This is a genomic window from Bradyrhizobium sp. NBAIM18 (genome assembly GCF_020193825.1).
Classification (GTDB): domain Bacteria; phylum Pseudomonadota; class Alphaproteobacteria; order Rhizobiales; family Xanthobacteraceae; genus Bradyrhizobium; species Bradyrhizobium yuanmingense.
Genome location: NZ_JADYVO010000015.1, coordinates 1 through 55,938, shown reverse-complemented (window position 1 = coordinate 55,938; position 55,938 = coordinate 1). Strand labels below are relative to the sequence as shown.

At 65.6% G+C, this 55,938-nt stretch carries 54 protein-coding genes and 2 tRNA genes (1 of these 56 only partly in view); 34 read left to right on the top strand and 22 right to left on the bottom strand.

The window, feature by feature from the left end:
* Window positions 1–1,703 carry the 5' portion of an acetate--CoA ligase gene (gene acs, locus I6F17_RS26870; protein WP_225127458.1) on the bottom strand. 244 nt of this gene lie to the left of the window's left edge, so 1,703 of the gene's 1,947 nt are visible here — the first part of the coding sequence; the start codon lies at window positions 1,701–1,703; its stop codon lies beyond the left edge, outside the window.
* Between the two features lie 392 nt (window positions 1,704–2,095).
* Between acs and I6F17_RS26865 the strand changes: the two genes are divergently transcribed.
* Window positions 2,096–3,265: a DNA topoisomerase IB gene (locus I6F17_RS26865; RefSeq protein ID WP_225127460.1), complete on the top strand. Its 1,170-nt coding sequence runs from the start codon at window positions 2,096–2,098 to the stop codon at window positions 3,263–3,265.
* A gap of 37 nt (window positions 3,266–3,302) precedes the next feature.
* Here the strand turns inward: I6F17_RS26865 and I6F17_RS26860 are convergent, their stop codons facing one another.
* Window positions 3,303–3,758 carry an SRPBCC domain-containing protein gene (locus I6F17_RS26860; protein WP_225127462.1) on the bottom strand — a complete coding sequence of 152 codons (456 nt, stop codon included), beginning with the start codon at window positions 3,756–3,758 and terminating at the stop codon, window positions 3,303–3,305.
* 101 nt (window positions 3,759–3,859) lie between these two features.
* Between I6F17_RS26860 and I6F17_RS26855 the strand changes: the two genes are divergently transcribed.
* Complete coding sequence (locus tag I6F17_RS26855; protein WP_225127527.1) at window positions 3,860–4,954, top strand: adenylate/guanylate cyclase domain-containing protein; 1,095 nt, start codon at window positions 3,860–3,862, stop codon at window positions 4,952–4,954.
* 92 nt (window positions 4,955–5,046) lie between these two features.
* On the opposite strand, the gene I6F17_RS26850 is transcribed toward I6F17_RS26855, so the two are convergent.
* Genes I6F17_RS26850 through tsaD form a run of 3 tightly spaced genes read right to left on the bottom strand, consistent with a single transcriptional unit; the run spans window position 5,047 to window position 7,513 of the window.
* Window positions 5,047–5,460 (bottom strand): EVE domain-containing protein, encoded by a 414-nt coding sequence (locus I6F17_RS26850; RefSeq protein ID WP_036002930.1) that lies wholly within the window; start codon window positions 5,458–5,460, stop codon window positions 5,047–5,049.
* 2 nt (window positions 5,461–5,462) lie between these two features.
* On the bottom strand, window positions 5,463–6,443 hold the full coding sequence (locus I6F17_RS26845) for an NAD(P)H-dependent glycerol-3-phosphate dehydrogenase (RefSeq protein ID WP_225127464.1): 981 nt from the start codon (window positions 6,441–6,443) through the stop codon (window positions 5,463–5,465).
* A 2-nt stretch (window positions 6,444–6,445) separates the two neighbouring features.
* Complete coding sequence (tsaD, locus tag I6F17_RS26840) at window positions 6,446–7,513, bottom strand: tRNA (adenosine(37)-N6)-threonylcarbamoyltransferase complex transferase subunit TsaD (protein WP_225127529.1); 1,068 nt, start codon at window positions 7,511–7,513, stop codon at window positions 6,446–6,448.
* A 157-nt stretch (window positions 7,514–7,670) separates the two neighbouring features.
* On the opposite strand from tsaD, the gene I6F17_RS26835 reads away from it, so the two are divergent.
* The 5 genes from I6F17_RS26835 (at window position 7,671) to I6F17_RS26815 (ending at window position 12,245) form a co-directional block, all read left to right on the top strand.
* Window positions 7,671–8,417: a uroporphyrinogen-III synthase gene (locus I6F17_RS26835; RefSeq protein ID WP_225127466.1), complete on the top strand. Its 747-nt coding sequence runs from the start codon at window positions 7,671–7,673 to the stop codon at window positions 8,415–8,417.
* Between the two features lie 63 nt (window positions 8,418–8,480).
* On the top strand, window positions 8,481–9,701 hold the full coding sequence (locus tag I6F17_RS26830; protein WP_225127468.1) for a hypothetical protein: 1,221 nt from the start codon (window positions 8,481–8,483) through the stop codon (window positions 9,699–9,701).
* A gap of 35 nt (window positions 9,702–9,736) precedes the next feature.
* A complete protein-coding gene (locus I6F17_RS26825; protein WP_036002914.1) occupies window positions 9,737–11,536 on the top strand; it encodes a heme biosynthesis HemY N-terminal domain-containing protein in 1,800 nt (599 codons plus the stop codon).
* A gap of 99 nt (window positions 11,537–11,635) precedes the next feature.
* Window positions 11,636–11,711, top strand: a tRNA-Thr gene (locus I6F17_RS26820).
* A 141-nt stretch (window positions 11,712–11,852) separates the two neighbouring features.
* Window positions 11,853–12,245 carry a hypothetical protein gene (locus tag I6F17_RS26815; protein ID WP_225127470.1) on the top strand — a complete coding sequence of 131 codons (393 nt, stop codon included), beginning with the start codon at window positions 11,853–11,855 and terminating at the stop codon, window positions 12,243–12,245.
* A gap of 132 nt (window positions 12,246–12,377) precedes the next feature.
* Here I6F17_RS26815 and I6F17_RS26810 read toward each other — a convergent pair whose 3' ends face one another.
* Window positions 12,378–13,433, bottom strand: coding sequence for a polysaccharide deacetylase family protein (locus tag I6F17_RS26810; RefSeq protein ID WP_225127472.1), 1,056 nt, complete (start codon window positions 13,431–13,433; stop codon window positions 12,378–12,380).
* Between the two features lie 251 nt (window positions 13,434–13,684).
* On the opposite strand from I6F17_RS26810, the gene I6F17_RS26805 reads away from it, so the two are divergent.
* Window positions 13,685–13,978, top strand: coding sequence for a hypothetical protein (locus tag I6F17_RS26805; protein ID WP_225127474.1), 294 nt, complete (start codon window positions 13,685–13,687; stop codon window positions 13,976–13,978).
* A gap of 153 nt (window positions 13,979–14,131) precedes the next feature.
* Complete coding sequence (locus I6F17_RS26800) at window positions 14,132–14,347, top strand: hypothetical protein (RefSeq protein ID WP_036002903.1); 216 nt, start codon at window positions 14,132–14,134, stop codon at window positions 14,345–14,347.
* A 113-nt stretch (window positions 14,348–14,460) separates the two neighbouring features.
* Here I6F17_RS26800 and I6F17_RS26795 read toward each other — a convergent pair whose 3' ends face one another.
* On the bottom strand, window positions 14,461–16,149 hold the full coding sequence (locus tag I6F17_RS26795) for an MFS transporter (RefSeq protein ID WP_225127486.1): 1,689 nt from the start codon (window positions 16,147–16,149) through the stop codon (window positions 14,461–14,463).
* Between the two features lie 137 nt (window positions 16,150–16,286).
* Between I6F17_RS26795 and I6F17_RS26790 the strand changes: the two genes are divergently transcribed.
* The 7 genes from I6F17_RS26790 (at window position 16,287) to I6F17_RS26760 (ending at window position 24,054) form a co-directional block, all read left to right on the top strand.
* Window positions 16,287–17,660, top strand: a complete 1,374-nt coding sequence (locus I6F17_RS26790) for a hydrolase (protein ID WP_225127488.1) — start codon at window positions 16,287–16,289, stop codon at window positions 17,658–17,660.
* Window positions 17,661–17,695: 35 nt separating this feature from the next.
* On the top strand, window positions 17,696–19,066 hold the full coding sequence (locus I6F17_RS26785) for a cytochrome P450 (protein WP_225127491.1): 1,371 nt from the start codon (window positions 17,696–17,698) through the stop codon (window positions 19,064–19,066).
* Window positions 19,067–19,116: 50 nt separating this feature from the next.
* Window positions 19,117–20,526, top strand: coding sequence for an adenylate/guanylate cyclase domain-containing protein (locus tag I6F17_RS26780; RefSeq protein WP_036038810.1), 1,410 nt, complete (start codon window positions 19,117–19,119; stop codon window positions 20,524–20,526).
* Window positions 20,527–20,704: 178 nt separating this feature from the next.
* Entirely contained in the window at window positions 20,705–21,226 is a 522-nt protein-coding gene (locus I6F17_RS26775) for a TerB family tellurite resistance protein (protein WP_225127492.1), read from the top strand.
* Between the two features lie 187 nt (window positions 21,227–21,413).
* Window positions 21,414–22,193 (top strand): SDR family oxidoreductase, encoded by a 780-nt coding sequence (locus tag I6F17_RS26770; RefSeq protein WP_036002888.1) that lies wholly within the window; start codon window positions 21,414–21,416, stop codon window positions 22,191–22,193.
* 129 nt (window positions 22,194–22,322) lie between these two features.
* On the top strand, window positions 22,323–23,117 hold the full coding sequence (locus tag I6F17_RS26765; RefSeq protein ID WP_109142003.1) for a glutamine amidotransferase: 795 nt from the start codon (window positions 22,323–22,325) through the stop codon (window positions 23,115–23,117).
* Between the two features lie 124 nt (window positions 23,118–23,241).
* Window positions 23,242–24,054: an enoyl-CoA hydratase gene (locus I6F17_RS26760; protein WP_036002884.1), complete on the top strand. Its 813-nt coding sequence runs from the start codon at window positions 23,242–23,244 to the stop codon at window positions 24,052–24,054.
* 109 nt (window positions 24,055–24,163) lie between these two features.
* On the opposite strand, the gene I6F17_RS26755 is transcribed toward I6F17_RS26760, so the two are convergent.
* Window positions 24,164–24,239, bottom strand: a tRNA-Ala gene (locus I6F17_RS26755).
* Between the two features lie 204 nt (window positions 24,240–24,443).
* On the opposite strand from I6F17_RS26755, the gene I6F17_RS26750 reads away from it, so the two are divergent.
* Genes I6F17_RS26750 through folD form a run of 3 tightly spaced genes read left to right on the top strand, consistent with a single transcriptional unit; the run spans window position 24,444 to window position 26,010 of the window.
* Window positions 24,444–24,734: a YggT family protein gene (locus I6F17_RS26750; protein WP_036002872.1), complete on the top strand. Its 291-nt coding sequence runs from the start codon at window positions 24,444–24,446 to the stop codon at window positions 24,732–24,734.
* A 15-nt stretch (window positions 24,735–24,749) separates the two neighbouring features.
* Window positions 24,750–25,115 (top strand): DUF167 domain-containing protein, encoded by a 366-nt coding sequence (locus I6F17_RS26745; protein WP_051056859.1) that lies wholly within the window; start codon window positions 24,750–24,752, stop codon window positions 25,113–25,115.
* Between the two features lie 10 nt (window positions 25,116–25,125).
* Complete coding sequence (gene folD, locus I6F17_RS26740; protein WP_225127502.1) at window positions 25,126–26,010, top strand: bifunctional methylenetetrahydrofolate dehydrogenase/methenyltetrahydrofolate cyclohydrolase FolD; 885 nt, start codon at window positions 25,126–25,128, stop codon at window positions 26,008–26,010.
* Window positions 26,011–26,116: 106 nt separating this feature from the next.
* Here folD and ppa read toward each other — a convergent pair whose 3' ends face one another.
* Together ppa and I6F17_RS26730 are read right to left on the bottom strand one after the other, a co-directional pair.
* The gene (gene ppa, locus I6F17_RS26735; RefSeq protein ID WP_036002867.1) at window positions 26,117–26,653 is read right to left on the bottom strand and encodes an inorganic diphosphatase; all 537 of its coding nucleotides are present in this window, start codon (window positions 26,651–26,653) and stop codon (window positions 26,117–26,119) included.
* Between the two features lie 179 nt (window positions 26,654–26,832).
* Entirely contained in the window at window positions 26,833–27,342 is a 510-nt protein-coding gene (locus I6F17_RS26730; protein ID WP_024338772.1) for a GNAT family N-acetyltransferase, read from the bottom strand.
* 267 nt (window positions 27,343–27,609) lie between these two features.
* Here I6F17_RS26730 and I6F17_RS26725 point away from each other — a divergent pair, with 267 nt between their 5' ends.
* Genes I6F17_RS26725 through I6F17_RS26710 form a run of 4 tightly spaced genes read left to right on the top strand, consistent with a single transcriptional unit; the run spans window position 27,610 to window position 30,769 of the window.
* Window positions 27,610–28,509: an alpha/beta fold hydrolase gene (locus I6F17_RS26725; protein ID WP_225127505.1), complete on the top strand. Its 900-nt coding sequence runs from the start codon at window positions 27,610–27,612 to the stop codon at window positions 28,507–28,509.
* Window positions 28,506–28,973 (top strand): DUF2269 domain-containing protein, encoded by a 468-nt coding sequence (locus tag I6F17_RS26720; RefSeq protein ID WP_036002858.1) that lies wholly within the window; start codon window positions 28,506–28,508, stop codon window positions 28,971–28,973. The genes I6F17_RS26725 and I6F17_RS26720 overlap by 4 nt, the downstream gene beginning before the upstream one ends.
* A gap of 8 nt (window positions 28,974–28,981) precedes the next feature.
* Complete coding sequence (locus I6F17_RS26715) at window positions 28,982–30,301, top strand: SDR family oxidoreductase (protein ID WP_225127507.1); 1,320 nt, start codon at window positions 28,982–28,984, stop codon at window positions 30,299–30,301.
* Between the two features lie 60 nt (window positions 30,302–30,361).
* Window positions 30,362–30,769, top strand: coding sequence for a DCC1-like thiol-disulfide oxidoreductase family protein (locus I6F17_RS26710; RefSeq protein WP_225127519.1), 408 nt, complete (start codon window positions 30,362–30,364; stop codon window positions 30,767–30,769).
* 22 nt (window positions 30,770–30,791) lie between these two features.
* Here I6F17_RS26710 and I6F17_RS26705 read toward each other — a convergent pair whose 3' ends face one another.
* The 6 genes from I6F17_RS26705 to I6F17_RS26680 form a co-directional block, all read right to left on the bottom strand.
* A complete protein-coding gene (locus tag I6F17_RS26705) occupies window positions 30,792–32,039 on the bottom strand; it encodes an NAD(P)/FAD-dependent oxidoreductase (RefSeq protein ID WP_036038795.1) in 1,248 nt (415 codons plus the stop codon).
* 175 nt (window positions 32,040–32,214) lie between these two features.
* Window positions 32,215–34,041: a translational GTPase TypA gene (gene typA, locus I6F17_RS26700; RefSeq protein WP_036002847.1), complete on the bottom strand. Its 1,827-nt coding sequence runs from the start codon at window positions 34,039–34,041 to the stop codon at window positions 32,215–32,217.
* A gap of 239 nt (window positions 34,042–34,280) precedes the next feature.
* The gene (locus I6F17_RS26695; RefSeq protein WP_225132029.1) at window positions 34,281–34,568 is read right to left on the bottom strand and encodes a hypothetical protein; all 288 of its coding nucleotides are present in this window, start codon (window positions 34,566–34,568) and stop codon (window positions 34,281–34,283) included.
* Entirely contained in the window at window positions 34,568–36,022 is a 1,455-nt protein-coding gene (locus I6F17_RS26690) for a radical SAM protein (RefSeq protein WP_225132028.1), read from the bottom strand. Before I6F17_RS26690 ends, I6F17_RS26695 begins: the two co-directional genes overlap by 1 nt.
* Entirely contained in the window at window positions 36,019–36,735 is a 717-nt protein-coding gene (locus tag I6F17_RS26685) for a prolipoprotein diacylglyceryl transferase family protein (RefSeq protein ID WP_225132027.1), read from the bottom strand. Before I6F17_RS26685 ends, I6F17_RS26690 begins: the two co-directional genes overlap by 4 nt.
* Window positions 36,736–36,801: 66 nt before the next feature.
* Window positions 36,802–37,566 (bottom strand): helix-turn-helix domain-containing protein, encoded by a 765-nt coding sequence (locus I6F17_RS26680; RefSeq protein WP_225132026.1) that lies wholly within the window; start codon window positions 37,564–37,566, stop codon window positions 36,802–36,804.
* A 179-nt stretch (window positions 37,567–37,745) separates the two neighbouring features.
* On the opposite strand from I6F17_RS26680, the gene I6F17_RS26675 reads away from it, so the two are divergent.
* Window positions 37,746–38,126, top strand: coding sequence for a response regulator (locus I6F17_RS26675; protein WP_225132025.1), 381 nt, complete (start codon window positions 37,746–37,748; stop codon window positions 38,124–38,126).
* A 3-nt stretch (window positions 38,127–38,129) separates the two neighbouring features.
* On the opposite strand, the gene I6F17_RS26670 is transcribed toward I6F17_RS26675, so the two are convergent.
* The 3 genes from I6F17_RS26670 to I6F17_RS26660 form a co-directional block, all read right to left on the bottom strand.
* Complete coding sequence (locus I6F17_RS26670; RefSeq protein WP_225132024.1) at window positions 38,130–38,852, bottom strand: hypothetical protein; 723 nt, start codon at window positions 38,850–38,852, stop codon at window positions 38,130–38,132.
* A 109-nt stretch (window positions 38,853–38,961) separates the two neighbouring features.
* The gene (locus I6F17_RS26665; protein WP_225132023.1) at window positions 38,962–40,503 is read right to left on the bottom strand and encodes an alkaline phosphatase D family protein; all 1,542 of its coding nucleotides are present in this window, start codon (window positions 40,501–40,503) and stop codon (window positions 38,962–38,964) included.
* Window positions 40,504–40,689: 186 nt separating this feature from the next.
* A complete protein-coding gene (locus tag I6F17_RS26660) occupies window positions 40,690–42,135 on the bottom strand; it encodes a TAXI family TRAP transporter solute-binding subunit (RefSeq protein WP_225132022.1) in 1,446 nt (481 codons plus the stop codon).
* Between the two features lie 153 nt (window positions 42,136–42,288).
* Here I6F17_RS26660 and I6F17_RS26655 point away from each other — a divergent pair, with 153 nt between their 5' ends.
* Window positions 42,289–42,579, top strand: a complete 291-nt coding sequence (locus I6F17_RS26655) for a 4a-hydroxytetrahydrobiopterin dehydratase (protein WP_036002826.1) — start codon at window positions 42,289–42,291, stop codon at window positions 42,577–42,579.
* Between the two features lie 100 nt (window positions 42,580–42,679).
* Window positions 42,680–43,072, top strand: a complete 393-nt coding sequence (locus I6F17_RS26650; RefSeq protein ID WP_225132021.1) for a YkvA family protein — start codon at window positions 42,680–42,682, stop codon at window positions 43,070–43,072.
* Window positions 43,073–43,101: 29 nt separating this feature from the next.
* On the opposite strand, the gene I6F17_RS26645 is transcribed toward I6F17_RS26650, so the two are convergent.
* Window positions 43,102–44,076 (bottom strand): NADPH:quinone oxidoreductase family protein, encoded by a 975-nt coding sequence (locus I6F17_RS26645; RefSeq protein WP_225132020.1) that lies wholly within the window; start codon window positions 44,074–44,076, stop codon window positions 43,102–43,104.
* A 255-nt stretch (window positions 44,077–44,331) separates the two neighbouring features.
* Here I6F17_RS26645 and I6F17_RS26640 point away from each other — a divergent pair, with 255 nt between their 5' ends.
* The 7 genes from I6F17_RS26640 to I6F17_RS26610 all read left to right on the top strand — a co-directional run bounded on the left by I6F17_RS26640 (window position 44,332) and on the right by I6F17_RS26610 (window position 52,128).
* Window positions 44,332–45,171 (top strand): SDR family oxidoreductase, encoded by an 840-nt coding sequence (locus I6F17_RS26640; protein WP_225132019.1) that lies wholly within the window; start codon window positions 44,332–44,334, stop codon window positions 45,169–45,171.
* A 116-nt stretch (window positions 45,172–45,287) separates the two neighbouring features.
* Complete coding sequence (locus I6F17_RS26635; RefSeq protein ID WP_036002810.1) at window positions 45,288–45,956, top strand: invasion associated locus B family protein; 669 nt, start codon at window positions 45,288–45,290, stop codon at window positions 45,954–45,956.
* A 176-nt stretch (window positions 45,957–46,132) separates the two neighbouring features.
* Entirely contained in the window at window positions 46,133–47,335 is a 1,203-nt protein-coding gene (rlmN, locus tag I6F17_RS26630; RefSeq protein ID WP_036002808.1) for a 23S rRNA (adenine(2503)-C(2))-methyltransferase RlmN, read from the top strand.
* 163 nt (window positions 47,336–47,498) lie between these two features.
* Window positions 47,499–47,993, top strand: coding sequence for a hypothetical protein (locus tag I6F17_RS26625; RefSeq protein ID WP_036038777.1), 495 nt, complete (start codon window positions 47,499–47,501; stop codon window positions 47,991–47,993).
* A gap of 57 nt (window positions 47,994–48,050) precedes the next feature.
* Entirely contained in the window at window positions 48,051–48,827 is a 777-nt protein-coding gene (locus I6F17_RS26620) for a phosphatase PAP2 family protein (protein ID WP_036002803.1), read from the top strand.
* Window positions 48,828–48,918: 91 nt separating this feature from the next.
* Window positions 48,919–50,256: an argininosuccinate synthase gene (gene argG, locus I6F17_RS26615; RefSeq protein ID WP_036038771.1), complete on the top strand. Its 1,338-nt coding sequence runs from the start codon at window positions 48,919–48,921 to the stop codon at window positions 50,254–50,256.
* A gap of 114 nt (window positions 50,257–50,370) precedes the next feature.
* Complete coding sequence (locus I6F17_RS26610; protein WP_225132018.1) at window positions 50,371–52,128, top strand: alkaline phosphatase; 1,758 nt, start codon at window positions 50,371–50,373, stop codon at window positions 52,126–52,128.
* Window positions 52,129–52,220: 92 nt separating this feature from the next.
* Here the strand turns inward: I6F17_RS26610 and I6F17_RS26605 are convergent, their stop codons facing one another.
* Complete coding sequence (locus I6F17_RS26605; RefSeq protein WP_225132017.1) at window positions 52,221–52,841, bottom strand: TetR/AcrR family transcriptional regulator; 621 nt, start codon at window positions 52,839–52,841, stop codon at window positions 52,221–52,223.
* Window positions 52,842–53,071: 230 nt separating this feature from the next.
* Between I6F17_RS26605 and I6F17_RS26600 the strand changes: the two genes are divergently transcribed.
* Complete coding sequence (locus I6F17_RS26600; RefSeq protein ID WP_225132016.1) at window positions 53,072–54,028, top strand: homocysteine S-methyltransferase family protein; 957 nt, start codon at window positions 53,072–53,074, stop codon at window positions 54,026–54,028.
* A 50-nt stretch (window positions 54,029–54,078) separates the two neighbouring features.
* On the opposite strand, the gene I6F17_RS26595 is transcribed toward I6F17_RS26600, so the two are convergent.
* Window positions 54,079–55,938, bottom strand: a 1,860-nt coding sequence (locus I6F17_RS26595) for an OmpA family protein (RefSeq protein ID WP_225190452.1), incomplete at its 5' end; no start/stop codon positions are given.

Below are 55,938 nucleotides of genomic sequence, written 5' to 3'. Positions count from 1 at the left end.
GGCTGCACGCCGGCCATCAGGGTGACATAGGCGTAGATGCCCTGACCCTTGATGTCGTGCGGGAAGCCGACGACGGCGGCTTCCGACACCTTCTCATGCGCGACCAGCGCGCTCTCGACTTCGGCGGTGCCCATCCGGTGGCCGGAGACGTTGATGACGTCGTCGACGCGGCCGGTGATCCAGTAATAGCCGTCGGCGTCGCGGCGGCAGCCGTCGCCGGTGAAGTATTTGCCCTTGTAGGTCGAGAAGTAAGTTTGTTCGAAGCGGGCGTGGTCGCCGTAGACCGTGCGCATCTGGCCGGGCCAGGACCGCGTCAGGCAGAGATTGCCTGATGTCTCGCCTTCCAGCACCTTGCCGTCGGCATCGACGATTTCAGGCACCACGCCGAAGAACGGCTGGGTGGCCGAGCCGGGCTTCAGCTTGGTCGCGCCCGGCAGCGGCGTGATCAGGATGCCGCCGGTCTCGGTCTGCCACCACGTGTCGACGATCGGGCAGCGGTCGTCGCCGACGACGCGGTGATACCACTCCCAGGCTTCGGGATTGATGGGCTCGCCGACCGAGCCGAGCAGACGGAGCGAGGCGCGCGAGGTCTTCTTCACCGGTTCGTCGCCGGACTGCATCAGCGCGCGGATCGCGGTCGGCGCGGTGTAGAAGATGTTGACCTTGTGCTTGTCGATGACGTTCCAGAACCGCGAATTATCCGGATAATTCGGCACGCCCTCGAACATCAGCGTGGTCGCGCCGTTGGCGAGCGGCCCATAGAGAATGTAGCTGTGGCCGGTGACCCAGCCGACGTCGGCGGTGCACCAGTAGATGTCGCCGTCGTGATAGTCGAAGACGTATTGATGCGTCATCGAGGCGAACACGAGATAGCCGCCGGAGGTGTGCAGCACGCCCTTGGGTTGGCCGGTCGAGCCCGACGTGTAGAGGATGAACAGCGGGTCCTCGGCGTGCATGTGCTCGACCGGGCATTCCGTGGTCACCATCGCCGCCGCCTCGTGGTACCAGAGGTCGCGCGTCGGGTTCATGTCGACCTTGGCGCCGGTGCGCTTGACCACGACGACCCAGTCGACGCCGTCGGCCTTGCTAAGCGCCGCATCGACATTGGCCTTCAGCGGCACCTTCTTGCCGCCGCGCAAGCCTTCGTCCGCGGTGATGATCACCTTGGATTGGCAGTCGTTGATGCGTTGGGCGAGGCTGTCAGGCGAGAAGCCCGCGAACACCACGGAGTGGATCGCGCCGATCCGCGCGCAGGCCAGCATTGCGTAAGCAGCTTCCGGGATCATCGGCAGGTAGATGGTGACGCGGTCGCCCTTCCCGACGTTGCGGGTGCGCAGGATGTTGGCCATCCGGCAGACCTCGTCATGCAGCTCCTTGTAGGTAATGTGCTTGGACTGCGAGGGATCGTCGCCCTCCCAGATGATCGCGGTCTGGTTGGCGCGTTTGGCGAGATGCCGGTCGATGCAATTGTAGGCGACGTTCAGGATGCCGTCCTCGAACCATTTGATCGAGATGTTGCCCGGCGCGAACGAGACGTTCTCGATTTTCGTCGGCGCCTTCATCCAGTCGATGCGCTTGGCATGCTCCGCCCAGAAACCGTTCGGGTCCGAGATCGAGCGGGCGTACATCTCCTTGTACTTGGCCTGGTCGACCCAGGCGCGCTTCGCCCACTCCGCGGGGATATCGTAGATCTTCTCGGACATGCTTCCCTCCACATGCGGCAAGCTCAGGCAATGCCGACATCATCATTTGATGGATTATGCGTCGGGCTAACCGGACCCGACAAGGAGCACAAGCTGGACCTTCGACGGGCAGCCGGCCATGCGGAGAATCAAGCTCCGGAAGGCCCGCTGTCGCAAATCTGAAACAGGGCCGACCGGCAGTTTCCGGCTCGTTCACCCAAACCGCCAGAACAGAGACCGCAGAGCCCCATGCGGCGAGGAGAGGTATTTGGCAACCTCCTCTCACTGATTCGGGACTCGCATTCGTGTTCGGAACACCCTAAATGGCCAACCCGGGTCCAAAGAGACCCCTCGGAACAAAAATCACAACAGCGGCATTGATCGACAACAGGACAGGGCTAAGGCGTAAGACCATGATGGATCAGCAGAATCTCGGGACGATACGGCCCGCTTCAGCCGATCCTGCAGCCATTGCCCTGGCCAAGGCCCTCGGACAATGGCCGAAACCGGGCGGTTTCAGGCGCCCGAGCCCCAAGAAGACCTACGACGCGGCGCCTGCGGCGACGGTCGAGGCCCTCGCAAAGGAGCTCGGCTTGCGGCTCGGCGACCAGAACGAGCTGACCATCCGTCGTATCAGGCGCGGCAAGGGCTATTCCTTCGTCCGTCCCAACGGCGCGCATATCCGCGACGCCCGCACCATCCGGCGGCTGCACGCCATGGCGGTGCCGCCGGCCTATCGCGAGGTGCGCTACTCCGCCGATCCGAACTCGCACCTTCAGGCGGTGGGCCGCGATGCCGCGGGCCGGCTGCAATACCGCTATCACGCCGACTGGGAGAAGGTCCGCGAGCAGCGCAAGGCGCATCGCCTGGCAAAGCTCGTCGGCGCGCTGCCGAAAATCCGGCGCAAGGTCTCGGCGTTCCTGTCAGGGGACGAGCCGACGCGCGAGTTCGCGCTCTCGGCTGTGATCGAGCTGATCGCGCGCACCGCGATCCGCCCCGGCAATGAATCCTACGCCCGCCTCAACGGCACCCGCGGCGCGACCACGCTGCTGAAGTCCAACGTCACGCTGGAAGACGATTGTTTCGTGCTGACCTTCAAGGCCAAGGGCGGCAAGGCGGTGCGCAAAGAGTGCGACGCCGCCAAGCTGGTGCGCGCTATCGGCATTTTGCAGAGCGTTCCCGGCAAGCGCATGTTCCAGTATCGCGATGCCTCCGGCATCGTGCGCGCGGTCAACACCACCCAGGTGAACGCGTTTCTGCGCGAGATCGCCGGCATCAAGATTTCCCTGAAGGATTTCCGCACGCTGATGGCGTCCGCCGTCGTGGTGGAATCGCTGTCGCGGATCACGCCGGCGAGCAGCCAGCGCGGCCGCAAGAAGCAGGTGCTGGATGCGATCCGCGCCGCCGCCGACCAGCTCTCCAACACGCCGGCGATCTGCCGCAAGAGCTACGTCCACGACACCATCGTCACCGCCTTCGAGGAGGGCATCCTCGAGCGCTTCGCCGCGACCATGACGGGTCAGCGCTCGCAGGCCAGGCGCGAGCAGCTGCTGGCGCAGGTGGTGGCAACCGCGGCGGTGTAACGACACGGCCGTAGCAACCTGATAGTTGCTACAAGAACTACGTCCTGGCCGAGACACCCTTGTCCGGACCGGGATCGCCGCCTGCGGCTGCGATCGTGAGCCGCTCAAGGTAGTGCGCCCAACCCGTTGCATGGGCGGCCGCCTGCGCTTCGTTCGGCAGGCCGCTATGGGTCATGCGCAGCAGCGTGCCGCCGTCCTGCTCGATCAGGTCGATCTCGATCAGGCTCGAGCCGGGCGGCACTTCCTGACCACCCTCCCAGCCGAACGTATAGGCCAGACGATGCACCGGCACGACCTCGCGGAACGCGCCGCGGGCGGCGGCGCCGTCCGGGCTGACGCCCTTGAGCAGGTAGAGCCCGCCGGGATAAGGCTCCGTGGTTGCGTCGGAGCCCATCCAGCTCAGGATCTTTTCGGGGTCGGTGAGGTAGGCGAAGACAGTGGCGCGCGGGGCCGCGATCTGGGTCTCGCGTCGCACTATGAATGGCTCGGGCATCGGCGATCATCCCTGGTCTGACGATGGGACATGGCGGTGGCTCTGCGCTCCGTCAAGGATTGCCCGTGGCAAAGACGGCCCTGTTTCGCCATGATCGCCTCATGCAGCTCTCGCCGACCCTCGCCTGGCTCCTCGATGCGGCCTCGGATTGTCGCGGGGCCGACCACCTGCTGGCGGAACTCGGTGCGCATCTGGTCGCCGATGGCGTGCCGCTCGCGGCAGGCGCCCTGACGCTGGAGGTGCCGCATCCGCTGATCGCGAAGCGGACCTGGCTGTGGCGCGCCGATAGCGGCCAGGTGATCGAAGCGCTCGGCTTCGCACCGGGCGGCCTCGCGCCCGATCCACCCGACGACGCCGGCCGCCGCTGGCTGCGCGACATCGCCGGCGGCGAGGTGCATGAAGATGTCGCCGGACGGTCCGATGGGCCGCTGCTCGACTGGATCGGACCGCGTCCGTTCACGGCGGATCAGATCGAGCAATTGCGTCTAGCCGCGCGTTTCGCCGCGACGCCGCTGGCCCTCCTCGCCGCGCGCGCCACCTTGCGGGCGACGCTCGATGCTTACCTCGGCACGCGCAGCGCGGAGCGGGTACTGGCGGCGCCTCTGCGCCGCGATCTCGGCGAGACTATCCAGGCCGCACTGCTCTATGCGGACCTGCGCAATTTCACGAGCCTATCGGAGACCGTCCCGCCGGCCGATGTCATCGCGGCGCTCGACGCGTGGTTCGATCGCATCGCCGGCGCGGTTCACGCCTTCGGCGGCGAGGTGCTGAAATTCATCGGCGACGGCGTGCTCGCGATCTTTCCGGTGCTCGAGGCGTCCCCGCGCCGCGCCTGTGACGCTGCTTTGCGCGCGGCAAGCGCAGCCGAAGCCGGGATGGCGTACCTCAACAAGGAGCGCCGCGCGCAAGGGCTGCCGCCTTTGTTGTTTGGCGCCGCGCTCCATCTCGGCGAGATGCTCTGGGGCAATATCGGCGCCGCGAACCGGCTCGACTTCACCGCGATCGGCCCCGCCGTCAACCTCGCCAGCCGTCTGGAGGGATTGTGCAAGCCGCTGGGCCGGACGGTGCTGGTGTCGGGCGCGCTCGCCGCCGAGACGGAGATGCCGCTGGTTGCGCTCGGGTCGCATGAGCTGCGCGGCATCGCCGCGCCGTGCGAGGTGTTTGCGCTGGCGGAGTCGCAAGCCCGGATATCGTAGCCCGGATGGAGCGAAGCGTAATCCGGGATCGGGCTTCAATCGAGACTTTCCCGGATTGCGCTGCGCTCCATCCGGGCTACGAAACGACGTAACTACATCCCGCCCATCTTGCAGACGAGCTTCCACTCCTCTGCCGTCACCGGCTGCACGGAGAGGCGCGAATATTTCACCAGCGCCATATCCGCGAGCTTCTTCTCCGCCTTGATTGCGGCCATCGTCACCGGCGTCTTCAGGGGCTTGTCGGCCTTGATGTCGACGCAGACGAATTTGCCGGTCTTGTCGGTTGGATCGGGATAGGCCTCCTTGATGATCTCGGCGATGCCGACGATCTCCTTGCCCTCGTTGGAATGATAGAAGAACGCCTTGTCGCCCTTCTTCATGCTCACGAGGTTCTGACGGGCGGTGAAATTGCGCACGCCGGTCCAGGCCTCGCCCTTGGCGCCCTTCGCAACCTGCTGGTCCCAGGACCACACCGACGGTTCGGATTTCACGAGCCAGTACGCCATGCTTATTCCTCTGCCTTGAAGGGGCGCGTCATCAGCGCCGAGATCGCGGCATCGATCGTGCTTCGGCCGCTCAGGATCGATGCGACCGCCTCAGATACCGGCAACTCGATATTTTGCGAAGCGGCGAGCTCGATCAGCACGGGGGCGGTGAACTCGCCCTCGGCGAGCTTGCCGGCGGGAGGCTGCTCGCCGCGTCCGAGCGCGAGGCCGAGCGCGAAGTTGCGCGATTGCGGGCTCGAGCAGGTCAGAATGAGATCACCGAGGCCCGACAGGCCGGTGAGCGTCTCGCTGCGTGCGCCGAGCGCACGGCCGAGGCGCGTCAGCTCGGCAAAGCCGCGGGTCGTGAGCGCCGCCTGCGCGGAGGCGCCAAGCTCGCGCCCGACCGCAATGCCGACCGCGATCGCCAGCACATTCTTGGCGGCGCCACCGATCTCGACGCCGCGAATGTCGGTGGAGTGATAGGGGCGGAATGTCGGCGAGCCCAGCGCCTGTACCAGGCTGCTGGCGAGCGCCTCATCGCCTGCCGCCAGGGTCACTGCCGTCGGCAGGCCGCGTGCGACGTCGTCGGCAAAGCTCGGCCCCGACAGGATCGCCGGCTGCGCGTGCGGCGCGGCCTCGGCGATCACGTCGGTCATGAACTTGTGGGTGCCGTGCTCGATACCCTTGGCGCAGGCGACGATCGGCACCGCCTTCGTGATGTGCGAGGCCAGCATGTTGACCGCACCGCGCAAATGTTGCGCCGGCGTCGCAATCAGCAGCATGTCGGCACGCGCGGCGAGCGCCAGATCGCTCGTCACGACGAGCTCAGGCACGATCCGAATCCCGGGCAGCCGCGGATTGTCGCGCGTCGATGCGATCCGCGCGGCGTGCTCGGCATTGCGTGCCCACAGCGTCACGTTTCGCCCTGCTCGCGCCGCCACCGTCGCCAGCGCCGTACCCCAGGCGCCCGCGCCGATCACTGCGACGGATTGGAACGCGGTCATCCCTAGAATCCCGCCCGAGTCTTGCCGTAGCCCGCGGGCGCGGTCGCGTTGGCATCGAGCAGCCAGCGTGCGCGCGGCTGCGCGTCCATCGTGTCGGTCAGGCCAAGCGCCAGGCGCTCGGCGCCGGCCCAGGCGATCATGGCGCCGTTGTCGGTGCACAGCGCGGGCGGTGGCATGATCAGCTGCGTCCCGGCCTGCTTCGCGACATCGTCAAGCGCGCCGCGGATCGCCTGATTGGCGGCAACGCCGCCGGCGGCGACCAGCGCGCGCGGTGCGCCGAACTGCTCGCGGAAAAGCCTGAGGCCGACGCTCAGCCGGTCGGCCGTTGAATCGAGCACGGCGGCCTGGAAGCTCGCGCAGAGATCGCTGATGTCCTGCGGCATGAGCTCGGCCAGCCGGCTCGCTTCGGTGCGCACCGCCGTCTTCAGTCCCGACAGCGAGAAATTGGCATCGGGGCGCCCCTGCATCGGCCGGGGAAACGCAAAGCGCGTGGCATCGCCGCCTGCCGCCGCGCGCTCGACCTGCGGGCCGCCGGGATAGGGCAGGCCCAGCATCTTCGCGACCTTGTCGAAGGCCTCGCCGATGGCGTCGTCGACCGTGGTGCCGAGCCGCACATACTGGCCGACACCGGTGACTGCGACGATCTGGGTATGGCCGCCGGAGGCGAGGAACAGGCAATAGGGAAATTCGATGCCGTCGGTGAGACGCGGCGTCAGCGCATGCGCTTCGAGATGATTCACCGCGACCAGCGGCGTGTCGTGCACCATCGCGATCGCCTTCGCGGTGGTGAGTCCGACGATGACGCCGCCGATCAGCCCGGGCCCCGCGGCCGCCGCGACGCCGTCGAGCTGAGCATAATCGATGCCGGCCTCGTTCATGGCGCGGTCGATGATCCCGTCGAGCACGTCGACATGCGCGCGCGCGGCGATCTCCGGCACCACGCCGCCGAAGCGGGCATGCTCCTCGATCTGCGACCGCACGATGTTGGACAGGATCTTGCCCTTGCCGTCGGCCGCGCGTTCGATCACGGCCGCGGCGGTCTCGTCGCAGGTGGTTTCGATGCCCAGCACCAGCATTGGCGAATTGTTATCCAATTTGCGCCCTTGCGCTCATCCATAAAGCAGAGTTCTGGTACGTCCGGTAGCATCCCGGGGTCGGCTTGCGCAATCGTCACGCGCAGCCGTTCTGGTCAATGCGTCACCGCCAAATGGTCCGGGAACAGCAGCGATGTCCATTCTTGTCACACGGCCGCATCCCGACAATGCGGCGACGGCGGACAATCTGCGCACGCGCGGGCATGCGGTACTGCTTGCGCCGGCGCTCAAGCTCGAGCCGGTCGCCTTCCAAGGCGAGAGCGAAGTTTCTTATGATGCCGTTCTCGTCACCTCGGGCAACGCGATTCGAGCCATAGCGCCGCAATTGCCGGACCTCGGTCTGCTGGAGCTGCCATTGTTCGCGGTCGGCGAACATACGGCTGCAGCGGCGCGAGAGGCCGGTTTTGCCGAGGTGATCGTCGCCGGGGGCGACGCCGCGTCCTTGCGCGACAAGGTGATGCAGAGCGCGCGCGACAAGGTGCTGAAGAAAAACAGCACGCTGTTGTATCTGGCGGGCGCGGATCTGTCGCGCGACCTCGGCGGCGAGCTCGGTGCGGAAGGTTTCCACGTGGTGACGCAGACGACCTACCGCATGGCGCCTGTCAAGCATCTGCCGCGCGAGGTGTGCGAGGGCTTTGCCGCCCACGGAATCGAGGCGGTGCTGCACTACTCCCGGCGCAGCGCACGTGCGTTCCTCGATGCGGCGCGGGACGAAGGTGTCGAAATTTCGGCGCTGGCGATCCCGCATTGCTGCCTGTCCGAGACCGTTGCGGGCGTGCTGCGCGATGCCGGCGCGTCACAGGTTCTGGTGGCCGCAACGCCGGACGAAACTGCCTTATTCGACACCTTGGAGCGTGCGTTGCGGACCCGTTTGGCGTAAAGGTCGGGCCGAATCCGACGCAATCTAATCCACCCTGGTATGGAAGTGTGAGGAACCGTCACGATGGCCGACGACAAGCCTGAAGACGCTGGATTGGCGCCCGATCCGGGTCGTGCCAAGCGCACCCCGCCCACCATCGACCTCGAGGCGACGGAAGTCTCGACCCAGCCGCAGCAGGTCGCGGGCGAGCCCGAGGCATCCGAGCATGTCGCGCAGGAGCAGGCCAGGGTGGAAGAGCCCGGCTCGGAACAGGTCAAGGCCGAGCCTCAGTCCGAATCTGCAGAGCAGCAGGCCTCCGCGGCGGTGCCTGTATCGGCGCCGATTTCGCCCTGGGTCATCGCGCCGTTCTCCGGCGTTGCCGCGGCTGCGGTCGTGATCGCAGTCGGCTGGATGCTGGGCTGGCCCGCGGTGCAGGCCCCGCCGGCCGCGCCGCAGGTCACCAGTGCGACCGTCGATGCGCTGAGCGGACGCGTTGCCGCGGTCGAAGCCAGGGCCGCGAGGCCGGCGGCCGATCCGGCCCAAGTCGCGCGGATCGACGCGTTGGAGAAAGCGGCGAGCGCACTGCGCGGCGACATCGCCAATTTGCGCGCACAGTTCGATAAGACGGCGAGCGCACTGAACGACGCGAAATCCGCGTCGCCGAGTGCCGCGCCCGATCTTGCCGCGCTCATCGACCGCATCGCTCAGCTCGAGCGCGCCAGCAAGACCGAGCGGGCCGAGCTTGCGCAGCAGGGCGAGAAGATCGCCGAGGCCAAGACGATGGACGACAAGCCGCTCCGCTATGTGGTGGCGGCGTCCCTGCTCGACGTTGCCGTTCGCCACGGCGATCCCTATCAATCGCAATTGGCGGCGGCGCGATCGCTGGCGACCAAGCCCGATATGCTCAAGCCGCTCGAGGCGTTTGCATCGTCCGGCATCCCGACATCGGCGGCGCTGAGCCGCGAGCTCCTCAATATCGTGCCGAAGCTGTCGCCGCCGGCTGAAGCTCCGTCGAGCGAGGCCGGCATTGTCGAGCGGCTCCAGGCCGGCGCGTCAAAGCTCGTGCGGATCGAGCGCACCGATGGCGTCGGCAACGATCGCGGCGCCATCGTGACGCGCGTCACGGCGGCGGCGCTCCGTAGCGATTTCGCCGAAGCGCGGCGCGAGCTGAAGACGCTGCCCGAGGCTGATCGTGCTCCGGCGCAGGCCTGGCTCGACAAAGCCGACGCCCGCGACGCCGCGCTCGCCGCGTCCCGCAAATTCGCCGACGATGCCATGGCGGATCTCGCCAAATCTACTCAATAAGATTCGCGCAACAATCGGCGCGTATAGGGATCGCCATGCTTCGCATCGTCCTCTTTCTCGTCTTGATCGCACTGGCGGCGGCCGGCGCGGCCTGGGTCGCCGACCAGTCCGGCGATCTCGTCCTGACCGCGGGCAGCTTCCGCATCTCGACGACGCTGCCAAGGTTCGTGTTCTTGCTCGGCCTTTTCGCCGCTTCCGTCGTGCTGGTCTGGAGCATCCTGACGACGATCTGGCGCATGCCGGGGCGCTTGCGCCGACGCCGTCATGACAAGCGCCATGCCCGCGGCCGTCATGCCATCACCCATGGCCTGCTCGCGATCGGCCACGGCGATTCCGCGCTCGCGCGCCGGCACGCCGAGGCGGCGCGGCGGCATGCACCGAACGATCCGCTCGCACTGCTTTTGCACGCGCAGTCGGCGCAGCTCGAAGGCAATCGCGACGAGGCGCAACGCGTCTTCCGCGCCATGGCCGAACGCGAGGACACGCGGCTGCTCGGCCTGCGCGGTCTCTTCATCGAGGCGCAGCGCGCCGATGATGCGGTCGGCGCCGTGATGATTGCGGAGGAAGCGATCAAGCTGTCGCCGTCCGCGACCTGGGCCTCGCACGCGGTGCTCGGCTTCCGCTGCGCGCGTGGCGACTGGAGCGGCGCGCTCGCGATCCTCGATTCGAATCTGTCCGCGGGCCTGATCGACAAGCAGACCTATCGCCGGCAGCGCGGTGTGCTGCTCGCCGCGCGTGCGCTGGAGCTGGAAACGATGGACCGCGACGTCGCGCGCGAGAGCGTGATGGAGGCGGTCAAGCTCGCGCCGACCCTGGTGCCGGCGGCCGTGCTCGCGGCAAAATTCGAGAGCGAGGCGCATCAGGTGCGCCGCGCCATGAAGCTGGTCGAAGCCGCCTGGCTCGCCAATCCGCATCCCGATCTCGCGGATGCCTATGCGCATGTGAAGCTCGGCGATTCCGCGTGGCACCGCTTGCAGCGGGTAGAAACTCTCGCCGCGAAGACCCCCGCCGACAAGCCCGGTTATGTCGAAGGGCAGCTCGCGATCGCGCGTGCTGCGATCGAGGCCTCCGAGTTCGCCCGCGCGCGCGAGGTGCTCGCGCCTTATCTCAAGGATCCGACCCAGCGCGTCGCGCTGCTGATGGCCGAGATCGAGCGCACAGAGCATGGTGACGGCGGCCGCGCCCGCGCCTGGACCTTGCGCGCGGTGCGCGCCCGGCTCGATCCCGCTTGGACCGCGGACGGCTATGTCAGCGACCGCTGGCGTCCGGTCTCCCCGGTCACCGGCCGCCTCGATGCGTTCCAGTGGCAGGCGCCGGTCGCGAGCCTGCCCTCGGACAAGGGCCCCACGCTCGAATCCTCGGCCTTCGAGGAAGCCATGCTGGCCGCTCCGCCGCCGAAGCGGGTGACCGCCGCTCCCAGCGAAGCCGCGGTGGAACCGCCGGAGGTGGCCCCGCTGCCGGCACCGGCCGCGCAGGACAATTCACCCCCTCAGGCCAAGGACGCCGCGAAGGAGGCTACCAAGGAAGTGGCCAAGGAGACTGGGGAGCAAACTGCGAAGGTCGACGAGCCGGTCGTCACGCCCGCCGAGCCGGCGAATCCGGCTCCGGCGCCCGCCGAATCATCGCCGCCGGCGCCGACGCCGGTCTTCCGGACCCGGGCCGACCTCAGCAAGCCCGCATCGGCGCCGACCCAGACCGTCATCCCGATCGTCCGCGCACCGGACGATCCCGGGATCGACGACGACGGCCCAAGCGACGAATTTACGGAACAAATCGGCACGCCCAAAGCCCAGGCGGGCGGCTGGCGCGGATTCTGGTCCCGCTGGGGCGCGTGAGCGGTATTTCGCCTCCCGCTTGTCCTTGCCAATTCGGGCCATGCCCGATATCAGGGGCGCGCGTATCGGGGCCGGCATTGCTTTGGTCCCGGCAGGTTCGCCGCAATAGCTCAGTCGGTAGAGCACGTCATTCGTAATGACGGGGTCGGGGGTTCGAATCCCTCTTGCGGCACCAGCGCCCCGGCTCGTCCGACCCCCAAGCACTCACATCGACGCATCAGCCTGCATCAGGGCTCGCTCGGTTGCGTGATCGCGATCACATAATCGCAGCCATGGCTCCCCTACCGTCCGTCACGCCAACACGGGGAGACTTCACATGCGCAAGATCATTCTGATTGCCGCCATGCTCCTGGCTTCTGCCTCCGCCCAGGCAGGCGGCTCCCGCGGTCTGTCGCTGGCGGCGGCAGGCGAACAGACCTCCACTCCGCAAACTGCGACATCGGCGAGCATCGTGACGACGCAGGTGAGCGAAGCCGCGCCCGCCGCCGAGGTTCAGAAGTATCATGATCGTCCGCCGGCGGTGTCGCTCTCCGCGCCGACAGTGGCGACCACTCCGACGGTCACCACACCGGCAACGGCCTCCGCGCCGGTCACGACGACCAAGCCTGCCACCAAGATGACGACAAAGGCGGACAAGCCGAAGCCCAAGCGCAGCTGGACCGAGCGCCGCATCATCAGCGAGCTGCATCGCCACGGCATCTATTGGTGAGGCGCCGACCTGTACCCTGATCTCGCCGTCATGCCCCGGCTTGACCCGGGCATCCACGTCTTCGCGCCTGATCCTAAAACGTGGATGGCCGGGACAAGCCCGGCCATGACGCAAGAGTTTTGGATTTGGCGCTTACTGCGAGACCGTCTGTACCACGCTCGCGATCGGGCGCGTGTTCGTGCCCGCGGTCGGCACCTTCATGTCCTTCATCAGCGCCTCGTCATATTCCGGCAGCGTCTGGAGGCTCGTCTTGGCCTTCATCTGCACGACCTTGTAACCGCCGGCCTTCAGCCGCGCGAGCAGCGTCGGCAGGGCGAGGCCCGTGTTCTTCTGGAAGTCGTGCATCAGGATGATGCCCTTGCCGAGCTTGTCCAGCCTCGTCATCACGGTCTCGACGATCTTCTCCGGCGTCGCGCCCTTCCTGAAGTCGAAGGAGTCGATTTCGGTCGAGAACATCGCGACGTTGCGGGTGCCGAAATAGCTCACCATCGCGGGATTGTGCTGAAGCTGCGGGAAGCGGAAGAACGGCGCCGGGTTGGTGCCGAGCGCGAATTTCACCGCGCTGAAGCCCTTCTCGACCTCGTCCTTGACCTGCTGCTCGGTCAACTTCTTGCTGTTCAGATTGACATGCGACCAGGTGTGCGTGCCCACCGTGTGGCCCTGGACCAGCACCTGCTTCAGGATCTCCGGATGGTAGGTCGCGTGCTTGCCGACCGAGAAGAACAGGCCCTTGGTGCATTCGTCCGCGAGCGCCTTCAGCACCGTGGGCGTGTTGACCGGCCACGGACCGTCGTCAAAGGTCAGCACGACCTCCTTCTCGGTCAGGAAATCGAACTGCTTGAAATGCTCGAAGCCGAAGCCGGGGCCGCCCGTCGTGTCGATCTCGACGACGCGGGACACACCCAGCGCGTTCGGATTGGCGCAGGCCTGCTTCGGCTGCATCGGCATGACCGGCATGGGGGCAGGTGCCGGAGCTGCTGCGGCTGGCTTGGCCGCGACGGCCGCGGTGGTCTCGACGTCGTCCTTGGCGGCGAGCTTCGCCTGTGCCGGCAATGGGTCGGCGGCACGGGCGGCAACTGTCTTGGGAGCGCCCTGTTCGGCGCGCGCGGAATAATAAAACCAACCGCCGGCGGCGATCACGACCGCCGCAACTACACTGGCCAGCATCAGGCCCAACGCATTACGCATCGCTACTCTTTCCAATTACGCAACCAAACCGGCGGAATTTCCCGCGCGACGAGCCATTAATGCGAAGTAAGAGTTAACGTGACACCAACACGGCAGCGGTTGCGCAGGAATTTCAGTGGGGTGCGCAAAGTGACCGAGATCACAGAGTGTGGGTCTCCCGTGAGCGTCATCACAGTGGAAACGAACTTGCTGGAGCATCGTAGCTCCCATCGACAACGGGCCCGCTGTGGCGGCGCCAATGGGAGCTTCAAATGACCAAGTCGTTTACCAGCAAGATCCGCGACACTAGCCTGGCCGTCGGCTTTGCCGCGATCGTCTACATCGCTTCGACGGGCGCGAGCTTCGCCTTCTCGGCCGAGGCGCAGCAGATGTGCACGGGCGATGCCTTCCGTCTTTGCTCGGCGGAGATCCCCAGTATCCCGAAGATCACCGCGTGCATGATCAAGCATCGCTCGGACCTCAGCGCCGGCTGCCGCGCGGTGATGGACAAGACCCTCGCCAAGGGCGCCTCGCGCAAGATCGCTGACGCTCAGGAAACACAGTAACCAAGACGCCGGCAGCTCCCCTCGCCATGTCCCCCGGCATGAAGCCGGGGTGATGCGGCGGCGCCCTGCAGCTAGTCAACAAAGCCGTTGCAGGTGCGGGATCGTCGCACTAGCTTCGCCCGCACGTCTTTCCGGGTAAGAGGCAATTGCGCGATGACCAGACTGCTTTTCGTTATTTCCTTGCTCCTGTGCGCATCGAGCGCCTCCGCGCAACAGCAGCCCGGCCATGATGCCTGCGCGCGCGACGTCACGCGCTTCTGCCGTCCCGTAATGGACAATGGCGACGGTGCCGTGCTGGCCTGCCTGAAGCAGAACCGCACCAAGCTGAGCAAGGCCTGCGACAAGGTGCTGACCCAGCACGGGCAGTGATCGTCATTCCGGGGCGCGCGAAGCGCGAACCCGGAATCCATCGCGCGACCAACTCCTGCGATAAATGGATTCCCGGTTCGCACCTTACGGCGCGCCCTGGAATGACGAGAGGCCTACGTACTGCTTCCCGCCGCGGTCGCGACCACCGGCAGCACCTCGCTATTGGCGCGGTCCGGCGTGTCGTCCTTCCAGCGCACCGAACCGAATGGGCGCTCCAGCATGCGACGGATCCGCACCGGCTCGGGACCGATGTGGAAATCGATCGCCTGCTGATGCAGCGCGCGTTCGGACTGGGTCGCACGGTTGCGCTGACGCAAATAGTCGAGCCAGGTCGGGCAGTGATAGCGCTCGGTCCACAGCTCGGGGTCGGCGATGTCGCGCGCGATCGACCAGCCATAGGCGCCGTTGCGCTGGCGCGAGAGCTGCACGTCCTGCATGACGTTGTGGAAGGCGCGTGCGTTCTCCTGCGCGACGCGATATTCGATCTCGACAACGAGCGGCCCGCTGCGCCCGGTCAGCGACAGCTTCACCTCGGGATCGGCGAGCATGTCCGCATCCTCGTTGCGGGCGCCGACGCGCGGCATCGTGAGCCAGATGCCGAGCAGCGGCGAAATCAGCATCAGGCCGGCAGCCGTCAGCAATGCGATCTCGACGCCGGCATAATCGGTGAGATGGCCCCAGCCCCAGGCGCCGATCGCGATGCCGCCGGCGATCGCGGCCTGGAACGCCGCGAGCGAGCGACCTGCGACCCAGCGCGGCGCCGAGAGCTGCACGCCGATATTGAACAGCGCGATCGCAGCCATCCAGACCGCGCCGGCCAGGACCAGCGCGGTGGCCGTCAGCACCGGCTCGGTGCTCAAAGCGAGAGCGGCCATGGCGAAGGCCATCGAGATGGTGCAGGCGCGGATCGCGGCCTCGCCGCTCATGCGCTTGCGCAATTCGTGGATGTTGAGCGCGCCGATCACGGCGCCCATGCCGAAGGCGCCGAGCATGATGCCATACATCTGCGCGCCGCCATGCAGCAGGTCGCGCGCGACCAGCGGCATCAGCGCCATCACGGCGCCGCCGATCAGGCCCATCACCAGCGTGCGCAACAGCACGATCTTGATCGGCGGCGAATTGGTGATGTAACGCACGCCCGAGACCATGGCGCGGTTGAGCTTCTCCCGCGGCAGGCGCGACGCCTCGGTGTTGCGGCGCCAGAGCAGCAGCACCACCAGCAGCGGCAGATAGAGGATCGCATTGCAGGCGAATGCGGCCACCGCACCGAGCGCAGCGACGATGACGCCGCCGACCGCCGGGCCGAAGCTGCGCGCGATGTTGTAGCTGATGCCGTTCAACGCCACAGCGGACGCCAATGCCTCGGGCGGCACCTGTTCGCTGACCGAGGACTGCCAGGCCGGGCCGAACAGCGCATTGCCGCTGCCGACGATGAAGCAGAAGGCGAGCAGCAATTCCGGGGTGATCAGGTTGAAGCCGGCCAGCACGGTGAGCACGCTCGCGCCGATCAGCGCGATCGACAGCGAAATCACACTGACGATGCGGCGGTCATACATGTCGGCGATGGCACCGGCCGGCATCGAGATCAGCATGATCGGCAGCATGAGCGCGGTCTGCACCAGGGCCACCTTGTCTGCCGAGGCCGCCATCTGCGTCATCGCCCAGGCCGCACCCACGCCCTGGATCAGGAGGCCGAGATTGGAGAGCAGGCTGGCGAGCCAGATCCGCCGGAACACGGTGTACCGCAGGGGCGCAGTGATGCCGTCGGCGGCCATTTTCGGGCGGGTCGGCTGCTCGGTCATATCCCCTTCCATGTCGGATGGCAGAAGTGGTCGTGGTGATTTTCGGCCAATTCAGTGATGCCCGCGAAAGTCGTTCGCTGTCCAGTGCTTAGGCCGGTATAAGCAGTGCAAAGAGCTAGGCTTGCCGGGAGGAACTGATGAAGCTGTCGCGACGGACGATCTTGCAGGGGGCCGCGAGCGTGCCTTTCGCACTTGCGAGCTTGCGGACGGGCGCGCTGGCGCAGACCGCGCCCGCCGCCGCGCCCGGCACGGAGCTGCCGCCGATTCTGTTCGTCCACGGCAATGGCGATTACGGCGCGCTCTGGATGACGACCTTGTGGCGGATGGAGTCCAATGGCGTTGCACGGGATCGCATGATGGCGATCAATTTCACCGATCCCCTGGCGCGCAACGACGACAAGGTCGAGCAGGCGGGCCGCTCCTCGACCGAGGACCAGCGCCGCGAGCTCGCTGCTGCGATTGCTGAGCTGAAGCGCCGCACCGGCGCACCTCGCGTGGCTCTGGTCGGCAGCTCGCGCGGCGGCTACGCGATCCGCAATGTCATCAGAAACGGCGGCGCCGGGGATGTCAGTCATGCCGTGCTGTGCGGTACGCCCAATCACGGTGTATTCGCGACCGACGACCAGCCGAACAACGAGTTCAACGGCCGCGGCGCGTTCCTGCGCAGCTTGAACGAAGGCGAGAGCGAGGTGACGCCGGGCGTTGCCTTCCTCACGCTGCGCAGCGATGGCATGGACAAATTTGCGCAGAGCGACGGCCGCTTCATCGGCAAGCCCGGGGCCCCGACCAATGTCAACGCCGAAGGGCCGGAGCTGAAGGGCGCCACGAACCTCGTACTCGGCGCGCTCGACCATCGCGAGGTGGCGTTCCACCCGCGCGCGTTCCGCGAGATCTACAAGTTCATCGCCGGCCGCGAGCCCGCGCGCATCGCGATCGTGCCGGAGACCAGCGTGACATTGAGCGGCCTCGTCACCGGCGCGCCCGGCGGCGCGCCGACCAATCGCCCGGTCGCGGGTGCAACCGTCGACATCTTCCGTGTCGATCCCAATACCGGTGAGCGCAAAGGCGGCGCGCTGTACAGCTCGAAGACGGGCGCCGATGGCCGCTGGGGGCCGGCACAGGTCGATCCCGCCTGGTCGCTCGAATTCGTGTTGACCTCGCCGAACGCCCCGACGACGCACATCTACCGGTCGCCGTTCCCGCGCTCGTCCGAGGTCGTGCATCTGCGGCCTGCACGCCCGCTAGGGCCGGCCGACAAGGACGCCGGCGCCGTCGTGATCATGTCGCGTCCGCGCGGCTATTTCGGCCTGCCGCGCGACGTGGTGCTGCTCGACGGCAAGGAGCCGGCCGACGTCAAGCCGGGCGTGCCCACGGATGCGGCAGCAACCCTGCGGCTTCCGGCGAGCGAAGTCGGCCGTAACATCGTGGCCCAATTCGACGAAGAACGGATTGTGGCACGCGCCTGGCCTGCGTCCGAGAACCGGATTGCCATCGCCGAGCTGACTTACTAGCTATTTACCTGCGTCCCATCTTGCGGGAGAGAGCCATGAATATCGCCAGCGTGCGTCGGCCCATCATCCCTCCGGCTCCCCCGCGGGCGCCCGACGATATGTCGTTCTTCGGCCGGCTCGCGGTCATCAGGCAGAACATGATCGCGACCTGGGGGCAACGCGCCTATGAGGAAGAGGTCATCCCGGGCCGCTTCTTCTTCCGCAACAGCTTCATCCTGAACCAGCCGGACGCGATCCGGCACGTGCTGCTCAGCAATTACGAGAACTACACGCGCACGCCGGCCGGCATCCGCATGCTGCGCCCCGTGCTCGGCGACGGCCTTCTGATCGCGGAAGGTCATTCCTGGACGTTTCAGCGCCGCACGCTGGCGCCGGCCTTCACGCCGCGCGCGACCGCAAACCTCGTTCCGCACATGACGGCGGTGCTCGACGAGACCATCGCCAAGCTGGACGCGCAAACCGGCGAGCCGGCCGACCTGCGCGCGATCATGCAGCGCATGACGCTCGAAATCGCCGGGCGCACGATGTTCTCGTTCGGCATGGACCAGCACGGCGCAACCCTGCGCAACTTCATCATGGAATATGCCGCGCGGTTGGGGCGTCCCTATTTCCTCGACATGGTGCTGCCGGTGTCCTGGCCGAGCCCGATGGATTTTGCCCGTGCCCGTTTCCGCAGGCGCTGGACCGAGTTTGTGGCCATGCTGATCGCCGAGCGGCGTAAGGCGGGCAAGAAGGACGGTGCGCCGCCGCGCGATTTGTTCGATCTCATGGACGAGGCACGCGATCCCGAGACGGGCCAGGGCTTCTCCGACGAGCAGCTGGTCGACGAGGTCGCGACCATGATCCTCGCCGGTCATGAGACCACAGCGACGGCGCTGTTCTGGGCGCTCTACCTGCTCGCGCTCGATCCTGATACGCAGGAGGAGGTGGCGTCCGAGACCCGCGGCGAGCATCTCGACAGCATGGCCGACATCGATCGCCAGAAATTCACCCGCGCGGTGATCGACGAAACCATGCGGCTCTATCCGCCGGCCTTCCTGGTCGCGCGTGCCGCGCGCGATAAGGACAATGCGGCGGGTGTCGAGATCGGCAAGGGCGACATCATCATGATCGCGCCCTGGCTCTTGCACCGGCACGAGAAGCTGTGGGATCAGCCGAACGCTTTCATTCCAAAACGCTTCATGTCGAACGAGGCGCCGGACCGTTTTGCTTACCTGCCGTTCGGCGCAGGTCCGCGCGTCTGCATCGGCGCACCGTTTGCCCAAGCCGAATCCGTGCTGGCGCTGGCGCGGCTGATCGGAGCGTACCGAATCGAGCTTGCCGACCCCGCGACCCCCGTAATTCCGCTCGGCGTCGTCACCACCCAGCCGGACCATTCACCCCTGTTCCGCATCACGCGTCGGTGACAGGCTCCAGTCTGGCCGCTGGCGTGACCCAGCCTACAAAGAGTTCCGCCATGAGCGACATCCAGGCCCAGTTCTCCGTTCTGAAGCAGACCGCCGATCCCGTTGTGGTGGAGGCCATCGCGCAGCTGATCGCCAACGGTCATGATCGCGATCTCAACCGGATCAATGCGCTGGATTTTGCCGACCGGACCGGGCTCGACCAGGAGAAGGTCATTTCCGGCTTCCTGCACGCCTCGCGGCTCGGCCTGTTCGATATGAGCTGGAACGTGCTGTGTCCCGGCTGCGGAGGCGTGCTGGGCGCGCACGCCACACTGAAGTCGTTGAAGCACGACGACTACAATTGCGCGCTCTGCGCCGCCGGATACGAGGCCTCCGTCGACGAGATGGTCGAGGTGGCCTTCACTGTCAGCCCTCGGGTCCGCCGCATCGGTGCTCATGATCCCGACACGTTGCCGATCTGGGAGTATGTGCGGCAGATGTTCTGGAGCTCAGGCGTCGACATCAACGACGAATCCTTTTCCCGCCTGATCAACCAGGTAACGCTCGAAGCCCTCGAATTGCCCGCCGGCGAGAAGGCGATCCTCTCACTTAATCTGCCGAGCCAGTTCATCATCGTGTTCGAACCGGTCACCCATTCCGCCCATTTCCTGGACGTTCAGGGTGAGCCGACCAGCGAGCGTCAGCAGCTGTCGATCATGTTCAACAAGCTGGAGGCGCCGACGGGGACCACCGTGATGCGCCCCGGACCGTTGCGTCTCATGCTCGAGAACCAATCGGACAGTCGCGTATTGCCCTCGGTCTGGATTGCCGACCACGCGTTGCACGAGATGATCGGCAAGCGCAAGCCGATCCTGACCGCCAAGCGCATGCTGTCCAACCAGACGTTCCGCGACGTCTTCAAGGCCGACAACCTCAATGTCGACCAGCGACTGAAGATCACGTCCCTGACGTTCCTGTTCACCGACCTGAAGGGTTCGACGGCGCTGTATGAGCGGGTCGGCGACCTCAATGCCTTCGATCTCGTGCGGGCGCATTTTCGCGCGCTGCTGGAGATCATCGCCGCCGAGAAGGGTGCGGTCGTGAAGACGATCGGCGATGCCGTGATGGCGACCTTCGTCAGGCCCGAGCACGCCATCACTGCGGGACTGCGCATGCGCGCGGCGATGGACGAATTGAACAAGCAGCGCGGCGCCAACGACCTCATTCTCAAGATCGGGATCCACGAAGGCCCCTGCCTCGCAGTCATGCTCAACGAGCGGCAGGATTATTTCGGCCAGACCGTCAACATCGCCGCCCGCGTGCAGAGCCTGTCGACCGCGCAGGAGATCCACATCACCGGCCCGGTGCTGGACGCTCCCGCCGTTGCCGAGGTGCTCGAGCAGCGCGCCATCAAGCCGATCCAGAAGCAGGCCGCGCTCCGTGGCATCGCCGACAAGATGGTGGTGTACGAGATACCGTGAGGCATCATTCGTCATTCCGGGTTCGATGCTGGCGCATCGCCCCGGAATGACGGTGAACAGATTGCCGAAACGTAATACGCGCGCGGAACTGACGCACGTTGCGCCGGTTGAGTTTCCTGCTCATATAATGCTGGTAACGGCCGCGCTCCTTGCGGCGTCATCAATCTCGGTAGGACCTATGCTCGACGGCTTGCGCCAATTCATCGCCGACATTGTCGGTCCCCAAGCCCAGGACCGCGCATTTGGCGACAGCGATTACCGGCTGGCCGCGACCGCGCTGCTGGTCCATGTGGTCTCGCTGGACGGCCAGCCCAGCGCGGCCGAGCAGCGCAAGCTGCACAGCCTGATCGAAAGCCATTTCGGGCTTGACCGCGGCACCGCCGACCGTCTCATCGCCGACGCCACCCAGGTCGAAGGCGAGGCCGTCGACCTCTATCACTTCACCAGCGTCATCATGCGCTCGCTCGACGAAGCGGGTCGCAAGCGGATCGTGCAGATGATGTGGGAGCTGGTCTATGCCGACGGAGAGGTCAGCGAGTTCGAGGACAATGTGGTCTGGCGCGCGTCCGACCTGCTCGGCATCTCCCAGCGTGACCGGATCGAGCTGAAGCACGCCATTGCGGAGCGTGCCGGTGGCCAGGTCAAGGATCCCGCCGTCGGACCGGTCCCCGGCGGATTGCCTGGCCTGCGAGCCACATGACGAAACTTTAATATAAGCCGGCGGTCCCCCGCTTCTGCGGATTCGACTGCAAATACCGGTCTTTCCTGCTTCCACTGTCGCTCTCACAAGCAGCCATGCTGCCAGCGCCGCTTGCCTGGCGCGCACGGCTTATGCTCTCGTTCTGGTATTGCCGGGACCACAGACTTCAATTCAAGAGACTTCGATCGTGACTGAGCGGGTAACGTTGATCACCGGTGCCTCGGCGGGCATCGGGATGGAGCTGGCGCGTGTGTTTGCCGCCAATGGACATCGCCTCGCATTGACGGCGAGACGGGTGGATCGGCTCGAAGCGCTCGCGAACGAGATCGCCGCCAAGGGTGGCAAGAAGCCGATCGTGATCGCCTGCGATCTCGAGGACCCGCATGCCGGTGAGAGGATCGCCGCGACACTTGCCGCCGAAGGCGTCGAGCTCGATCATCTCGTCAACAATGCCGGCTTCGGCGTATTCGGCGATGCCATCGAGCGCGATCGCGTCGCGCAGCTCGGTATCGTCGATGTCAACGTCCGCGCCCTGACGGATCTGTCGCTGCGCTTCGCCGATCAGCTCATCCGGAACAAGGGCGGTCTTCTCAATGTCGGCTCGGTTGCAGGCTTCCTGCCCGGCCCCGGCATGGCCGTGTACTACGCATCCAAGGCCTATGTGATTTCCTTCACCGAAGCATTGCGGGCGGAGCTCGCTCCCCGCGGCGTCCGTGTCACCGTGCTTTGCCCGGGCCCGGTCCCCACGGAATTCCAGGCCCGCGCCGGCGTCGGCTCGCAACATGACACGGCCTTTCTCAACGTCTCAGCTGCCGAGGTTGCGCGGGAGGCGTATCGCGCTCTGATGGCCAACAAACGGGCAGTGCTGCCCGGCCTCGGCAACAAGATTGTGCCGTTCGCGCTGCGCTTCTTCCCACGCGGCTTCATCCTGGCGGCCACTAGCCGGTTCCAGCGGCAGCGGCGCTGAACGCCGCCGCCCGCGTCCGTAGTGGCCCGGAGCTTGCTTCCAGACGTGCGCGTGTGTGCGCAAACTCACACGATGTTAACCATCGCTTAGCTATGCTGGCGGTCTGAACCGATAGCACTCGCAGAGGCCATGTCGTTCCGGACGGACAGGTTTGGTGGCGCAGAGGTGGTCGCCTTCCCACAGAGGGCGGCGAGCGTCGCCGCCGCTGAAACCCGGCTGCCGGTTCTGATCGTCCTGCATCAGGAATGCTCGACACCCGGCCGCGTCGGCAATGCGTTGCGCGCGCTCGGCCACCGCCTCGACATCCGCCGTCCTCGCTTTGGCGATCCCCTGCCCGAGACGCTCGATCAGCATGCCGGGGCCGTGATCTTCGGCGGGCCGATGAGCGCCAATGATTCCGACGACTACATTCGCCGTGAGATCGACTGGATCGAAATTCCGCTCCGCGAGCAGCGCCCGTTGCTCGGCATCTGCTTAGGGGCGCAGATGCTGGCGATGCAGCTCGGGGCCCGTGTCGCGCCGCATGCGCAGGCGCTGACGCAGATCGGGTACTACCCGATCAGGCCGACCGCCGCGGGCCGCGCGCTCTGCCCGCACTGGCCGGCGCAGGTCTATCACTGGCATCGCGAGGGCTTTGAGCTGCCTGGAGGCGCCGACTTGCTCGCCGAAGGCGATGATTTCCCGGTGCAGGCGTTCCGCACGGGCAATGCTTTCGGCGTGCAGTTCCACCCCGATGTGACCTATGCGATGATGTGCCGCTGGACCACGCGCGGCTATGACGGATTCAGCGCGCCCGGTGCACGGCAGCGGCATCATCATTTCGCGGATCGCGCCGTCTACGATGTCGCCGAACGCGCCTGGCTCGATCATTTCCTCGACGGCTGGTTGGAGCGCCGGCCGATGCTGGCGCAAGCCGCCGAGTGATCGCGGCTTCGCGCAAGTCCTTGGCGCAGGTCCTTGGCGCAAGTCCTTCTCCCATCCCGGGGTATGCTAGGCTCGCTTCTAACGAGCGCGTGCGAACGCGTGCCGGCAAACAAGGGAGAGCGTCATGGCCTACGAACACATTCTCTATGAGGTGAGCGACAAGATCGCGACCATCACGCTCAACCGCCCCGATCGCATGAATGCATGGACGCCGGTCATGGAGCGCGACGTGCGCAACGCGATGGAGGCATCGAGCGCCGACGACAATGTCCGCGTCATCGTCCTCACCGGCGCGGGCCGCGCCTTCTGCGCCGGCGCCGACATGGATGCGCTGAAGGGCCTCGATCCCAACGACGTCAGGCGCGCCTCGAACCTGCCGCCGTTCGACATGAATCGCCGGCCAGACTGGCAGACGCGGTACGGCTATTATCCTTCGATCAAGAAGCCTGTGATCGCCATGCTGAACGGCGCGACGGCAGGCATTGGACTGGTGCATGCACTCTATTGCGACCTTCGCTTTGCCGCCGACAACACCGTGTTCACCACCGCCTTCGCGCGGCGCGGCCTGATCGCCGAGCACGGCATCAGCTGGATGCTGCCGCGCATCGTCGGCCACGCCAATGCGCTGGATCTGCTGCTCTCGGCGCGGCGCGTGTCGAGCGAGGAGGCACTGCGGATCGGGCTGGTCAACCGGCTCTGTCCGCCGGAGAAGCTGCGTGAAGAGACGTATACTTACGCGCGCGATCTCGCCGATTTCGTCTCGCCGAGCGCGATGGCCGTGATCAAGCGCCAGCTCTACGAGGTGCCGTTCCAGACGCTGGCCGAGGCGACGATCGAGGCCAACAGGGAGATGATGGTGGCGCTGAACGGGAGTGATTTCAGGGAGGGCGTGGCGAGCTTCATGGAGAAGCGGCCGCCAAGGTTTACGGGGAGGTAGGGGAATTCGCCAAGCCAGTCCGTCTTCGCCCTGCGCGCTTCGCCGGACACCACGCTTCACTCTTCGGGCTCCGCGCGGCTGCGCCACGCGTAGCCCGAAGGGCGAAGCGTGGTGGAGCCAGGCGGGATCGAACCGCCGACCTCGTCATTGCGAACGACGCGCTCTCCCAGCTGAGCTATGGCCCCTTTGCTGGCCGCTCTGGTGAACGCGGCCGACAACCGGGCGCCATTTAAGTCCCCGCCAAGGTCAAGTCAAGGACGGGCGTAACCCGGTTTTAGCTCTCCGGGTGCCGACTTCCCTTGTTTGGGCCTGACGGAACCGATATCTAGCAAACGGGGCGTCAATCCCGACCGAGCCAGAGTTTTCAAAAGCCAGAGGCCTCATAAGCCATGCGTGCCGTTCTCGACATCGTCATCATCGTGCTCGACCTCTACGTCTGGCTGCTGATCGCCTCCGCGATCCTGTCCTGGCTGATCGCCTTCAACGTGGTGAACACCCGTAACCAGTTCGTGTCGGCGGTGGCGGAGTTCCTCTACCGGATCACCGAGCCTCTGCTGGCCCCGATTCGCAATTTCCTGCCCAGCCTCGGCGGTCTCGACATCTCGCCGATCATCCTGATCCTGATCATCATGTTCATCGAGCGGGTGATCCTGTACTACATCTACCCGAACGTGGTCTAAGCGGGCGGGAGCGCCTTGGTTGCCAACAAGGAGCCTTGTTGTCAGGAGCCTTGCCCTAAGGACCCTTGGCGCTACTCGGCCGCAGGAATCAGCATCGCGCTGCGGGTGACGCCGCGCGGCGGCCGCGACGACATCGACGGGATCGAGCAGCTTTCGGATGGCCGCAGCGTGCTCAAGGTGCGGGTGCGCGCCATTGCCGATGGCGGCGAGGCCAACAAGGCCGTGCTGGCGCTGCTGGCGAAATCGCTCGGCGTGCCCAAGAGCAATGTAAAGCTGCTATCCGGAGCCACGTCGCGGCTGAAGCAGATCGCGGTCGACGGCGATCCGGCGCGTCTCGGCGAAACCCTGCGCCAGCTCACATCGGCCAAACCGACAGATTGAGAGAACGGACATGACCGCTGATATCATCGATGGAAAAGTCATTGCGGCGGAACTCCGTGGCCGCGTCGCCGAGGAGGTCGCCCGCGTCAAGCGCGAGCACAATCTGGTGCCGGGCCTTGCAGTGGTCCTGGTCGGCAACGACCCCGCCAGCGAAGTCTATGTCCGTTCAAAACACACCCAGACCCAGGCCGCGGGCATGGCCTCGTTCGAGCACAAGCTGCCGGCCGACGTCTCGCAGGCAGATCTGCTGGCGCTGGTCGCAAAGCTCAACCGGGATCCCGCCGTGCACGGCATTCTCGTGCAATTGCCGTTGCCGAAGGGGCTGAACACCGAAGCGGTCATCAACGCCATCGACCCCGCCAAGGATGTCGACGGGCTGCATCCGAACAATGCCGGCCGGCTCGCCGGCGGCTTCGAGGCGCTGTCGCCCTGCACGCCGCTCGGCTGCATCATCCTGACCAAGAGCGTGCACGCCTCGCTGGAGGGCATGAACGCCATCGTCATTGGCCGCTCCAATCTGGTCGGCCGCCCGCTCGTACAATTGCTGCTGAATGAGAATGCCACGGTGACGATCGCGCATTCGCGCTCGCGCGACCTGCCCGGGCTCGTGAAGAAGGCGGACCTCGTCTATGCGGCGGTGGGCCGGCCAGAGATGGTGCGCGGCGATTGGCTGAAGCCGGGTGCGACCGTGATCGATGTCGGCATCAACCGCATCCCGAGGGAGGACGGCAAGACGCGCCTCGTCGGCGACGTCGCCTATCAGGAAGCGCTTGCCGTTGCCGGCGCAATCACGCCGGTGCCGGGCGGTGTCGGCCAGATGACGGTGGCGTGCCTGTTGGTGAACACGCTCCGCGCGGCCTGTGCGATCGCCGGCCTGCCGAAGCCGGCGGTGTAGTTGAGCGTCATTCCGAGGCGGCTCGCAGAGCCAAACCCGGAATCTCGCGCCCCGATCTCTGGATTCCGGGTTCGCGCTGACGCGTGCCCCGGAATGAAGCAGGGTCTCAGCCCTTCTTCTTCTTCTCGCGCTCGATGCCTTCTTGGATCAGCTGGTGCGCTTCCTCCGGGCCGCCCCAGCGCAGGATCTTCACCCACTTGCCCTTTTCGAGATCCTTGTAGTGCTCGAAGAAGTGCTGGATCTGCTGCAGCGTGATGTCGGGCAAATCGGAATACGACTTCACCTTGTCGTAGCGCTGCGTCAGCTTGGACGACGGCACCGCCAGGATCTTCTCGTCGCCGCCGGCTTCGTCCTCCATGAACAGCACCCCAACCGGGCGCACGCTCATGACGGCGCCGGGGATGATAGCGCGGGTGTTGATGATCAGCACGTCGCAGGGGTCACCATCATCCGACAGCGTATGCGGGATGAAGCCGTAATTGCCGGGGTAACGCATCGGCGTGTAGAGGAAGCGGTCGACCACCAGCGTGCCGGCCTCCTTGTCCATCTCGTACTTGATCGGTTCGCCGCCCACGGGGACCTCGATGATGACATTGACGTCGTGGGGGACGTTCTTTCCGATCGAGACCGCATCGATACGCATTCAAGGCTCCGTTGTTGCCGAGGATAAATCGCGCCCGGCAGCGATTTTGGCGCTGTCATACGCGGGCTTGGCCCGCTGATCCATCGCGTTTTTGTGAAATAATGAATCCGGCGATCACCGGCGCAAGCGGCCTGCGGTATCGACGGATGGGAACGCTGCCCGGCTAGGGTTTCAGCAGCTCAATTGGTCCAAGCGAAGGCAACCTTGTCGAGCGCCTTCGGTCCGAAACGCTCCGACGAGCGCGCCACCATGCGACCACCCAGGGCGCGGTAGAACTCGGTAGCGGGATCGTTGTCCGAGAGCGCCCACACCACCATGCTCTTCAGCCCGCTCTGCATCAGGTCGCGGCGGGCGGCGGCAAACAGGCGGCGGCCGAAGCCGAGGCCCTGAAACTCGGGCCGCAGATAAAGCTCGTAGATCTCGCCGTCGAAATGCAGGCTGCGGGCCCGGTTGCGGCCGTAATTGGCATAGCCGGCGATCTTGTCACCGAACACCAGCACGCTGACACGGCTGCCCTTGCGGATCGCGCTGTCCCACCACTGCGGACCGCGGCGGTTGATCAGCTTCTCCAGCTCGGCACCGGGAATTATGCCCTGATAGGCCGAACGCCAAGCTTCGTCATGCGTCGACGCCACCGCAGTTGCATCTGCAGCTTTGGCCGGCCGGACCTCGATCAGGGTTGTGCTCATGGACGCGATCAAACCAAGTCGCCGCGTCGGCGGCAAGACCTATCGTTAATTATCGGTTAACCTGTGGACTTTCTGCATCAGTATTTTAACCGTGTTGTACCGAAAAAGGACAGGGCCCAATGCTGAGGGCACCGGCGGGCCGTGCCTCGGTGCAAAACTCCTGTTGCGGCAACGAAGGAACGGCGATGGGCACCGCAGAAAGTCCGCCCATGGTGATTCGTTCCTACTAGTGTGGCTGTCGCTGTTCTTGTTCGCTCTCGCCAATTCATGCGGCTCCTCAACACCATCGCGCTCGTGCCTCTGCTGGCTTTGCTGACTGCGCCGCCTCTGTGCGCAGAGGTCAGGTTCGGTCCATCCGGAGAGGAGGGCGAGCCGTTTCGTCGGCAGGAATGGCGCGTGCCAACGCCGGATACCGATCTTGCTGCGCATGCCCTGCTGTTTCGCCCCTCGGGCCCAGGTCCGTTCCGGCTCGCGGTGATCGCACACGCCTCGACGCAGAACACGCTGCGTCGGGTGCAAATGCCGCAGCCGGAATACCGCCCGCTCGCCGGCTATCTCGTCGCGCGCGGCTTTGCCGTGCTGGTGCCGGAGCGGCCCGGCCATGGTGCCACCGGCGGCCGCTACCTCGAGGATCAGGGCGGCTGCGACGAGCCCGACTACACGCGCTCGGGCCGCGCAACGGCCGAGGCAATCAAACTGGCGCTGGTCCAGCTGCAAAAGCAGGATTTCATCCGCAAGGATGGCGCGATCGTGATCGGCCATTCCGCCGGCGGATGGGGTGCGCTGGCGCTCGCCGGTGCCGATCCGAAGGTGATCTCCGCCATCACCGTGTTTGCACCGGGACGCGGCGGCCATGCCAATGATGAGCCGAACCGAATCTGCGCGCCGCACACCCTGCTCGCCGCCGCAGCGGAATTCGGCAAGACCGCGCGCATTCCCGTCACCTGGCTCGTTGCGCCCAATGACAGCTATTTCGCGCCGGCATTCTCGCAGAAACTCGTCGATGCGTTTCGCGGCACGGGCGGCAAGGCCGAGTTTCGCCCGCTGGCGGCCGTCGGCAGCGAAGGCCATTGGATGATCGAAACCGAAGCCGGCGTCAAAGCCGCCAGCAGCGAACTCGCGCGGGCGCTGAACCCGCCCAAGCCTATGGCGACCAAGAAGCCATGACGCTGTATTTCCTGGTCAAATTTGTACACGTCCTCGGCGCCATCGTCATTCTCGGCACCGGGACCGGCATCGCCTTCTTCATGCTGATGGCGCATCGCACGCAGGACCCGGAGTTCATCGCCCGCACCGCTTCGGTCGTGGTCATCGCGGATGCGATCTTCACGCTGTCGGCCGTGATCCTCCAGCCGGTCAGCGGCGGCGTGCTGATGATGCTGTCGGCGACCTCGATCACGGAGCGCTGGCTGCTGGCCTCACTCGCGCTCTACGCGATTGCCGGCTTGTTCTGGGTGCCGGTCGTGTTCATGCAGATCGAGATGCGCGACCTCGCGCGCAAGGCTGCTGCGCAGCGCAGTGCGCTCCCACAGCGCTATTTCGTGCTATTCCGCCGCTGGTTCGCGTTCGGCTTCCCCGGCTTCGGCGCGACGATGGCCATCCTGTGGCTGATGATCGCGAAACCGTTTTGAGAGAAGCGATGAGTGAGCGAACCGTTTTGGTGCTCGGCGCCTCCGGCCTGATCGGCCGCTTCGTCACCGACGATCTGCGCACGCGGGGCTTTCGCGTCGTCGGCGTGGCGCGGAGCCTGTCGCCGGCGCAGAGGATGAGCGCGCTGGACATCGAGCTGCCGATCCTCATCCTCGACACGGCCGCGCTGACGCGTCTCCTCAGCGAGCACGCGGTAGACGTCGTCGTGAACTGTCTCGGCGTGCTCCAGGATGGCCCCGGCAGCAACACGAGCGCGGTGCATCGCGATTTCGTCGCGCGACTGCTTCAGGCGATCGGCGGCAGCGGCCGCGCAATCCGGCTGGTGCACATCTCGATCCCCGGCTCCGCGGAGGCGGACCGCACCGCCTTCGCTACGACCAAACGCGAGGCCGAGCGCCTGATCGGGGCTAGCGGCATTCCCCATGCCATCCTGCGGCCCGGCTTCGTGGTCGCACCGTCAGCCTATGGCGGTAGCGCCATGCTCCGCGCGCTTGCAGCCTTTCCGATCGATTTGCCGGCCAAGGACATGGCAACGTCATTTCAGCCCGTGGCCATCGAGGATATTACGGCGACCATCGCCTGGCTCGCCGCGCGCGACATCGACGATGCCTCGTTGAGGGCGGTGAGCTGGGACCTGATGCAGGCCGAACCGATCACCATGGCCGGCGTCATCAGGCCGTTTCGCCGTGCGTTCGGCACGGACGGCTGGCCGCGCATCGCGATGCCGCGCTTCCTGCTCGATCTCGGCGTGAAACTCGGCGATGTCGCCTGCTATCTCGGCTGGACGCCGCCGATGCGCTCGACCGCCATTGCCGAGCTGCGTCGCGGCGTGACTGGCGATCCGTCAGCGTGGAGCGCCGCGACGGGTATCGCGCCGAAGCATCTGGCTGAGGCGATCGGACGCCATCCTGCCAGCATCCAGGACAAATGGTTCGCGCGCCTGTTCCTGGTCAAGGCGCTGATTTTCGCAAGCCTGGTCGCGTTCTGGGTCGTCTCCGGTTTCATCGCCTTGTTCGTGTCCTACGGTGCCGCCGCCGGCATTTTGACCGCGCACAACTTTCCGCCCGCGCTGGTTGATCCCATCACCATCGGCACCAGCCTGATGGACATGAGCATCGGTGTCTTGATCGCCTTCCGCCGAACGGCTGCGATCGGCTTGGTCGCGGGTATTTTCGCTTCGCTCGGCTATATGCTGGGCGCGGCGATCCTGACGCCCGACCTCTGGATCGAGCCGCTTGGCGCGCTGGTGAAGACCGGGCCGGCGATCGTCTTGATGGTCGTCGCGCTCCTGATGCTGGATAACCGATAGCGTTTTCGAGCGAAGTGGATTCCGCTTCGCGTGAAGAAAACTCGTCAAAAAGAGAGTCTGATGCCCAAATGGCCTGACGACGACGTCATTCTGTTCGACGGCATCTGCATCTTCTGCTCACGCTGGGTCCACATCGTCGCCAAGCGCGACACCGCGAGGCAGTTTCGGTTCACGCCGATCCAGTCGGATTATGGCGCCCGGCTCGCGCGCACGTTCGGCATCGACCCCGATGATCCCGACACCAACGCGGTTGTCCACGGCGGCGAGGTGTTCATGAAGTCGGATGCTGCGCTGACGGTGCTGTCGCAACTCCCAGGCTGGCGCTGGGTGCGCGCATTATTCGCGTTGCCGAAGCCGCTGCGGGATGCGGTCTACAGCCTCGTCGCGCGCAACCGCTATCGCATCTTCGGAAAGTATGACGCCTGCTTCGTGCCAGATGCGGATTTGCGAGCGCGAGTGATCGAGTAGCCCGCAATGACGGAGCTTGCAGCTAAGGCTTGCCCAGAGCCGCCAGCACTTCCTTCGCCGCCCGCTCGCCGCTGTCCCGTGCACCATGCGCCGTCGTGAAGAAATTCGGCGACGTCGCCTCTCCCGCAAAAAACAGTCGCCCATCGACCGGCGCGGCCAGCACTGCGCGATCCCCCGCGTGCCCGGGCAGCGCATGCGAATACGACCCCCGCGCGAAGGGATCGCGGGCCCAGCGCGATTCGTACAGCGGCTTCAGCTTGCGGCGGATGTCGTTGCCGAGAAAACCCGCGATCTCGCTGATGGCTTGGGCGGCGATGGCACCGTCGCCGGCATCTTCCAGCGCGCGGGCAAAGCTGCCGCCGAAAAAGCCCTCGATGCAGGGCTGGCCGAACGGGCGGATGTGATAGGTGCCCATCTCCGTGCGCATGGTGGCGCCGCGTAGATTGCCTTCTGTCGGAAAGGTCTCGGCGTCATCGAGGGCCAGCGTCACCTTATCGTCGACGCCGAGCGGCAGGCCGGCCGCTGCGTTTACCTTTGCGGGGAGCGGCGGCGAGAAGCGGATGGCTTCCTCCGCGATGAGATTGGTCGGCACGGTGACGATCGCCTTGTCCGCGGTCAGCGCGCCCCGCGACGTCTCGATGTGGACGCGTTTGTCCGAATGATCGATCAGCGCGACATTGCAATTCAGCGCCACCAGGCAGGGCGCACCATAGGCCGCAATCAGCGCGCCATAGCCGCGGCGGACGCGCCAATTGAAGTTGGTGTCCTCATAGGCGTCCCAGTCCAGCGTCGACATATCCTTCAGCTCGCAGCCGTTGATATAGGTCGAGATCGCGTCGATCATCGGATTCCAGCGATTGCCGGGTTCCAAATGCGAGCTCGCGGCCTCGTCCTTACCTGTTTGCGCCGCTTCCCACAGACGCTCATAGAACGCGTCCATTGCGCGCATGAAATCGTCGCGCTCGCTTTCCGGAAAGGCATTGCCGTAGGCCCGCTCGCGCCAGGGCGGCAGGTCCTTGTTGAGCTCGAAACCGAGCTGTCGCGCGATCGGCACGAAAGAGTTCTTGTCGGCCGAATGCAGCCAGCCGCAGCCGACGTCGAACGTCACCTCGGGCGAGGCCTGCACGGTCCAGGCCCGGCCGCCGAGCCGCTCACGCGCCTCCAGCACGATGACGGAGAGGCCAGTGTCCGTCAGTGCATGGGCTGCGCCGAGGCCGGCGGCCCCGGCGCCGATGATCGCAACGTCGACGGAGGAGGGGAGGGAGGTCATGGGCGGGCTCTAACACGTTCGTGAAGAGTGCTGAAGCCGCCACGCGCACAGCTGTCATCGCCCGGCTTGACCGGGCGATCCAGTATTCCAGAGACGATCGTTGTAGGCCGAGAAGCCGCGGCGTACTGGATGCCCCGGTCAAGCCGGGGCATGACAATGAGTGTGTACCGCGGCCTTACGCCACCGCTTCCTTGGCCTTTTCCGCGCGCTTGCGCTCGTTCGGGTCGAGGTGCTTCTTGCGCAGGCGGATCGACTTCGGGGTGACCTCGACCAGCTCGTCGTCTTCGATATAGGCGAGTGCCTTTTCCAGCGTCATGCGGATCGGCGGGGTCAGGCGCACCGCTTCGTCCTTCGAGGTGGTGCGGATGTTGGTGAGCTGCTTGCCCTTGAGCACGTTGATCTCGAGATCGTTGTCGCGGGTGTGCTCGCCGACGATCATGCCGCGATAGACCTTCCAGCCCGGCTCGATCATCATCGGGCCGCGGTCTTCCAGCTTGAACATGGCGTAAGCCACCGCTTCGCCCTGGTCGTTGGAGATCAGGACGCCGTTGCGGCGGCCCTGGATCTCGCCCTTGTAAGGGGCATAGCCGTGGAACAGGCGGTTCATGATCGCGGTGCCGCGGGTGTCGGTGAGCAATTCGCCCTGGTAGCCGATCAGGCCGCGGGTGGGCGCGTAGAACACCAGGCGCTGACGATTGCCGCCCGAGGGCTTCATCTCGATCAGCTCGGATTTGCGCTCGCTCATTTTCTGCACGACGACGCCGGAATGCTCCTCGTCGACGTCGATCACGACCTCCTCGATCGGCTCCATGGTGGCGCCGGTTGCTTCGTCCTTCTGGTAGACGACGCGCGGACGTGACACCGACAGCTCGAAGCCTTCGCGGCGCATGGTCTCGATCAGGATCGCGAGCTGGAGTTCGCCGCGGCCGGACACTTCCATTGCGTCCTTGTCGGCAGATTCGACGACGCGCAGCGCGACGTTGCCCTCGGCTTCGCGCAGGAGACGGTCGCGGATCATGCGGCTCGTCACCTTGTCGCCTTCGGTGCCGGCGAGCGGGGAGTTGTTGACGATGAACGACATCGACACGGTCGGCGGATCGATCGGCTGCGCCGGCAGCGGCACCTCGACGGTCGGATCGCAGAAGGTGTCGGCGACGGTGCCCTTGGTCAGGCCCGCAATGGCGACAATGTCGCCGGCTTCGGCTTCGTCGAGCGGCGTGCGCTCGAGGCCGCGGAACGCCAGGATCTTGGTGATGCGCCCGGACTCGACCAGCTTGCCGTCGGCGTTCAGCACCTTGACCTGCTGGTTCGGCTTCAGCGTGCCGGAAGAGATGCGGCCGGTGATGATGCGGCCGAGATAGGGGTTGGCTTCGAGGATGGTGCCGATCATGCGGAACGGACCTTCCTCGACCTTCGGCGGAGCGACGTGGCGCAAGATCAGGTCGAACAGCGGCTCCATGCCCTTGTCCTGCGGACCTTCGGGGCTATCCGCCATCCAGCCCTGCTTGGCCGACCCGTAGAGGATCGGGAAATCGAGCTGCTCCTCGCTGGCATCGAGCGCCGCGAACAGGTCGAACACCTCGTTAATTACTTCGGTCGGGCGCGCGTCGGGGCGGTCGACCTTGTTGATGACGACGATCGGCTTGAGGCCGACCTTGAGCGCCTTGGAGACCACGAATTTGGTCTGCGGCAGCGGGCCTTCGGCGGCGTCGACCAGCACCAGGGCGCCGTCCACCATGTTGAGGATGCGCTCGACCTCACCGCCGAAATCGGCGTGGCCGGGGGTGTCGACGATGTTGACGCGGGTGTCCTTCCACTGCACCGAGGCCGCTTTGGCCAGGATGGTGATGCCGCGCTCGCGCTCCAGATCGTTGGAGTCCATGGCGCGATCGGTCACCTTCTGGTTCTCGCGGAACGTGCCGGACTGCTGCAGGAGTTTGTCGACCAGGGTCGTCTTGCCGTGGTCGACGTGGGCGATGATGGCGACGTTACGAAGATTCATGAGTGAGCTTCTTTGCGGTCGAACAATGGGTTAAGCGCGATCTCGCCGGTCGGACCGGGACCTCTTCTCGAAACAACGCTGGAAGACTGGAAACGGGGCGCTTTCCGCCCAAAAAGGAAGCCCGGCCATATCAGACCGGGCGCCCTGCGCGTTGCGGCGCAATATATGCAAAAACGGCCAAAAAACAATGTGTTCTTTGGCCGTTGGTTGACTGAATTTTGTCCGGGAATCCCCGGGATTTAGGGCTGGGTCGGGGGATGAGCGGGGATCCTGCGTCCCTTGATCGCCGCCCAGATCATCGCGACCCCGCCGATCCCCACGACCAGTCCCAGAAAGACGAACGGCGCGATGTCGCCAGCGATCTTGCCGTCCTCGAACATCGACACTCCGCCGAACAGGAGTGCGCAGAGACCCGGCAGCAGCATGAAGATCCCGGCGATCGCCATCAGGGCGGTGAGGCAGCCGCTGCGAGCTGGGCCGGACGTTGGTGCGGGTGGCGGTAGAACCGGCGGTGGCGTGTCGCTCATCATGGTGCCTCCTCGGTTTGCCTCGCCTCGTGATAGGTCTGCCCCTCGAGCCCGGCGCGAATCCGGGAGATGGCGCCATTCCGATAGAAGAGATTGTAGGTGTCGAACGGGATGATCGCCCCCTGCTCGGTCACGAAATGGATGCAGCTGCGCTTGACGTTGCCGACGCAGAAATTGAAGCGGTCGAGAAACTGCACGATGGTGACGCGGAAGACGTTTTCGTAGGTGAGGCCTTGCGGCACCTCGAAGCTCGGCAGGCAGCACAGGAGCTCGCAGACGCGGTCGCTCGTGTTCAGCGGGCCAGAGGACAGCGAAAACAGATCCAAGAACTTCTCCTGGAATTTTTCGCGCAGCACCGGATATTTCTCCGGGCTGATCGTGTTGGGCATCACCGCCACGAGCTGCTCCTGCGGGATCAGCGAGGTCAGCGGCAGCACCTTCTCGCCGTTGCGCAGGCCATAGCCGATCGAGATGCTCTCGGGGTTGCAGGGCAGCGGGATCATGTCCTTGTCGCCGAACACGCCGGTTTCGATCACGCGCTTGCGGATCTCCGACAGCATGATGCGGTCGGTATTCTTGTCGAAGCTCTCGTTGCGGCCGGCATCCTGGACCGGCTGCAATGTCACCCCGCGCACGCACGTCCAGGTCAGCGCGTGGCGCACGATGTCGCCGATCTCGGAATCGTTGACGCCGCGCTTGATGGTCGCGACCAGCGTGGTCGAGATGCCGCAATGCTCGAGATTTTCCAGCGCCTGCTGGCGGATTTTTCGCAAGTCCGCGCCGCGCAGATTGATCAGCGCATCGCGATGCAGCGAATCGAACTGGAGATAGATCTCCAGCCCGCGCCTGTTTTCGGCGAGCCGCGCCACGAAATCCTTTTCGCGGGCGATGCGCAGGCCGTTGGTGTTGATCATGACGTGGCGGATCGGCCGGGCGCGCACCGCGTCCAGGATCGCGAAGAAGTCGGGATGCAGCGTTGGCTCGCCGCCGGAAATCTGCACGAGATCGGGCTCGCCTTCGCTGGCGACCAGCGCGTCGAGCATCTTCTCCACCGTCGCGAGCGGCGTGAATTTGGTTCGTGCCGGCGAGGACTCCGCAAAGCAGACCGGGCAGGTGAGGTTGCAATGCTCGGTGATCTCGATTAGCGCCAGGCAGGAATGCTGCTCGTGGTCGGGACAGAGACCGCAATCATAGGGGCAGCCGAATTGGGTTCGTTCCTGGAATTGCAGCGGCCGGTCGCCCGGCTTAATGAAATCCTTGCACAGCCGCCAATAGGCGGCATCGGTCGACACCAACGTCGATTGCACGCCGTGCTCCCTGCAGCGCTTTTCGTACCAGACCTCGTTGCCGAGAATCTGGATCTTGGTCGGCACCAGCTTCAGGCAGGTCTCGCAAAGAGATTGGGTCTGGCCCCAGAAGATGTAGGGACGCGACTTACGCAACGGCGCGTTCATGCAAGTGACTCTTTTTGTAAGCGTCTCGCTTTGGGTGCCGTCGCCAGCATGAATGCGGCGTAGAGCAGGACGGACAGCGACAGCAGGTGAAACAGGGTCAGGGACCCGATCAGCGTGCCATAGGGCTTGAGGAATTCCCATACGAAGCGTTGCATTCCGTAATAGGCGAGCACCAGGTAGAAACCATTGGTGATCGTGAACGCGTTCCGGTTCAAGACCGCCACCACATAGGCGAGCGCGAACAGGGCCATGGCCGCGCTCTCGTAGAGCTGCACGGGATGGCGGCGAACGCCGTCGCCGAAATCATGGCCGAAGGGCAGCGCCGTCGGCGTGCCATAGGTGAAATCGTCGAGGCCCGCGAGGTAACAGCCGATCCGGCCGATCGCGATGCCGAGCGCCAGCGGCAACGCGAACCGCGCGCCGGTTCGCACCGTGACGCCTGCGGACCATTTGTAGAGCTCGATTCCCACGATGCCGCCGGCCAGCCCGCCCTCGACCGAGCGCGCAATGCCGCTTTGCCCGGACAGCCACAGATTGGCGGAGCCGAACAGATAGGCGCCAAGGCCTGCGCCAAACACCAGCGTGGCGATATAGGGCAGCGCGAAGGATTGCGAGGGAAACTGCAAGCCCCGTCGCGACAGCCAATAGACGGCGGCAGCCGCCGCCAGCCAGGCCAGGATGTCGAAGAGAGTGTGAAGGAAAGCCCCGCTCATGCGGGGCCAGTATAGCACGACCGCGGTTAAAACGGCGCGCCGCGCATTATTGCAGGGGAGAAGAAGCTACCCGGCCTCCCGCTCCTCGGTCGGATAGACCCCGCGCAGCACTTCCTCGAAATGCATCTTTACGGCATCGTTGCACAGGCAGGCGCGCAGCCTCAGACCGTCGCGGTTGCGGACCAGGATCGAACCGCGCCTGGTGTCGAGCACGCCTTCGGCCTTGAACGACTGAAGCACGCGGCTGGCATAGGAGCGGCCAACGCCGAGCAAAGTCGCGAGCTGTTCGTGGGTCAGCGGCACACTGGTCTCGTCGCCAGTCCGCTCCATCGCCGCCAGGATCCATTTGGCGGTGCGCTGCTCGATCGAATGGATCGCGTTGCAGGCGGTCGACTGGAAGATCTGGGCCAGCATGCAATCGGCATAGCGGGCAAAGACGTTGCGCAGCGACGCCGAGCGCAGCTTGGCTGCTTCCAGCTTGGCAACGTGAATGCGCGCAAACGGTCCGCCGAATTTGACGCAGATCCGGGTATAGGCCGGCAGAAACCCCTCGCTGACGATGCCGCCCACCGCGCCTTCGCGGCCGACCAAAATGGTTTCGACGTCGCGGCCATCCTCGTTCGGGACGAGGAAAGTCGCGAGCGACGGGCCGCAAGGGAAGTGGACCACCTGCACGTCATCGCCGGGATTGTAGAGCAAGTGCCCGGCTGCAGAGTCCTCGACGGTCACGTGCGGCGCCACGAGGCCGTAGTCGACCTGACTCAAACGCCGCAGCAGATTGTTGGCCGGCCGGCTCTCGACCTCGGTGACCTTTCCGATACGCGCATCCATCCTGAACTCCCACCCTTCCTCCCCACCTTAGCGAGTTCCATCCTCCGGCTGTGTGCACAAGTGGACAGACCAGAGAACAATGATGTGGTGAGTTTCGTTCCGGGAACCCCCCGATGCGCTGCACGCAGGCATCGTGTCGCGGCAGTCCTGATCCGAAAACCTCGAACCAACATGCGATCATGGCACCCGCAAACTGCAATGGAACAGGCTGGCCGGCCGATGTTCTGATCGTCGAGGACGACCCGATCATCGCGATCGATTTCGAGGATCGCCTGCTCGGATTTGGTGTGGCCGCCGTGCGGACCGCGGGTTCGGTGACGCAGGCGTTGAACGCCATCGCCAAACGGACACCCGATTTCGCGCTGCTCGATGTCGAGCTGATCCGCGAGACGAGCTTTGCGATCGCCGAGCGGCTGATCGCGCTAAAGGTTCCGTTCGTGTTCGTCACCGGCTACGGCGCAGAGGCGCGCATTCCGTCCGAACCGGCGGGCCGGCCGCGGCTGCAGAAGCCGTGCTCGAGCGAGGCGCTGGAGGCGGCGCTGCAGGCACGGGACACCTGATCGCTATTTGCCGGAGCGAATGCAGAGCTCGGCGAGGTCGGTCTCGACGCCCTGGAAGAAGGTGTGCGGAAGCGGCGGCGAGGAGGCCTTCTTGATCGCCGCACTCTGCGCAATCGCCTCCTGATCGGACAATTGCAGGAAACGTTTCAGCGCCTTCGAGCGACTCTTCCTGGCGAACGCCTCCAGGTGCTCTTCAGTTGCATCGGACGGATTGAGACGGAGCAGAGCTTCGTTGCCTGTCTGCAATGGATAGACCGCTCCAAGTTTCACGCGGGCGATCACGTTGTAGCGGTCGAAATGCTCGAAGATCAAATCCAGGATCTTCGCCTGACGTATCGGCTCTTCCATCGCGAGATAGCGCTTTACGTCCGGATTGCTCTTCAGGCTTTCCAATTCGGCTGCGCCGGCAAATGGATTGTCGGAGATCTGCCGGACGATGAACGCCGATGTACCTTCCAGCATATGCGTGCCCCATGTGATGACGATATCGCGGCCGCGCGGTTCGAGCTGGTCGGCAGCCAACCCCTTGTCCGTCAGGCATGCCGGGTCGGCGCTTGCGCGCAGTGACTTGCCGAGCTCGGCGGTCAGCGCCTTGCCGTAAGGCGAAGCGAGGGCCTCGCGCACCAGCGTCGCTTTGTCCTGAGCCTTCTCTTGGGTCTGCGCGCATGTGGGGGATGCTGCGCTCAGCAGCAGCGCAATAACGATCGTTCGGCGGCTGAACGGCACGGCATCAACTCGAAAATCGCTGGGACGGCATCACGCCCTCGAAAATGCGCGGGCGCTCGCAATTGTCGTCCGGGCCGGCCGGATGGTTCATCCGGCTTCGAATTGGCCGTCACGCAAGCTTCGGATCGAGCGTGGTCGACCACAGCGCGACGTCGGCGCGATCGCGCAGGGTCACCGTCATCCGACCGGACGCGCCGTCGATCTTGACGTGTCCGAAGAACTGCATGCCGGCGGACGGCGGCAGGTTCTGGCTGTCCTTGCCCGGCACCTTGACGAAGCGCACCTCGGGGCCGAAGGTATTGTCGAGCGCGTTCGGGCCGAACGTGCCGGCATGCAGCGGGCCCGAGACGAATTCCCAGAACGGCTCGAACTCCTGAAATTGCGCCTTGTTCGGATCGTAATAGTGCGCGGCGGCGTAGTGCACGTCCGCGGTCAGCCACACCGTGTTGCTGATCGGCGCCATCTTGATGAAGCGCAGGATGTCGGCGATCTCGAGCTCACGGCCACGCACCGGGCCGTCGCCCTGCGCAACGGCTTCCGAGCCGCCCTTCGGCGTGTCGGAGACGATCAGGCCGATCGGCATGTCGGACGCGATCACCTTCCAGGTCGCGCGCGAGTTCAGCAGGCCGCGCTTGAGCCAGGCGATCTGCTCCGGGCCGAGGAAATAGCTGGCGGGGCCATAGGCGGTTTCGAGATTGGCACCGTTCGGCCCGCGATAGCTGCGCTCGTCGAGCACGAATACGTCGAGATGCGGGCCGTAGGAGATCTGGCGATAGACGCGGCCGGGTTCAGTGATGCTCTCCCGCAGCGGGTACATCTCGTGGAAGGCCCGGCCCGCGCGGGCTGCGAGCAGCGCGATGTCGCGCACCTTGTAGGCGGCCGGCAAGTCTTTCGACAGCGACCAGTTGTTGGTGACCTCGTGGTCGTCCCACTGCACGAAGACCGGCACCTCGGCATTGAAGGCGCGGAGATTGTCGTCGGTGAGATTGTATTTGTACGCGGCGCGGTACTCGTCCAGCGTCTCGGCGACCTTGGCTTTCCCCGGAATGGTGAGATTCTTCCAGATCTTGCCGTCGGCGAGCTTCACCTCGGGTTGGATCGGACCGTCGGCATAGATCGTGTCGCCCGAGTGCAGGAAAAAATCCGGCCGGTGCTTGCGCATTGTCGAGAAGGTGACCATGCCGCCGTCGTCGGGATTGATGCCCCAGCCCTGCCCTGCGACGTCGCCGCCCCAGACGAAGCTGACGTCGCGGCGGTCGGCCGGCGCGGTGCGGAAGCGGCCGGTCACCGCCCCGCCCTCGATCGCGCTGTGGGATAGATCGCGGAAGCGGACGCGGTAGAAGATGTCGTGGCCGGCCGGAAGATTCTCGACCAGCATCTTCGCGGTGAAGTCGCTTTCGGGCAGCGCCGCGATCGGCGGCAATGGGCGGGCGTCCCTAAAGGACTCGCTCGTGGCGACCTCGACCAGCATCTGCGATGGACGGTCGGCGCGCGCCCACACCACGCCGCCATCGACGGTGATGTCGCCCGCTTGCACGCCGTGGGTGACCGCCGGCCGATCAGCCGCGCGCGAAAGATACGGCATCGCCATTGTGCCGAGCGCACCGGCGCTGCTGGCGAGGAAGCGGCGGCGGGAGAATGTGATGGTCATGAGGCTCCGACCCCGGGGCTTGCGGGGGGAGCCCCGTCATTCCGGGGCGCGTAGCGCGAACCCGGAATCCATGTCTCCCCGCGAATGCTGCGCAATGGATTCCGGGTTCGATGCTTCGCATCGCCCCGGAATGACGTTGGGAGCTATATTGAGACAATGTGACGCAGCAATAACGCGCGCGGGCGCTCACGCGTTGCCGGCGGCCCGGAACTGCGCGCTGGCACGTTGCAGGTTCGGCGGCAGGCTGAACAGCACAGCCTTGCGGTCGGCGACGGCGGCGTGGAATTGGTCGAGTGCGATGTTGAAGGCGGTGAGCGCGGCTTCCTCGATCGCGCCGTGATCGAAGCAGCGCAGCGTGTCGCGCAGGATCTCATCGGCCTCGGTCTGCATCTGGTCCAGCTCTTCGGTCGTCTCGCACTTGCGTGCCGCGGCAATCATGTCGAGCAGGCGTTCGCGCTGGTGATTGTTGTTGTCGCGCTCGTCCTTCTTCAGATAACCGGCGAACCAGGCGCCGACCGAGCCCATGGCCGAAAGCGCCATCAGGCTCCACCAGATGTAATCGCTGTATTTGTCGAGGAAGGTCTTCTCCTCGCCGTCGACGAAAGCGGCCGCACCCGGATGCGCCGGGATCACTGCATCCTTGTCGGTGTCGGGCGTCTCGATCTTCGCCGCCAGCGGGAATTCCGTCACCAGTTGCTGGCGCACGGCGAACAGCTGGCGCGTGAACGCTGCGATGTCGGCCTCGGATACGCCTTTGCGCGCCACGATGTGGTGCGCGAAGCTGATGGTCTTGACCTCGTCGTCGGGGCGATCGGGCGAGCCGCCGTAAGTGCCTGCGGGAATCTCGGCCGCTTCATAGATCGGATGGTTTTGCGCGATCGCGTCGGCGGAATCGATGGCAAGGAAGGTTGGCGTGCCGCCCTCCCTGACCGATGCCGAGATCGCGTCCGCCGTGATCTTGCTGTTGACCGGGCCTGCTGCGAGATAGACGTCGGCCTTCTGCGCCTTGATCGCCTCGGCAACTTCATTGACGGGAAATTGCACGATCTCGACCTTGGTCGGGTCGACGCCGTATTGGTGGAGGATCACCTTGAGCAGATTGACGTTGGCCTGGGTGCGGCCGATGACCCCGACGCGATGGCCGGCGAGCTGCGCGATCTTGGTGATCTTCGCGCCCTTCTTCTTTCCTTTGGCGGGCACGGACCACAGCACCACGACGTTCTTGCGCAGGGTCGCGACAGCCTGCGCGTTCTTCGGCACGTCGAGATCGCCGCGCACGATGGCGAGATCGACCTTGCCTTCCGCGAGCGCATTGGCACTGGCGGTCGCGCCGTCGGTCTGGATCGGGCGCAGCCGCACATAGCTCTTGTGCTGCGCGAAGCCTTGCGTCAGCGCCTGCACGACCTTGACGTCGTCGCTGTTGGCGGGGCCGACCGCGATTCTGAGCGTCACGGGACGCATCGCGAAGTAATAGCCGCCGGCGACCACGCCGACGATCGCAAGCAGGAACGCCAGAGACACGAGCGCCGTCTTCCGCGCCGCGGATCGCGGCGAAGGCGGAGGGGGCGCTTCGGCCAGGTCCAATCCCCCGGTCATCGATCTCCCAAACAGGCGCTTCAGGCTCAGTTTCATCTTGGCCGGCGATTTACGCCCGCAATTGTAGCAAATTTCTTGTCCGGCGGGGTTACATCTCCGTCATGGTTAGCGGATGGAGGAAATCCCCCGTATGAACCCGGGCGTCGGCACGGCGTTAGGGTAAAGTTCCTCCGAAGGATGGAGATGGTGATGGCAGAACGGCTCTCGGCGGAGGCGCGCAGGCAGGCGCTGGGCGGACTATCCGGCTGGACTGACGTCCAAGGCCGCGACGCCATCGGGAAAACCTTTGTCTTCAAGGATTTCAACGAGGCGTTCGGCTTCATGACCCGCGCCGCGCTGGTCGCGGAGAAGATGGATCACCACCCCGAATGGCGCAACGTCTACAAGACGGTGGAGGTGGTGCTGTCGACCCACGACGCCGGCGGCGTCACCGCGCGCGACATGGCGCTCGCCAAGGCGATGAACGCCATCGCAGGCTGACACCAAGCAGACGTCTTGCAGGGACCGGCTGCATCCCCATCTTGTGATCAGCCGGGATCGGGCGGTCCTCCGCCTCCCGCAGAACGGGGAGCATTTGAGCATGGCTGCCGAGCACAGCGTTGGCTTCGAGCCGGCCGATCGGCTCGCGGAAGATCGCGAGAGCGTGCGCCGCCGCTTCTGGCGCAAGCTGAAGCGGGTCGCTGCGCATCTGCCGTTCGCGGAGGATCTACTTGCCGCCTATTACTGCGCGTTCGACCGGCAGACGCCGCGTCACGTCCAGGCTTCGCTGCTCGGTGCAATCGCCTATTTCGTCCTGCCGTTCGATTTCGTCGCGGACGTGATGCCCATGCTCGGCTTCGCCGATGACGCCGCCGTGCTCGCCACCGCCATCCGCATGGTTGCCGGCCACATCACGCACGAGCATCGCGAGGCCGCCCGCGCCGTGCTGAGGCGCGGCATAGATGAGGCGGACGGCAAAGCAGAAGTCGCGTAGCCTACGCGACTTCTGCCACCTGCATCAGCTCACGGATGCAAGATCACCTTGCCCATGGCCTGCCGTCCCGCCAGCACCTTCAACGCATCGGCCGTCTGCGCCAGCGGGAAGGTGCGGTCGACATGCGATGAGATCTTGCCTTCCGCGGTCCACTTCACCAGCTTCTCGAGATTGGCGCGGTTCTTGGCCGGGTTGAGCCGGGTCCAGGCGCCCCAGAACACGCCGCGGATGTCGCAGCCCTTCAGGAGCGCGAGGTTCAGCGGCATCTTGGGAATGTCGCCGGCGGCAAAGCCGATGACGAGGAAGCGGCCTTCCCATGCGATCGAGCGCAGCGCCTGTTCGGCGTAAGCACCACCAACGGGATCGAAGATGATGTCGACGCCCTTGCCGGCGGTGAGCTTGCGCAGGCCTTCCTTCAGATCTTCCTTGGCGTAGTTCAGCGTCAGCTCGGCGCCGTGCGCCTTGGCGAATTCGAGCTTCTCGTCCGACGAGGCGCAGGCGATCACCTTCAACCCCATCAGCTTGCCGAGCTCGCAGGCCGCAAGGCCGGTGCCGCCGGCTGCGCCCAGCACAGCGAGCGTCTCGCCCGGCTTGGGGCTGGCGCGATCTTCCAGCGCATGCAGCGCGGTGCCGTAGATGATGATGATGCCGGCCGCGCGGTCGTAGTCGAGATTGTCGGGGATCTTCACGATCGATGCCGCCGGCAGCGCGATCTTCTCGCGTGCGCCGTTGTGGCCGCAGGAGGCGACCACGCGATCGCCGACCTTGAGATCAGTGACACCAGCGCCGATGCTCTCGATCACGCCCGCAACTTCCGCGGCCGGCGAGAACGGGAACGGCGGCTTGATCTGGTACTTGCCCTGGATCATCAGGATGTCGAAGAAATTCAGCGCCGCCGCCTTGATCGCGATCACGGCTTCGCCGGGCCCCGCCACCGGATCCGGCACCTCAGTCAGGACGAGGTCGTCGGGCTGGCAATATTGCGAGCAGAGGATGGCTTTCATGGCGGCACCTTGAGGGCGTTTCGGGTGGAATTATAGTTTGGCCGTTTCTGCCGGATTTAGGCAGTGGCGACAATCCGGATTCTTTGTCTGGGGTCAGCGACGGCCTATCCTCCGTCATTGCGAGCGCAGCGAAGCAATCCAGAGTCCGTCCTGCGGAAATAGTCTGAATTGCTTCGTGGAGCCTGTCATCGGGCCGCGCTTCGCGCGGACCCGGTGGCTCGCAATGACGAAATCCGCGGAGAAAGGATTCAAACGATGTTTGAAACAAGCCTGCTGAAGAACAAGCGCATCCTCATTACCGGTGGTGGCTCGGGTCTTGGCGCTGCGATGGGGCGTCGCTTCCTCGCGCTCGGCGCCGAGCTCGTGATCTGCGGCCGCAAGCTCGAGCGGCTCGAGGCGACGGCGCGCGAGATGCGCGACGAGACGGGCGGCACGGTCACGACCATCGCCTGCGACATCCGCGAGGGTGCGGCGGTCGACAGCATGATGGATGCGATCTGGCGCGAGGCGCCGCTCGACATCCTCGTCAACAATGCCGCTGCCACCTTCATCGCACAGAGCGAGCATCTCTCCTTCCGCGCCGCGGACGCGATCCTGGCGCCGACACTGCATGGCGCGATGTATTGCACGCTCGCCGCCGGCAGGCGCTGGATCGAGGCTAACCATCGCGGCGTCGTGCTGTCGATCCTCTCGACCTCCACCATCACCGGCCGCGCCTTCACCGTTCCCTCGGCGATGGCGAAATCCGCACTGCTGGCGATGACCAGGAGTCTTGCGGTGGAATGGGGCCCGAAGGGCATCCGGACCGTGGCGATCGCGCCGGGCCCGTTCCCGACCGCGGGGGCCACCGGGCAGCTCCGTCTCGAAGGCCGTGACGAAGGCTGGACCTCGCGCAATCCGCTCGGCCGCACCGGCGAGCACGGCGAGCTTGCCGATCTCGCCAGCTTCCTGGTCTCGGACCGCGCCGCCTACATCAATGGCGAGATGGTGGTGATCGACGGCGGCGCGCATCTGCGCAGTTCCGGCGCCGAGGATTTGCTCGGCTGGACCGAGGCGCAATGGGCCGCGCAGCGCGCCGCCCGATCCAGGGCCTAGCCGCCGAAGATGCCGCTAACTGCCTTCCCAAATTGAACTTTCCCGGCTATCCCTGCCCGGGGACAAAGCGCGCTCGGGCCATCTTCCAGTCACAATATTGAGGGAACCAACGCGGCATGTGGCGGGTGCTGATTTTAGCTTTGATGACTGGCGTGGCGGCCGGGGGAATCGCCGTGTCTGCGCGGGCGCAGACGGCGCAACCGACGCCCAAGTCCAGTCCAGCTCCAAAAGAGGCGGCACCGAAGCCGGCGGCGCCGCCGGCCAACACCAACGCAAAGGCGGCCCCGAAGCCCGAGAGCAAGCCGGCGGCCCCGGCTGCGGCCGTTGCGGGGGGCGCGGAGCCGACCCTGATCGGGCAGTTCGGCACCTGGGGTGCCTATTCGGCGACGCCGAACGGCAAGAAGGTCTGCTTCGCGCTGGCCAAGCCGTCGTCGTCGAAGACCAATCCGCCGAACCGGCCGCGCGATCCCGCCTATGCCTTCGTCTCGACCCGGCCGGCCGAGAAGGTCAATAACGAAGTCTCGGTCATGATCGGCTATGCGCTGAAGCCGGGCTCGGAATCGACCGCCGAGGTCGGCGGCGCCTCCTTCGCCATGTACACGCAGGGCGACGGGCTCTGGATCAAGAATGCGGCCGAGGAGGAGCGGATGGTCGAAGCCATGCGCAAATCCGCCGATCTCGTCGTCAAGGGCGTCTCGGCCAAGGGGACCGAGACGACCGACACCTTCTCGCTGAAGGGCCTCGCCCAGGCGCTCGACAAGATCGCGCAGGATTGCCGGCGTTAAGACTGCGGGCGATAAGGTCGCAATCGGCGGTTCCGGTTGTTATATAAGGCCGGTTCCATAAATTCGGTCGTCATGGCCGGGCTTGTCCCGGCCATCCACGCTAGCCACAAGCGAAGAGAACGTGGATGCCCGGGACAAGCCCGGGCATGACGAGACAGCAACTATTCAGGCAACCAATGCAACCGACGACCGAGCCGCACAACGGCCTCCTGGTGGAGAAGACCCCGCTCGAAACCTATGTGCCGCCGGCCAAGCCGTCGCTGATCGGCCTGTCGCGCACCGAGCTTGCCGATCGGCTCGGCGAGATCGGCGTCGCACCGGCCCAGCGCAAGATGCGAGTGCAGCAGCTGTGGCACTGGCTCTATTTCCGCGGCGCCCAGAGTTTTGACGAGATGAGCTCGATCTCGAAGGGCATCCGCGCCGAGCTCGCGCAGCATTTCACCGTCGACCGGCCCGAGGTCGTGGCCGAGCAGATCTCCAACGACGGCACCCGCAAATGGCTGTTGCGGCTGCCGAGCGGCGACAATGTTCAGAAGGCGCATGAAGTCGAGTGCGTCTATATCCCCGAGACCGACCGCGGCACGCTCTGCGTTTCCTCGCAGGTCGGCTGCACGCTCAATTGCGCCTTCTGCCACACCGGCACCCAGCGCCTGGTGCGCAACCTCACCGCCGGCGAGATCGTCGGGCAGGTGATGGTCGCGCGCGACCGCCTCAACGACTGGGCCGATCGCGAGGACGGCACGCGCCGCGTCACCAACATCGTGATGATGGGCATGGGCGAGCCGCTCTACAATTTCGACGCGGTGCGCGATGCGCTTCTGATCGTCGGCGACAACGAAGGCATCGGCATCTCCCGCCGCCGCATCACGCTGTCGACCTCGGGCGTGGTGCCGAACATCGTGCGCGCCGGCGAGGAGATCGGCGTCATGCTCGCGATCTCGCTGCACGCGGTGCGCGACGAGCTGCGCAACGAGCTGGTGCCGCTCAATCGCAAATATCCGATCAAGGAGCTGCTGCAGGCCTGCCGCGACTATCCCGGCGCCTCGAACGCGCGACGCATCACCTTCGAATATGTGATGCTCAAGGGCGTCAACGATTCGCTCGACGATGCCAAGCTCCTGGTAAAGATGCTCAAGGGCATTCCGGCCAAGATCAATCTGATCCCGTTCAATCCCTGGCCCGGCACCGCCTATGAATGCTCCGACTGGGACCAGATCGAAAAGTTCTCCGAATACATCTTCAACGCCGGCTATTCCTCGCCGGTGCGCACCCCGCGCGGCCGCGACATTCTCGCCGCCTGCGGCCAGCTCAAGTCGGAGACGGAAAAGCTCTCGGCGCGCGAGCGCCAGGCGCTGCGCGCCATGGCGATGACGGATTAGGTCGGGATGCCCACGCTCCCGCCTCCTCGTCATTGCGAGCGCAGCGAAGCAATCCAAAATATCTCCGCGGCGGCAGTCTGGATTGCTTCGTCGCATCAGCGCAAAATTGCTGCGCAATTTTGTCGCGAGCTCCTCGCAATGACGGCGAGGTGATTTTGACGTCATGTCCCTGATCGGCCGCCTCGTCGTCATCTTCATCGGCTTCCTCGCCGCCTGCTTTGTCGGCGGCATGATCGTCGTCGTCGCGCTGCTGTTTCCGGAATTCGCCGATCTCGGCGCCGGTCCGGTCGACCAGGGCACGATCGACATCCTGCTCGGCTTCGGCTTCATCTTCGTGTCCGGCTTTGCGCTGGTGCCGGCGGCGGTGATCGTCGCGATCACCGAAGCGCTCTACATCCGCAGTGCGATCGCCTATGCCGTCGGCGGCGGCCTTGTCGGGCTCGCCTGCTATCTCGGCCTCGTCCCGTTCCATTCCGACACGTTGCAGTTCGAGGGCATCGTCCGGCGTCACCTGGAGATCATGACGGGCGCGGGCATCGTTGCCGGCTTCGTCTACTGGCTGATCGCCGGCCGTAACGCCGGCGCCTGGCGCGAACCGCCGTCCCCGCGCAAGCCGCCTCCGCCGTTGCCGGCGAATTCAAGGCCGGGCCCGCGGTGAGTTTCCTACCCTCCCCTGGGGTTTCCATCCCTGCCCCACTCCGCTAAACCGCGCGCCATGAACAGGACTGGACTCTTCATCGCCCTGGCGCTGTGGCTCGTGATCGGCGTCGTCTTCGGCCTCTATCCCGAGCTCGATCTCAAGCTCGCTTCGCTGTTCTTCGACGCGGAGACCAAGACGTTTCCGCTCAAGCTGAACGGGTGGGCCGGCTTTGCGCGCGATGCGGCGATGTGGATCGCCTGGGCCTTCGCCCTTCCCTCGATCGTCGCGCTCGTGGTCAAGATGATCCGGCCCGACCGGCCGCTGATGGTGCCGGGGCGTACGGTCATCTTCCTGCTGGTGACGATGACCATGTCGGCCGGTATTCTGACCAACCTGACGTTCAAGAATTATTGGGGCCGTCCGCGTCCGGTGGTGGTGACCGAGTTTGCCGGCGATCAGCAATTCGTGCCGTGGTGGGATCCGCGCGGCACTTGCGGGCGCAATTGCTCGTTCTTCTCCGGCGAAGGCGCGACGGCGTTCTGGACGCTGGCGCCGGCCGCGCTGGCGCCGCCGGCGTGGCGGCCGCTCGCCTATGCCGCCGCCGTGGTGTTCGGCGCCTTGACCAGCGCCCTGCGCATGGCCTTCGGCGGGCACTTTTTCACCGACGTTTCGATCGCGGGCCTCGTCACCTTCGTCGTGATCTGGTTCGCCTACGCGCTGATCTATCGCTGGCCGCGGACGCGGTTCTCGGACGAAGCGGTGGATGCCGCCCTGACCCGGCTGAACATGCCCGCTTACCGGCTCCGTCAGCGCCTGTTCGGCCGCAAGACCGGCCCCGAGCCCTCGGTTTGAGCCATTAAAGGGGTGCCGAGCCCCGCGAAATTTGATATTCGCGCGGTCGAACGCACCCATCACATCAGCTTGAGACCCGATTGGAAGCCCCATGACCACGATCCTGAAAAGCCTGCCCAAGGGTGAGAAAGTCGGCATCGCTTTTTCGGGCGGCCTCGACACCTCTGCGGCGCTGCTCTGGATGAAGCAGAAGGGGGCGCGCTGCTACGCCTACACCGCCAATCTCGGTCAGCCGGATGAAGCCGACTACAACGAGATCCCGCGCAAGGCGATGGAGTTCGGTGCCGAGAACGCGCGGCTCGTCGATTGCCGCACGCAGCTGGTTCACGAGGGCATCGCCGCGATCCAGTCCGGCGCCTTCCATATCTCGACCGGCGGCATCACCTATTTCAACACCACGCCGCTCGGGCGCGCCGTCACCGGCACGATGCTGGTCGCAGCGATGAAGGAAGACGGTGTCAACATCTGGGGCGACGGCTCGACCTTCAAGGGCAACGACATCGAGCGCTTCTACCGCTACGGCCTGCTCACCAATCCCGGCTTGAAGATCTACAAGCCCTGGCTCGACCAGCAGTTCATCGACGAGCTCGGCGGCCGCGCCGAGATGTCGGCGTTCATGACCGCGCAGGGATTCGCCTACAAGATGAGCGCCGAGAAGGCGTATTCGACCGACAGCAATCTGCTCGGCGCCACCCATGAGGCGAAGGATCTCGAGAGCCTCGACAGCGGCATCAAGATCGTCAATCCGATCATGGGCGTGCCGTTCTGGCGCGATGACTGCAATGTCAAGGCCGAGAAGGTCGTGGTGCGCTTCGAGGAGGGGCAGCCGACCGCGCTGAATGGCCAGACCTTCTCCGATCCGGTCGCGCTGTTCCTGGAAGCCAACGCGATCGGCGGCCGTCACGGCCTCGGCATGAGCGATCAGATCGAGAACCGCATCATCGAGGCCAAGAGCCGCGGCATCTATGAGGCGCCTGGCATGGCGCTGCTGCACATCGCCTATGAGCGCCTCGTCACCGGCATCCACAACGAGGACACGATCGAGCAGTACCGCATCAGCGGCATGCGCTTGGGGCGCCTGCTCTATCAGGGCCGCTGGTTCGATTCGCAGGCGTTGATGCTCCGCGAGACCGCACAGCGCTGGGTCGCCCGCGCCGTCACCGGCGAAGTCACGCTCGAGCTGCGCCGCGGCAACGATTATTCGATCCTCAACACCGAGAGCCCCAACCTTACCTATGCGCCGGAGCGGCTGAGCATGGAGAAGGTGGAGGACGCCGCCTTCACGCCGGCCGACCGCATCGGCCAGCTCACCATGCGCAACCTCGACATCGCCGACACCCGCACCAAGCTCGGTCTCTATTCGAAGACCGGTCTGTTGTCGGGCAGCGAAGGCTCGCAGATCTTCCGGCTCGAGAGCGACAAGGGCTGAGGCTTTCCGGAGCCCGGATTGCGCTTCGCTCCATCCGGGCTCCGAGCTTAATGACGCTGTCATTCTCGGCCGCTACGCTTTCACTGTTGGAAACGGGATTGCGGAGCATCGCACATGGTCAGGGGATCGGCACTCGCCTCTCTCATTGTTCTCTGTTGGGCATCATCATCGTCGGCGCAGACGATCTATCCGATCGATCGCGCCGAGATCCTGGCCGGAGCCAAGTTCGACTTCAAGGTTGAGCTCCCCGGGCTGGTCGATCCCGCAAAGTTGAAGGTGACGGTGAACGGCGCGGATTACTCGGCCGCGTTCGGTCGCTCTGGAACCTTCACCCAGCGCGAGGACGGCAAGGAGCAGTCGGCCCTGATCCTGCGCGACGTCACGCTGTCCACGCCCGGCAGCGTTGCCGTCGAGGTAAGCGACGGCACACGCCAGCGCAGCGTCACATGGACTGTCTACGACACCGGCCCGCGCAAGGCGAAGAACGTCATCCTGTTCATCGGCGACGGCATGTCGCCGGCGCATCGGGTCGCCGCGCGAATCCTGTCCAAGGGCATTTCGGAAGGCAAGAGCCGCGGCAAGCTCGCCATCGACGACATGCCCCATATGGCCCTAGTGGCAACCGCCGGCTCGGACTCGATCATCACGGATTCCGCGAACTCGGCGAGCGCCTATGCGACCGGGCACAAGAGCGCCGTCAATGCCCTCGGCGTCTACGCCGACCGCAGCGCAAGCCCGCTCGACGATCCCAAGGTCGAAACCATCACCAGCCTCGCCAAAAGACGGCTCGGCATGGCGATCGGTGTCGTCACCAATACCGAGATCGAAGACGCGACGCCGGCGGCGATGGTCGCGCACACCCGCCGGCGCGCCGCCTATGACGACATCGTCGAGCAGTTCTTCGCGGCAAAGCCGGATGTGATGATGGGCGGCGGCAGCGCGAATTTTCTGCCGAAGTCGGCTGCCGGCTCCAAGCGCAAGGACGAGACCGACTACATCGCGAAGTTTCGCGATGCCGGTTATCAGGTGGCGACCACCGCGGGCGAGCTCAGCGCCTCTGCCGCCAAGCAGGAGACGAACAAGCTGCTCGGCCTGTTCGCCACCGGCAACATGGATGGCGCGCTCGACCGCAAATTCCTCAAGGGCGGCGGCGTCAAGAAATTCCCCGAGCAGCCTGATCTGACCGAACAGGTGCAGGCGGCGTTGAAAATCCTCTCGAAGAACGAAGCCGGCTTCTTCCTGATGGTCGAATCCGGAATGATCGACAAATACGCGCATTTGCTCGATATGGAGCGTGCCGTCTACGACACGATCATGCTCGACAACGCGGTGCGTCAGACGCGCGAATGGGCGCGCGCCCGCGGCGACGACACCCTCATCCTGGTGGCGGCGGACCACAATCACCCCAACAGCCTCGTCGGCACGGTGAATGACGACATGGCCACCGTGCCCAACGTTCCCTTACGCGAGCGCGTCGGGGTTTACGACAAGGCCGGATTTCCGAACTATCCGGCCCCAGACGCGGAAGGCTACCCGTCACGCATCGACGTGAGCCGCCGGCTTGCCATCTTCTCGGCGAGCCTGCCCGATCACTACGAGACGTTCCGTCCGAAGCTCGACAATCCCAACGAGCCGACCGTCAAGGCCGGCGACGACGGCACCTTCAAGGCCAACGACAAATACAAGGAGGTCCCGGGCGCGGTCCTGCGCCCCGGCAATCTGTCGTCGCTGGTCGGCGCCAGCGTGCATTCGGGCGAGGACGTCATTGTCACGGCGGCGGGCCCGGGGAGCGACCGCGTGCACGGCTCGATGGACAATACCGAAGTGTTCCGTGTCATGGCCGAGGCGCTGGGATTGGCTGCGCGAGAATGATGGGGGCGACTGCCAACCTGGGCCCAATCACATTCCTGCCGCAGGCGAGCGCGGCAGGCCGGGCCGCCCTGGTCCGCTCACGTTCCATCAATTCACGACGAGTGAGGCGGCGTGAAGACCAGCTTCACGCAGCTGCGGAAGAGCAGGATCTGTCGCTCCAGCCGCTTCGGGTCATTGAGGGTCTTCGACATGATGATTGCGCCGTCGACCACGCACGAGATCATCTCCGCGAGATCGTCGAGGTCGATCGGCTCGCGGGGCGGATAGATGGCGGCGATGCCGTCGAGAATCTCGCGGAAGTGCGCATTCCAGCTCCGGACCGATTGCGCGGTTAGATCGCGAACATCGCGATCGAACAAGCGCTCCTGATAGCAGATGCTGGCGATCAGGCAGCCGGGATGGCCGTTCGGCAGATCGGCCATGACTTCGGCGAGTAGTTTCAGCGAGATCAGGAACGACTGCAGCGGGTCGTCGGAGAGCTCGCGTCCGCGCCTGAAGATCTCGTCGAACAGGCGGTCATTCGTATCCACGTAGCGACGCAGCATCTCCCGTGCGAGCGCGTTCTTGTCCCTGAAGTGATAGAAGAACCCGCTCTTGGTCAGTCCGGCCTCGGCAATGACCTCCTCGATCGAGGTGGCGCCGAAGCCCTTTGCGAGCACCGCCGCTTCCGCGATCTGGAGAATGCGATCCCGCGTCGCTTCGCCCTTTCCCATCGATCTCTCCAGAACTGTACCGACAGTGCGGAAATTGGCCCTTGGGGCAAAGGCCCACTCCGCGTGACACGTGCAAATCATTGATTTGTCTCCGCTTGCGGGTGGAAGTTCAGGCGCACCATGGGGCTTCTAGAGCGACGCGACATTATGCGGCACCAAATGCCGCGACCGAACACGGGCGTAGCGCGACCGAGTGAAGAGAGCGGCCCGTCCAAATGATGGAGCGATCAATGGCCAGATACAGACATGGTCTGCCGCAGCGCGGCGGCGGCATTTTCCTGACCGATGGCGGCATGGAAACAACCCTCATATTTCAGCACGGGCTGGAGCTGCCCCACTTTGCGGCATTCGTGCTGCTCGACAGCGCGGATGGCCGCGCGCATTTGAGGCAGTACTACCAAGCCTACCTGCGTATCGCGCGGCAGCATGGGCTCGGCTTTGTCCTCGACAGTCCGACCTGGCGCGCCAACCCTGATTGGGGCGCCAAGCTCGGCTATGATGCGGCCAGGCTCAAGGCCATTAACATGCGCGCCATCCGCTTCCTCGACGAATTGCGCGGCGCTTGGGAGTCCCCCGCCACGCCTTGCGTCATCAATGGCGCGATCGGTCCGCGAGGCGATGGCTACAAGGCCGGCAACATGGACGCGGCGGAGGCGGAAGCCTACCACTCAGGCCAGATCTCGGCCTTCGCCGAGGCGGGCGCCGACGTGGTGACTGCATTCACGCTGACCAGCATCAACGAAGCCGTGGGCGTGGTCCGTGCGGCCAAGAGGCAGGACATTCCGGTCGCCATCTCTTTCACGGTCGAAACCGATGGCCGCCTCGTCCGGGGAGAGTCGCTGCGCGAGGCGATCGAGGCGGTCGACGACGCAACTGAACGTGCCTGCGAATACTTCCTGATCAATTGCGCGCACCCAACTCACTTCGAGAGTGCACTCGCCGCAGGCGAGGCGTGGGTCCAGCGCATCCACGGCATCAGAGCTAATGCATCGGTCAAGAGCCACGCCGAGCTCGACGAATCGGAGGCGCTAGACAGTGGTGATCCCGCAGATCTCGGCCGCCGCTATCGTTTGCTCAGGCGCGCATTCCCCGGGATGCGCATTCTCGGCGGCTGTTGCGGCACTGATCACCGGCATGTTGCCGCCGTTTGCGAGGCATGTCTGCCTTCGGAAGCGATGACGGCGTGACAAGAAGAATGGCCGGGATCGCTCCCGGCCATTTTTTTCTTGCGAAGGTCTTACTGGCGCGGCGGAGGCGCCGCATCGGCCTGGCCGCCGTTGAGCAACGGCGTGATGCGGCGGACGGTGACGCGCCGGTTGATCAGGCTCGCGCCTTGCGTCTGCTCCTTCAGATACTGCTCGCCATAGCCCTGCGACGTCAGGTTCTCCGCGGGCACACTGAATTGCTGCGTCAGCAATTCGGCTGCGGCCTGCGCGCGGCGATCCGACAGCGACAGATTGTCGACCTCGTTGCCGACCGCATCGGTGTGGCCCTCGATCAGGAACACCTCCTGCGGGTTGGCCTGGAGCGCCTGGTTGATGCCGTCGGCGATCACTTGGAGCCGCGCCGCCTGATCCGGCGGAATGGTCCACGAGCCGGTCTCGAAGTTGATCGTGTTGACGTCGATGCTCGGCATCTGCATGCGAACATTGGGGCTGTAGCGGATCTCGTCGAGCGAGTAGCGTCGGTCGATCCGCTGCACCGGCGGAGCCCGCATCGTTTCGTAGATCACCTGCGGCGGCGCCTCCTGGGCGTCGACGATGTAGCGATCGTAGGGAATGTTGACCACCGGCGGCGGCACGTCGACGTAGAAGCCGCCGACCGCCCGCGGATCGCGGTAGGTGTTGTCGATGATGACGATCTCGCGTCCGCGCGGGTCCCGGCGGATACGACGCAGGAGCGAGCCGTCCGGCCCGACCACGGTGATCACCTCGCTGCCGTCGGGACGGATCACGACGGTGCGGGTTTCGCCGCCGACGGTGTCGGTGCGGATGTCGCGGGCGCCATAGCGGAAGCGATAGAGATCGTTGCCGCGGACGTAAGCCTGCCCGCCCGGATCGCGGATGATGATGCGGTCCGGCTCGGTGTAGACGGTGCGGCCGCCTTCGACGACCTCGCGCCGTTGGCTATGGAGATCGGCGATGGTGGCGCCGATCACGGCGCCCGCCACCACGCCGGCACCGATCGCAAGCGGCGTCAGGTCACGCTGCTGCGGTCGCGGCGGCGGCGGCAGGGGCGCTGCGACCGTCGGCGCGGCGCGGAAGGCCGGCGCGACCGTCGGCGGTCTGTATTGTGCCCGGTCGGGTGGTGGCGCTGCGGCGGGCGTGCCGGGCACCACGGTCGGAGCCGCGGCGCCGGCGGGAGGTGCCGGCGGCCGGGCGGGTGCACCAGCCTGCGGGGGCGCAGCCGGAGTCCCGGCGGCGGGCGGACCGGCAGGAGGCGTTCCACCCTGTTGTCCCGGGGCTGGCGTTGCCGTCGGGGCCGGAGTTGCGCCGGGCGCGGGCGTTGCCGACCCCGGACGTCCGGGCGGCGGGGGTGGCGGCGTGCTGCCGGGCGTGGGCGTTGCTGTTGGAGCGGGCGCGGCGCCGGGTGCGGGTGATCCCGCCGGGGGCGGCGGCGCGCCAGGACGTACGCCGGGCGGAGGTGCGCCGGGGCGACCAGCCGGCGGTGCGCCGGGAGCCGGCGTTGCGGTTGGCGCAGGCGTCGTCGTCGGTGCCGGGGTCGCCGTTGGAGCTGGCGTGGCCGCTGGCGCAGGCGCACCGGGGCGGGCCGGGGGCGCGGCTGTCGGAGCAGGCGGTGTTGCCGTCGGCGCAGGCGCGGGGCTCGGCCGGGCCGGCGGAGCCGCTACGGGAGGCGGCGGCGGAGGCGGCGTCGGGCGAGCCGCAGGCGGCGGCGTGGTGGGGGCCTGCTGCTGCGGCGCCGCCGCAGGAGGCGGTGCGGGCGGCGGCGTGGGAGCCGGGCGTGCGGCGGGCGGAGGCGGCGGCGGGGCAGCGGGGCGCGCAGCCGGAGGCGGCGGTGTCGGGGCTTGCTGCTGCGGGGCGGCGGCCGGAGGCGGCGAAGGCTGCTTCGGAGCAGCAGGCGGCGGCGGGGGCGGCGG

Coding starts and splice junctions, on each gene's coding strand:
- rlmN (WP_036002808.1), top strand. CDS start 46,133: ATGCAACCGACGACCGAGCCGCACAACGGCCTCCTGGTGGAGAAGACC.
- I6F17_RS26690 (WP_225132028.1), bottom strand. CDS start 36,022: ATGAACGCGCCGTTGCGTAAGTCGCGTCCCTACATCTTCTGGGGCCAG.
- I6F17_RS26705 (WP_036038795.1), bottom strand. CDS start 32,039: ATGACCTCCCTCCCCTCCTCCGTCGACGTTGCGATCATCGGCGCCGGG.
- I6F17_RS26675 (WP_225132025.1), top strand. CDS start 37,746: ATGGCACCCGCAAACTGCAATGGAACAGGCTGGCCGGCCGATGTTCTG.
- I6F17_RS26760 (WP_036002884.1), top strand. CDS start 23,242: ATGGCCTACGAACACATTCTCTATGAGGTGAGCGACAAGATCGCGACC.
- I6F17_RS26860 (WP_225127462.1), bottom strand. CDS start 3,758: ATGCCCGAGCCATTCATAGTGCGACGCGAGACCCAGATCGCGGCCCCG.
- I6F17_RS26765 (WP_109142003.1), top strand. CDS start 22,323: ATGTCGTTCCGGACGGACAGGTTTGGTGGCGCAGAGGTGGTCGCCTTC.
- I6F17_RS26775 (WP_225127492.1), top strand. CDS start 20,705: ATGCTCGACGGCTTGCGCCAATTCATCGCCGACATTGTCGGTCCCCAA.
- I6F17_RS26725 (WP_225127505.1), top strand. CDS start 27,610: ATGCGGCTCCTCAACACCATCGCGCTCGTGCCTCTGCTGGCTTTGCTG.
- I6F17_RS26695 (WP_225132029.1), bottom strand. CDS start 34,568: ATGAGCGACACGCCACCGCCGGTTCTACCGCCACCCGCACCAACGTCC.
- I6F17_RS26855 (WP_225127527.1), top strand. CDS start 3,860: ATGCAGCTCTCGCCGACCCTCGCCTGGCTCCTCGATGCGGCCTCGGAT.
- I6F17_RS26830 (WP_225127468.1), top strand. CDS start 8,481: ATGGCCGACGACAAGCCTGAAGACGCTGGATTGGCGCCCGATCCGGGT.
- I6F17_RS26800 (WP_036002903.1), top strand. CDS start 14,132: ATGACCAGACTGCTTTTCGTTATTTCCTTGCTCCTGTGCGCATCGAGC.
- I6F17_RS26750 (WP_036002872.1), top strand. CDS start 24,444: ATGCGTGCCGTTCTCGACATCGTCATCATCGTGCTCGACCTCTACGTC.
- I6F17_RS26655 (WP_036002826.1), top strand. CDS start 42,289: ATGGCAGAACGGCTCTCGGCGGAGGCGCGCAGGCAGGCGCTGGGCGGA.
- I6F17_RS26715 (WP_225127507.1), top strand. CDS start 28,982: ATGAGTGAGCGAACCGTTTTGGTGCTCGGCGCCTCCGGCCTGATCGGC.
- I6F17_RS26835 (WP_225127466.1), top strand. CDS start 7,671: ATGTCCATTCTTGTCACACGGCCGCATCCCGACAATGCGGCGACGGCG.
- I6F17_RS26640 (WP_225132019.1), top strand. CDS start 44,332: ATGTTTGAAACAAGCCTGCTGAAGAACAAGCGCATCCTCATTACCGGT.
- ppa (WP_036002867.1), bottom strand. CDS start 26,653: ATGCGTATCGATGCGGTCTCGATCGGAAAGAACGTCCCCCACGACGTC.
- I6F17_RS26810 (WP_225127472.1), bottom strand. CDS start 13,433: ATGCGTAATGCGTTGGGCCTGATGCTGGCCAGTGTAGTTGCGGCGGTC.
- I6F17_RS26680 (WP_225132026.1), bottom strand. CDS start 37,566: ATGGATGCGCGTATCGGAAAGGTCACCGAGGTCGAGAGCCGGCCGGCC.
- I6F17_RS26780 (WP_036038810.1), top strand. CDS start 19,117: ATGAGCGACATCCAGGCCCAGTTCTCCGTTCTGAAGCAGACCGCCGAT.
- I6F17_RS26605 (WP_225132017.1), bottom strand. CDS start 52,841: ATGGGAAAGGGCGAAGCGACGCGGGATCGCATTCTCCAGATCGCGGAA.
- I6F17_RS26645 (WP_225132020.1), bottom strand. CDS start 44,076: ATGAAAGCCATCCTCTGCTCGCAATATTGCCAGCCCGACGACCTCGTC.
- I6F17_RS26625 (WP_036038777.1), top strand. CDS start 47,499: ATGTCCCTGATCGGCCGCCTCGTCGTCATCTTCATCGGCTTCCTCGCC.
- I6F17_RS26730 (WP_024338772.1), bottom strand. CDS start 27,342: ATGAGCACAACCCTGATCGAGGTCCGGCCGGCCAAAGCTGCAGATGCA.
- I6F17_RS26815 (WP_225127470.1), top strand. CDS start 11,853: ATGCGCAAGATCATTCTGATTGCCGCCATGCTCCTGGCTTCTGCCTCC.
- I6F17_RS26660 (WP_225132022.1), bottom strand. CDS start 42,135: ATGAAACTGAGCCTGAAGCGCCTGTTTGGGAGATCGATGACCGGGGGA.
- I6F17_RS26825 (WP_036002914.1), top strand. CDS start 9,737: ATGCTTCGCATCGTCCTCTTTCTCGTCTTGATCGCACTGGCGGCGGCC.
- I6F17_RS26710 (WP_225127519.1), top strand. CDS start 30,362: ATGCCCAAATGGCCTGACGACGACGTCATTCTGTTCGACGGCATCTGC.
- I6F17_RS26795 (WP_225127486.1), bottom strand. CDS start 16,149: ATGACCGAGCAGCCGACCCGCCCGAAAATGGCCGCCGACGGCATCACT.
- I6F17_RS26685 (WP_225132027.1), bottom strand. CDS start 36,735: ATGAGCGGGGCTTTCCTTCACACTCTCTTCGACATCCTGGCCTGGCTG.
- I6F17_RS26845 (WP_225127464.1), bottom strand. CDS start 6,443: ATGACCGCGTTCCAATCCGTCGCAGTGATCGGCGCGGGCGCCTGGGGT.
- I6F17_RS26790 (WP_225127488.1), top strand. CDS start 16,287: ATGAAGCTGTCGCGACGGACGATCTTGCAGGGGGCCGCGAGCGTGCCT.
- I6F17_RS26850 (WP_036002930.1), bottom strand. CDS start 5,460: ATGGCGTACTGGCTCGTGAAATCCGAACCGTCGGTGTGGTCCTGGGAC.
- argG (WP_036038771.1), top strand. CDS start 48,919: ATGACCACGATCCTGAAAAGCCTGCCCAAGGGTGAGAAAGTCGGCATC.
- I6F17_RS26865 (WP_225127460.1), top strand. CDS start 2,096: ATGATGGATCAGCAGAATCTCGGGACGATACGGCCCGCTTCAGCCGAT.
- I6F17_RS26620 (WP_036002803.1), top strand. CDS start 48,051: ATGAACAGGACTGGACTCTTCATCGCCCTGGCGCTGTGGCTCGTGATC.
- typA (WP_036002847.1), bottom strand. CDS start 34,041: ATGAATCTTCGTAACGTCGCCATCATCGCCCACGTCGACCACGGCAAG.
- I6F17_RS26665 (WP_225132023.1), bottom strand. CDS start 40,503: ATGACCATCACATTCTCCCGCCGCCGCTTCCTCGCCAGCAGCGCCGGT.
- I6F17_RS26785 (WP_225127491.1), top strand. CDS start 17,696: ATGAATATCGCCAGCGTGCGTCGGCCCATCATCCCTCCGGCTCCCCCG.
- folD (WP_225127502.1), top strand. CDS start 25,126: ATGACCGCTGATATCATCGATGGAAAAGTCATTGCGGCGGAACTCCGT.
- I6F17_RS26720 (WP_036002858.1), top strand. CDS start 28,506: ATGACGCTGTATTTCCTGGTCAAATTTGTACACGTCCTCGGCGCCATC.
- I6F17_RS26635 (WP_036002810.1), top strand. CDS start 45,288: ATGTGGCGGGTGCTGATTTTAGCTTTGATGACTGGCGTGGCGGCCGGG.
- I6F17_RS26650 (WP_225132021.1), top strand. CDS start 42,680: ATGGCTGCCGAGCACAGCGTTGGCTTCGAGCCGGCCGATCGGCTCGCG.
- I6F17_RS26610 (WP_225132018.1), top strand. CDS start 50,371: ATGGTCAGGGGATCGGCACTCGCCTCTCTCATTGTTCTCTGTTGGGCA.
- I6F17_RS26600 (WP_225132016.1), top strand. CDS start 53,072: ATGGCCAGATACAGACATGGTCTGCCGCAGCGCGGCGGCGGCATTTTC.
- I6F17_RS26805 (WP_225127474.1), top strand. CDS start 13,685: ATGACCAAGTCGTTTACCAGCAAGATCCGCGACACTAGCCTGGCCGTC.